The sequence below is a fragment of the Wenzhouxiangella sp. XN201 genome (assembly GCF_011008905.1).
GTDB lineage: Bacteria > Pseudomonadota > Gammaproteobacteria > Xanthomonadales > Wenzhouxiangellaceae > Wenzhouxiangella.
This window is the reverse complement of sequence record NZ_JAAIVI010000017.1, coordinates 1,797,166-1,846,074: the sequence shown is the minus strand read 5'-3', so window position 1 is coordinate 1,846,074 and position 48,909 is coordinate 1,797,166. Positions and strand designations below refer to the sequence as shown.

The window sequence follows — 48,909 nt, the reverse complement described above, 5'->3', positions numbered from 1 at the left end:
CCGAAGGGCAAGCCCGCGCAGCGGGCGCAGCCATCCTTCCGGGCGCGCCAAACAGAGAAGAGGCCCTGTCCCCGGACGGGGCTTTTTCGTATCCGAAGTTCCGATTCGAACCTCCGACCAATAGACAATTCGGTTCGAACCGAGCGCCGCAGGCGCGAGCTCGCTGAAGCGCGCAGCGCTTCAGGCCGAAGGCCAAGGCCGCGTAGCGGCCGCAGCCATCCTTCCGGGCGCGGGCGCTAAGGCTTCAGGATTCAGGGTTCAGGGTTCAGGGTTCAGAATTCAGGATTCAGGATTCAGGGTTCAGGGTTCAGGAGCCGGTGTTCGGGGGACGCAGTTGTAGTACCTTAATTGTGAATCCGAACCACGCGATACGAACCTAATGATCCCCTCGCCCCGCACGATCCGCTCAGTTGCTCTGATGCTGTCGCTGGTGTCGATATCCGCGGCCTTAGCCGCTGCGGAAATTGAAGAACTTGAAAGTCCCGCAGGGCCCGGCAGCCTGGCACCGTCATTCGCCCCCCTCGGCGACAACCGCCTCGTCCTGACCTGGCTGGAACCGGTCGAGAACGGTCATGCGCTGAAATTCTCCGTGCTCGATGAATCCGGCTTCGGCGCGGCAGAAACAATAAGCCAGGGCGAGGGCTGGTTCGCCAACTGGGCTGACACGCCGGGTCTCTTCGTCCTGCCCGGGGGTGACTGGGTGGCGCACTGGCTGGTCAAATCGGGGTCTTCGACCTATGCCTATGATGTGGTCATGGCGCGTTCGACTGATCGGGGACTGAGTTGGAGTGAGCCGGTGTCGCCGCACGATGACGGCACTCAGACCGAGCACGGTTTTGTCAGCTACTACGCGGCCTCGGCGGACCGGGTCGGCGTGGTCTGGCTCGACGGCCGAAATACCGGGATGGCGGAAAGCGGAGACGGCGGTGAGGGTCACGATGGACACGGGGGAGGCGGTGCCATGACTCTGCGAACGGCCGAGCTGGATGGTTCCGGGCTCGAGAAGACGGACGAACATCTGCTCGACGCACGCGTCTGTGATTGCTGCCAGACTGCTTCGGTGGTGTCGGCGGACGGCCCGGTTGTGGTCTATCGCGGCCGCAGCATGGACGAGATCCGGGACCACTACGTGGTTCGGCAAACGGCGGATGGCTGGAGTGAGCCCGAGCGACTCCATGCCGACAACTGGCGCATCGGTGGCTGTCCGGTCAATGGTCCCGCCATGGTGGCGGACGGTGAGCGAGTCGCCGTGGCCTGGTTCACCATGCCCGATGGTCAACCCGCCGTCCGGGTGGCGATTTCCGCGAACAGTGGCCGCATCTTCGAGCCGGTCGATGTGCTGGGTGAGGGGACAGCGCTGGGACGTGTCGATCTGGCCTTGTCCGGATCGGGGTTCGTGTTGTCCTGGGTTGATCAGGCTGACCGCTCCGGCGTGCTGCGCCTGGCTGGCTACGACTGGCAGGGGCAGCAGCAGTGGATGGAGCGCATCGACGGTCTGAACGCCGGCCGCGCGAGCGGTTTTCCGCGACTGGGCATCGGGCAGGGTTGCCGGCCGGTGGTGGCCTGGACCGGAACGAACGACGGCGAACGTCGGGTGCGTGTCGCTCGCCTTTCTGCCCGGGCTGGATGCCCGGAGACACCTAAAGCACCGGGAAGCAGTTGACCGCTCCGGGGCGAGTCCTTAATATTGATCGGCTTGGAATGCCGGGGTGTAGCGCAGCCTGGTAGCGCAACTGCTTTGGGAGCAGTAGGTCACAGGTTCGAATCCTGTCACCCCGACCATACCAGGGCTCCGAGCGCCCGTAGCTCAACCGGATAGAGCATCGGCCTTCTAAGCCGGCGGCTGCAGGTTCGAGTCCTGCCGGGCGCGCCAACCCATTACTGAACGGGTTATAATGGAGGATTACCGGCCGCGGGTCGGTTAAGACAATTTGTTCGATGGTGGGCGTAGCTCAGTTGGTAGAGCACTGGATTGTGGCTCCAGAGGTCGCGGGTTCAAACCCCGTCGCTCACCCCACCCGAGGGCCGTTAGCTCAATTGGTAGAGCAGCTGACTCTTAATCAGTAGGTTCGGGGTTCGAGTCCCTGACGGCCCACCATTCCCGAGCCGGACGGTTTTGCCGACCGGCTTCATTCAATACAGACAGACATTTCAAAGACACCAATATGCAGGTATCCGTAGAAAAGACCGGCGATCTGGAACGAAAGCTGACCGTTCAGGTGCCCGGCGACAGCATTGACAGCAAGGTCTCCGGCCGTCTCAATGAACTGCGTCGCCAGGTGCGGCTCAAGGGCTTTCGGCCGGGCCGCGTGCCGATGAACATCATCCGGAAGCGCTATGGCGATCAGGTGCGCGAGGAAATCCTGCAGGAAGTGATGCAGTCGAGCCTGCAGGAGGCCATCGGCGAGCAGGAAATGCGCGTGGCCGGCGTCAATCGCATCGAACCGAATCCTGCCGAAGGCGGCGGCGATTTCGAATTCACCGCCGACCTCGAGATCTTCCCGGAAATGCCCGAGATCGACGTGGCCGACATGGCTGTCGAGCGGCCCGAAGTCGAGGTGTCCGAGGAAGACGTCGACGAGATGATCGAGACCCTGCGGGAGCAGCAGAAAACCTGGAATGCGGTCGAGCGTGCCGCACAATCGGGCGATCGTGTGCAATTCGGTTACGTAGCCGAACTCGACGGTGAGCGCATTCCGGAAAAGGGCGAACACGAGATCGCGCCGATCATCGGCGAATTGGCCGCCTTTCCGGAGTTGGAACCGCTGCTCGAAGGCGCCACCGCGGGCGACGAGAAGGAAGCCGAGTTGACCTTTCCCGACGCCTATCGATTCGAGAGCCTGGCGGGCAAGACGGCGCAGGTGAAGCTGCGTATCAAGGCAGTCGAGGAACCGGAATTGCCCGAGGTCGACGATGCGTTCGCCGATAGCTTCGGCGTTGACGGCGGCGTCGAGCAGTTGCGGGCCGACGTGCGCAAGAATCTGGAACGCGAAATGCGCCAGGCGGTCAGTAACCGGCTCAAGCAGGCGGTCACCGATCAACTGGGCGAGCGTTACGGTGCCATCCCGCTGCCCGAAAGTGCCGTGCGACAAGAAGCTCAGCAGATGCAGGCGCAGTTGCAGCAGCGTACCGGCCAGCAGCCACCCCCGGCCGAGCAGTTCCGGGACGGGGCTGAAAAGCGCGTTCGCCTGGGCCTGCTGCTGGCCGAGATTGCCCGCCAACACGATATTTCGATCGACAGGGGCCGCGTCCAGGCCAAGATCGAGGAAGTGGCCGAGACCTACGACCAGCCCGAGCAGGTCATCGAGCTGTACCGCTCCGAGCCGCAGCTGATGGACCAGATCGAGAACATGGTGCTCGAGGACCAGGTGGTCGACTGGGTGCTTGAAAACGCATCGGTCAGCAACAAGACCATGTCATTCAAGGAACTGATGGGTCAGCAGCAATGAATGAAAAAGCGCTCAATCTAGTGCCGATGGTCGTCGAGCAGTCCGCACGCGGCGAGCGGGCCTACGACATCTACTCGCGCCTGCTCAAGGAGCGGGTCATCTTCATTGTTGGCCCGATCGAGGACTACGCGGCCAACCTGATCGTGGCTCAGCTGCTCTACCTTGAGTCGGAAAATCCCGAGAAGGACATCAACATCTACATCAACTCGCCGGGTGGCTCGGTGACGGCGGGCATGGCCATCTACGACACCATGCAGTTCGTAAAGCCGGACGTGGCGACAATGTGTGTCGGCCAGGCGGCGAGTATGGGTGCGCTGCTGCTGGCCGCCGGCGCGCACGGCAAGCGCTACGCGCTGCCGAACTCGCGCGTGATGATTCACCAGCCGCTGGGCGGATTTCAGGGCCAGGCCTCGGATATCGACATCCATGCCCGCGAAATCCTCAAAATGAAAGACACGCTAAACCGCATTCTGCAGCACCACACCGGGCAGGATATGGCGACCATCGAGAACGATACCGACCGCGACAAGTTCATGGCGGCCGAGGAAGCGCGCGATTACGGCCTGGTCGACGAGGTGATGAGCAGCCGCCATACACAATGACCGGACGCGATTTCGGTTAAACTCGGGTTCTGTGAGCAGAACCGGGAAGATTCAGGGACCATGAGCGAATCCACCAGCGACGGCAAGATCCTTTACTGCTCGTTTTGCGGGAAGAGCCAGCATGAGGTGCGCAAGCTGATTGCCGGCCCGAGCGTCTATATCTGTGACGAGTGTGTCGAGCTGTGCAATGACATCATTCGCGAGGAGCTCGAGGGCGCGACGGAGGGCGAGCGCGAGAATCTGCCCACGCCGCACGAAATTCACGAGTTTCTCGACAACTACGTCATCGGTCAGCAGGCGGCCAAGAAGGTACTGTCTGTGGCCGTGTACAACCACTACAAGCGGCTCGAGTCTTACAAGCACCGAGACGATGTGGAGCTGGCCAAGTCCAATATCCTGCTGATCGGCCCGACGGGCTCGGGCAAGACCCTGCTCGCCGAGACCCTGGCACGCATGCTCAATGTGCCGTTCACTATTGCCGATGCCACGACGCTAACCGAGGCCGGCTATGTCGGCGAGGATGTCGAGAACATCATCCAGAAGCTGTTGCAGAAATGCGACTATGACGTCGAGAAGGCGCAGCAGGGCATCGTCTACATCGATGAAATCGACAAGATCTCGAAGAAGGCCGAAAACCCTTCGATCACACGCGACGTTTCCGGTGAGGGCGTACAGCAGGCCCTGCTCAAGCTGATCGAGGGCACCATGGCCTCGGTACCGCCGCAGGGCGGGCGCAAGCACCCACAGCAGGAGTTCCTGCAGGTCGATACGCGCAACATCCTGTTTGTCGTCGGCGGCGCCTTTGCCGGCCTGGACAAGGTCATCCAGGAGCGCTCGCAGTCGGCTGGCATCGGCTTCCGCGCCGAAGTGCGTGATCCCGACTCCGGCGACGTCTCCAGGCTGCTGACCGAAGTCGAACCCGAGGATCTCATCCGTTACGGCCTGATTCCCGAGTTCGTCGGCCGTCTGCCCGTAGTGGCGACCCTTTCCGAGCTTGACGAGGACTCCCTGGTGCGGATCCTCACCGAGCCGAAGAATGCCGTGGTCAAGCAGTTCCACAAGCTGTTCGAAATGGACAATTGTGAACTCGAAGTGCGCGACGACGCCCTGCATGCCATAGCCCGCAAGGCCATGGCGCGCAAGACCGGCGCCCGCGGGCTTCGCACCATCATCGAAAATGTGCTGCTCGATATCATGTACGACCTGCCCTCGACCGATAACGTCACCAAGGTTGTCATCGACGAGGCGGTAATCGACGGCGAGTCCGCGCCCTACCTGATCTACGAAAGCCAGCCACAGCGCGCCGGCGCGGAATCCTGACCCGTCCGGGTTTCGGGAGCCTCGGAGGTTCCCTGGACCGGACCGGTGCTTGAATCGGGCCGGCCCGGCGCCAATATTCCATATCAGTCCGATTCACACGTGACGGGCCGATAAGCGGCCCGCACCTACTCAGAGAGTTTTCATGGCCGCTCAAGACGTCAGCAATCCCAATGAAGCCCGCCAGCCCACGCCGGTATTGAGCCTGCGTGATGTGGTGGTGTATCCGCACATGGTCATTCCGCTTTTCGTGGGGCGCGAACGTTCGGTGCGTGCGCTTGAGGAGTGCATGAATGTCGACAAGCAGATCCTGCTGATCACCCAGAAGAACCCCGAGACCGAGGAGCCGGGGCCGGAGGACCTGTTCGACTGCGGCACGATCGCCACCGTGCTGCAAATGCTGCGACTGCCCGACGGGACCACCAAGGTGCTGGTCGAAGGTGTCGAGCGTGTTGGCGTCGACTCGCTCGATGACAGCGGTGAGTATCTGTCCGCACGGTTTTCGCGCCTGGAAGGCGAGTCCGATGACGATTCGCGCACCCTGGACGTGACCACGCGCAGCCTGGTCAACCTGTTCGAACAGTACGTCAAGCTCAGCCGCAAGGTGCCGCCGGAGCTGCTGACGACGCTGTCGGGCATCGAGGATCCGAGCCGTCTGGCCGATACCATCGCTGCACACCTGGCCGTGCGCATCGAGGACAAGCAGCGGGTGCTCGAGATCGCGCCGATTGCCGAGCGCATGGAGTTCCTGATGGGGCTGATCGAAGGCGAAATCGACGTCCTCAAGCTGGAGAAGCGTATCCGCGGCCGCGTCAAGAACCAGATGGAGAAGAGCCAGCGCGAGTACTACCTCAACGAGCAGATGAAGGCCATCCAGAAGGAATTGGGTGACCTCGACGAATCAGGCAATGATCTGGGCGATCTTGAGGCGAAGATCGAGAAGGCCGGCATGCCCAAGGAAGCGCTGGAAAAGGCCAAAAGCGAATTCAACAAGCTCAAGATGATGTCGCCGATGTCGGCCGAGGCGACGGTGGTTCGCAACTACCTCGACTGGATGCTGATGCTGCCCTGGAAAAAGCGCAGCAAGATCAGCCATGACATCAAGGGTGCCTCTGACATCCTGGAGGCCGACCACTACGGGCTCGAGCGGGTCAAGGAACGCATTCTCGAGTACCTGGCCGTGCAAAAGCGCGTCAAGAAACTGAAAGGCCCGATCCTTTGCCTGGTCGGTCCCCCGGGTGTGGGCAAGACCTCACTGGGACGCTCGATTGCCCGCGCGACGGGGCGCAAGTTCATTCGCATGAGCCTCGGCGGCGTGCGCGACGAAGCCGAGATCCGCGGTCATCGCCGGACCTACATCGGGTCGTTGCCGGGCCGTGTACTGCAGAGCCTGAGCAAGGCCGGCAGCCGCAACCCGCTGTTCATGCTCGATGAGCTCGACAAGATGTCGATGGACTTCCGGGGCGATCCGTCCTCGGCGCTGCTCGAGGTGCTCGATCCCGAACAGAACAACACGTTTTCGGATCACTATCTGGAAGTCGACTTCGACCTGTCGGAAGTGATGTTCGTAGCCACGGCCAACTCGCTGAACATCCCGGCGCCGTTGCTCGACCGGATGGAGATCATCCGAATCCCCGGCTACACCGAGGACGAAAAGCTCAACATCGCCATGCGCTACCTGCTGCCCAAACAGCTCGAGCAACACGGACTTGAGAATGGCGAGATGCTTCTGAGCGAAGCGGCGATCGTCGACATCATCCGTCACTACACGCGTGAGGCCGGCGTCCGTAATCTCGAGCGCGAAATCGCCAAGATCTGTCGCAAGGTCGTCAAGGAGCTCAGCCTCGACGAGAAAATGACCAAGCGGCTGGTAACCGTCAAGAACCTGGACAAGTACCTGGGCGTGCGCCGCCACCGGTATGGCCGGGCCGAGGAGCAAAACGAAATCGGCCAGGTCACAGGTCTGGCCTGGACCGAAGTCGGTGGCGAGCTGCTGCAGATCGAGGCGAATGCCGTGCCCGGCAAGGGCAAGCTCACCCATACCGGCCAGCTCGGCGACGTCATGAAGGAGTCGGTGCAGGCCGCACTGTCGGTGGTGCGATCGCGCGCTGCAGCCCTGGGCATCGATGAGAACTTCTACCAGAACCGCGACATCCACATTCACGTGCCCGAGGGCGCTACGCCGAAGGATGGCCCGAGTGCGGGCATCGCCATGGTCACGGCGCTCGTCTCGGTGATGACCAATGTGCCTGTGCGTGCCGACGTGGCCATGACCGGGGAGATCACACTCCGCGGCAAGGTGCTACCCATTGGCGGACTCAAGGAAAAATTGCTGGCTGCGCTACGTGGTGGCATCAAGGTGGTGATGATTCCCGAGGAGAACGTCAAGGATCTCGCCGAGATTCCCGATCGCATCAAGAAGGACCTCGATATCCGACCAGTCCAGTGGATCGACGAAGTGCTTGATCTGGCCCTGGCCGGCCGGCCGGCCGCGAGTGAGGCCGAGGGGGGCGAGCCGGGCTCGCCTGGCCGCGATTCGGCTGAAAGCGGAGTGCGCCCGCACTGATTCACCCCGGAAGCGTTGCCAATCGGGCCGATTGCGGACTTTTTGCCGGCTCTCCTATTGATGCGCCGGGTCGGCTGATATACCATCGATGACCAACAGACGGCTGGTTGCTGCCCTTGGGGGTCGACTCACGCAGCAGCGCGGGGACTGGCCGCTGCCACCCACCATGAACATAAAATTGTCTGGAGCGACATAAATCATGAATAAAACCGAACTTGTTGAAAGCATTGCCACAGATTCCGGCCTCTCCAAGGCGGACGCTCAGCGCGCCCTGGATGCCACCATCGGCTCGGTCACCAAGGCACTCAAGAAGGGAGACACGGTGTCCCTGGTCGGTTTCGGCACCTTCTCGGTGAAGAAGCGCGCCGCCCGTACCGGCCGCAACCCGGCCACCGGTGAAACCATCCAGATCAAGGCGTCGAAAACTCCGTCATTCAAGGCTGGTAAAGGCTTCAAGGACGCGATAAAATAACGGGCTTGTGCCCGGGGTGCTTAGCTCAGCTGGGAGAGCATCGCCCTTACAAGGCGAGGGTCGGAGGTTCGAGCCCTCCAGCACCCACCAGGACAAGGAGTGGTAGTTCAGTTGGTTAGAATACCGGCCTGTCACGCCGGGGGTCGCGGGTTCGAGTCCCGTCCACTCCGCCACTGATCAACAGGGCGCCCTCGGGGCGCCCTGTTCATTTCCGAAACAACCGGGATCTTAAAGGAACATGCTTCAGGCCATTCGTGATCGTGTAACGGGGATCGTCGCCATCTTTGTGCTCGGCCTGCTGGCCGTTCCCTTTCTGTTCTTCGGTATGGAAAGTTACATGGGCGCCGTGCCGCAGGATGCCGTGGCGACCGTCGGTGACGCCGAGATCAGCACCAGTGAATTTCAGACTTCGTTCGCTCGCTATCGACAGCAATTGCGAGCGCAGCAGGGCGATGATTACAACGAGATTGCCACCAATCAGCCGGCCCAGCGCCGCGAGCACCTGGAGGGCATGATCGATCGGCTGCTGCTTCGCCAGTATGCCGAGGAAATGGGGCTCCGGGTTTCGGACCGGGAGATCGCGCAGTCTATTCGCGATATTCCCGCCTTCCAGATTGACGGACAGTTCAACCCGGATGTCTATCGCCAGACGCTGCAAGGCGCTGGTGAGACGCCTGGTAGTTTCGAGGCCAGTCTGCGTGACGATATACAGACCAGCCTGCTGCCTGCAGCGTTGAGCGAGTCGGTCATCGTCACCGAATCGGAAGTCGATCGCATGATTCGTCTGCAACAGCAAAACCGACAGGTGACGCTGATCGATGTCGATGCCGAGCCCTTCCTCGACCAGGTGGAAATCAGCGAAGACGACATCGAAGCCTATTACCAGGACAATCTCGAGGCATTTACCACTGAAGAACAGGTCAAGCTCGCCTATGTCGAGCTGCGACCGGAAGAGATGATCGAAGAGGTCAGTTTGAGTGAGGAGGAGCTGCGCCAGCGTTACGAGGCCGCGAGCCAGCGCTACCTGACGCCGGAGTCCCGCCGCGCCTCGCACATCCTGATCGAATCGGGTAATGAGAGTGACGATGAAAACTCGGCGCAGGCGCGGGCCGAGCAATTGCGCGAACGCATCGAGCAGGGTGAATCATTCAGCGAACTGGCGCGGGAACATTCCGATGATTTCGCTTCGGCCGATCAGGGCGGTGACCTGGGCTGGATCGAGCCCGACGACATGGTCGAGGCCTTCGAGGATGCCCTGTATGCGCTGGACGCGCCGGGTGACGTGTCCGAGCCGGTGCAGACGAACTTCGGATGGCACCTCATTCGGCTCGAGGAAATCCGCCCGCCGGAGGGCATGAGTTTCGAGGAAGCCCGCAGCGAGATACTCGACGAGTACCTGCAGCGCCAGCGTGAAGATCTTTATTTCGAACTGTCCGAGCGCATGGTTGATCTGGTCTATGCCGACGACAGCACGCTCGAACCTCTGGCCGAGGAACTGGATGTGCCCATTCGGGAAACCGAGTGGTTTACCCGGGCCGGCACCGACGAGGGCATCGCGGCCAACCCTGAGGTGGTCGAAGCGGCATTTTCGGATCTGGTGCTGATCGACGGAGCGGTGTCCGATCCGATCGAGATCGAACGCAATCACATGGTCGCCATCAAGGTTGCAGAGCATCGCCCCTCCGAGCCACGCCCGCTCGAAGAAGTGGCCGAACAGATCCGTGAACGGCTGCAGAACGAGCGCGCTCAGGAATTGGCGCGAGAGCAAGCCGAAGGGCTCAGGGAACGGATCGCCTCGGGTGAGACCACGTTCGAGTCATTGGCCGACTCCGAGGGCGTCGAACTGGTGCAGCTCGACTCGGTTGGCCGTAACGATTTCCAGCAGGGTCCAAACTTCGTGCAGGAGCTGTTCCGCCTGCCGGACCCGGGTGATGAGCCGAGCCTGCATGTGCTTCCCCGCCTGGGCGGCTATGCCGTCGTAAGGCTCGAGGCGGTTCAGCCGGGCGATCCGTCGGCAACTGGAGAAAGCGAACGTGACCTGGTCCGTCGCCAGCTTCAATTCATGCGCATGAACGAAGAAGTGGAAGGCCTGCTGACGCGGCTGCGCGAACAAACCGATATCAACGTGATTGAAGACAGGCTCTAGCCAGCAATTCTGAAGTGTTTAGTGTTAAGAAAAAGCCGGGCATCGCCCGGCTTTTTTGATTGTGCGCGCAGTAGCTCTCAGGGTCTTCTATTCGAGGCCGGCCATGCCGACGATGTTGTACCCACAGTCGACGTAGGTGATTTCTCCGGTGATGCCGGCGGCGAGATCCGAGCACAGGAAGGCAGCGGCGTTGCCGACATCTTCAGTGGTGACATTGCGCCGCAGCGGCGAGGTCTCCTCGACGTGGTCGAGCATCGCCCGGAGCTTGGATACTCCCGAGGCTGCCAGCGTCTTGATCGGGCCTGCGGAAATGCCGTTGACACGGATGCCGTCCTTGCCCAGTCCATGCGCCAGGTAGCGGACCGAGGCCTCGAGCGAGGCCTTGGCCAGACCCATCACGTTGTAGCTTGGCATGGCACGCGCCGCGCCGAGGTAGCTGAGCGTCAGCAGCGCGCCATTGCGGCCTTTCATGAGATCGCGCCCGGCGCGGGCGAGCGCTGGAAAGCTGTAGGCTGAAATATCATGTGCGATGCGGAAGCCTTCGCGATCGATCACGTCGGCGAACTCGCCTTCAAGCTGCTCGCGCGGCGCGAAACCCACGGCGTGAACGATGATGTCGAGTTCGCCCCATTGCTCGCGAATGGCATCGAAAACCGCCTCGATCTGTTCGTCGCTAGCGACATCAAGCGGCAGAACCAGCTTCGATCCAGTCTGGTCGGCGATCTTTTGGACGCGGGACTCAAGCCTTTCATTCTGATAGGTATACGCCAGTTCCGCGCCTTCGCGGTGCATAGCCTCGGCGATGCCCCATGCGATCGATCGCGGGCTGGCGACACCGACGATCAAGGCCTTCTTGCCTTCCAGCATGCCCATATTGATGACTTCCTCGGTTGTTTGTGTAAGAAACGCCGGTGATTGTACCGGCCCGGCACGAAGCTGTCTCGTCATCGACGTCCGTCGTGGTACACTCTCTCGACCGACCGTTCGGTCAGTTACAGGAAGGCAGCACATCAATGAGTTCCAGCAACGCACCAGTGAGTGCCTCCAGCGGGCGATCCCGCCTGCTCGATGCGGCCGCCGCCGAGTTTTCGGCCAGCGGCTATGCGGGCGCCTCCATAGCGGCCATCGCCCGCCGGGCGGCGGTGAGCAAGTCGACGGTCTTTCACCATTTCGAGTCGAAGGAAGATCTCTATCTGGCCGTCATCGGCGAAGCGGTTGCGGACTTCACCAAGCGGCTCGAGCATGTCCTGGCGCCCGATCTGGACGGCCCGCAGGCACTCGAAGGATTTCAGCTCGAGCATCTCAGGCACCTGCGATCGCATCGGCAGGTTGCCCGCCTGATCATGCGCGAGTTACAGGATCCCGCGCTTGAGCGGCGCAAGCCCCTGATCATGGAATTGCTTTCGACCAACTACACCCGCCTGGTCCGATTCATCGAGCAGTCCCAGGCCAGCGGACGGCTGCGCGAGTCGCTCGATCCCAACGTGGCTGCCCTGATGATGTTCGCGGTCAACGCCTTCTATTTCCAGCATGCTGATGATCTGGCCAGGCTGCCCGCAGCAAATATCGACGGCAACGACGAAGGATTCGCGCGGGCCGTTATCGACATTCTTTACGACGGGCTCGCGCCGCGCGAGTCGGATGGAGACCGATCATGAATCCCAGACTGATTGCATTGATGCTCCTGGCGCTGACCCTTGCCGCCGCCTGTGACAGCGAAGAGGAGAGCGGCTCGGAGGAACGGGCCACACCCGTGACCGTCACCGAGGTCCGCAGCGAGTCGGTCGAGCGGGTCGAGACTTCGATCGGTCGTCTGCGGGCGAATACGGCGCCCGCCGTGTCGGCCGAAACGGGAGGACGCATTGCTTCGATTCTCGTCGACGCAGGGGACGAGGTCGAAGCCGGCGAGGTGCTTGCCGAGATCGAACCGGAAGTGCAGCAGATTTCGGTTAATTCCGCCCGCGCCGAAGTGCGTCGTTTGGATGCGTTGCTCGAGAACGAACGTCGCCGGGTCGAGCGTCTGAGTGATCTCGCCCGGCAGCAGTCGGTAGCGCAGGACCAGCTCGACGAGGCGCGTACTGCCGTCGAATCGCTCCAGGCCCAGCTCGAGGCCGCGCAGTCGCGCCTGGAAGATGCCGAGTACAACCTGCGCCAGACACAGGTGCTGAGTCCGGTCAGCGGCCGTGTCCAGGCCCGACTGATCAGTGACGGCGATTACGTCAGTGCCGGCACCCGGCTGTTCGAACTGGTTTCGACCCAGGCTTTGCGCGCGTTCCTGCCGCTGCCGGAGCATCTCCAGGACCAGGTCGCGATCGGGCAGCCGGTTCGCCTGGCGATTCCGGCCCGGCCGCAGGACCAGGTCCTGGCCGAAGTCACCGACTTGCGGCCGGTGGTGGGCGAGGCATCGCGCGCCATCGAACTGATCGTCGATCTGGATAACCCCGGCCACTGGCGGCCCGGTGGCTCGGTTACCGCCCAGGTCATTCTCGAGCAGCACGAAGGGCTGGTGGTTCCGCCAGCAGCCGTGGTGCGCCGCCCGGCCGGGATTGTGGTCTACGTTGTCGACGGTGAACGCGTTCAGGAGCGAACGGTTGACACGGGGCTGAGGGGCACTGGCTGGATCGAGATTGCCGAGGGGGTCGAGGCTGGCGAAACCGTTGTGGTCGACGGTGCCGGATTTCTGACCGACGGTGCACGTATCGCGGTCGAGACGGATAAGGACGCCTCATGACCCTGCCGGAGCTCTCGATTCGCCGGCACGTGCTGGCCTACATGATCTCGGCGGTGATGGTGCTGTTCGGCCTGATCGGTTTTCGCAGCATCGGCGTTGATCGCTTTCCGGAAATCGAGTTTCCCCTGGTTTCGGTGACGACTGTGCTACCGGGGGCCAGCCCGGAAATTGTCGATGCCAGCATCACCAATATTGTCGAGGGATCGGTCAATAGCGTCCCCGGGATCGACTTTATCCAGTCGACCTCTTCGCCGGGTGTGTCGCAGGTGCTGGTGACTTTCAACCTGGCCAAGGACATCGACGTGGCCTTCAACGAGGTCCAGGCCAAGGTCAACCAGGTACTGCGTGAGCTGCCCGAGGATGCCGACCCGCCGGTGGTCGCCAAGGTCGAGGCCGGGGCCAGTGCCATCATGTGGCTGTCGCTGCAGGGCGACCGTACCCTGCAGCAACTCAATCAGTACGCCAACAACGTCGTTCGCAAGCGGCTTGAGACCATCGACGGGGTCGGCGAAGTGCAGATCGGCGGTCGGCGGGCGCGTACCATCCGGGTCGAGATTGATCTCGATCGCATGGCCGCGCTGGGGGTGGCGGCCGGGGATGTGCGCAATGCTTTTGCCAGCGAGCATGTCCAGTATCCGGGCGGCTTTCTGGTTTCGGGAGAAACCGAGGCCCTGGTCAAGCTTGATCTCGAGTTCCACTCGCCCGAGGAACTCGAGGAAATGGTCATCCGCCACGTCGACGGTGCACCGGTACGTCTGTCCGATTTCGCCGAAGTGGTCGACGGCCTGGCCGATTACCGCTCGGTGGCGCGCTTCATGGGCGAGCCGACGGTTGGTCTGGGTATCGTCAAGATTTCCGGTACCAATACCGTGGCCATCGTCGAGGAGGTCAAACGGCGCCTCGAAGAAGAAATCATGCCGCAGTTGCCGCCGGGCATGAGCATCCAGATTGCGTCCGACGATTCCGAACTGATCGAGGAGATTGTCCAGGCGCTCGAGGAGCATTTGCTCGAGGGGACGCTGCTGGCCGCGCTGGTGGTGTTGTTCTTCCTGCGTACCTGGCGCGGGACGGTGATCATCGCGCTGGCCATTCCGGTTTCCCTGCTGGCCGCGGTGGCCGCGATCTACATGCTCGGCTACACATTCAATACGATGACGCTGCTTGGGCTGTTACTGCTCATCGGCGTCGTGGTTGACGATGCTATCGTCGTGCTCGAGAACATATACCGTTTCCGCGAGGAAGAAACGCCCGATCCGATCGAGGCGGCAATCGGTGGCAGCAACCAGGTCTTTTTCGCCATCATCGCCACCACCCTGACGCTGGTGTCGATCTTCGCTTCAGTGATCTTTCTCGGCGGCATCATTGGCCGATTCTTCGAATCCTTTGCCGTCACCGTCACCGTGGGGGTGCTCGCTTCGGCCGTCGTGGCGCTGACGCTCACGCCGATGCTCAGTTCGCGCTACCTGCGCGTGCGACGCAAGGGCGAGGAACACGGTCGCATCTATCATGCACTCGATCGCTTCTTCGAGGGCATGAACGACGGCTATCATCGACTCCTCGATTGGACTCTGAATGCCCGCTGGCTGGTACTGGCGATCGCCCTCGGTATTGTGCTCAGTTCGTTCTTCTTCCTGATCGACATCGACAAGGAATTAGTGCCCGAGGAGGACGAGAGCCGGTTTGTCGTCTCCTTCCGCGCGCCTCTGGGGACCGGCATCGAAGCCACCGATGACTACCTGCGTCAGATCGAACAGGTACTCGGCGCGCACTCGGAGATTCGTACCTATTTCACTGCCATTGGCCTGGGCGCCGCCGGCGAGGTCAATCGCGGCATCGCCTTCGTGCGCATGGTCGAGCGGGGAGAGCGCGATATCAGCCAACAGCGCTTTCTCGATCGAATCCGCGCCGACCTGGCGCGCATTCCCGGCGTCATGGCCTTTGCCGCACCGCCTTCTTTCGTCGGCGGTCAGCGCGGCGATCCGCTGCAATTCGTGGTCAGTGGCCCCGACCTGGAGGAAGCCTCCAGGCTGGCCGAGGAGATGAAATCGCGACTCGAGGCGATCGACGGCATGGGGCCACTCGATCTCGATCTTCAGCTCGATCTGCCCCAGCTCGACGTCGAGGTCGATCGGGTACGTGCGGCCGAAGCTGGTTTGTCTTCGTCCGAAATCGCCTTTGCCGTCAATATGCTCGTCGGCGGCATCGACATCGCCCGCTACAACGATGAGCCGGGCGACGGGGAGCGCTACGATATCCGGGTCAAGGCGCGTGAGGGACAAGTCGCGAAACCGGCCGACCTGAACAAGATCTACCTGAGAACGCGAGAGGGATCGCTGGTGCGCTTTGACTCGCTGGCGCAGGCCGAAGAAACCGTGGGACCGGCCGTGATCACGCGCTTCGACCTCAATTACTCGGCCAATTTCTACGGCAATCCGGAAATTCCGCTGGGACAAGCTGTGGACGAGATCAACCGTATCGCCGACGAGGTCCTGCCGCTCGGCTACGGCGTGGCCTACAAGGCCCAGGCGCGGGAATTCCAGCAGACCCTGCAGTACGTGCTGTTCGCCTTCGTACTGGCGATCATCCTGGTGTTCATCGTGCTGGCCAGCCAGTTCAATTCCTTCATCCAGCCGTTGATCGTCATGACCGCACAGCCGTTGGCAGTCATCGGGGGGATTTTGCTGCTGTGGCTGACCGGCAATTCACTCAATATCTACTCGATGATCGGTATGGTGTTACTCGTAGGACTGGTGGCGAAGAATTCCATCCTGTTGGTGGACCTCACCAACCAGTTCCGCGAGCAGGGGCAGGGCGTCGATGAAGCGCTGCGCAATGCCTGCCCGATTCGCCTGAGGCCGGTACTGATGACCTCGCTGACGGTGATCCTGGCCCTGACGCCGCCGGCGCTGGGTTTTGGTGCCGGCGCAGACACCAACGGGCCACTGGCCATTGCCGTCATTGGCGGCATGCTCAGTTCGACCCTGTTGACCCTGGTCGTTGTGCCGGCTACTTACTCGTTGATCGAGCGCTATTTCGATCGTCGGCAGGGTGGACGCAGGATTTCACAGGAGACATGACATGAAGCTCATCGCAATTTCGGGAAGCCTGCGCAAGGCTTCCTTCAATACACGACTGGCGAATCTCATCGCTGATACGGCCCCGGGCGACGTTACAGTCGATGTGACCACGTTGCACGGCATTCCTCTCTATAACGCCGACGACGAGGCCGAGTCGGGGATTCCGGAGCCGGTGGAATCACTTCGCGGCCAGATCAAGGCGGCCGACGGCCTGATTCTCGTCACGCCCGAGTACAACGCGGCCATGCCGGGGGTGTTCAAGAATGCCCTGGACTGGTTGACGCGCCCCGGCGAGGAAATGAAGCCTACCTTCAGCCGCCCGACGGCCCTGGCCGGCGCCACACCGGGTGCTTGGGGCACCGCCTATTCCCAGGCCGGTAGTCTGGTCAACCTGCGCCAGATGGGTTGCCTTCTCTTTCCCGACCATCTGCGCATCTCGAAAGCCGGTGATCGCTTCGACGGCGAAAAGGCCGACGACAAGCTCGTCGAGCAGGTCGATGGGTGGCTAACGGGATTTGTGGATTTCGTTACAACTAACAACTGACAACCAAATTGGCGCCCCGGGCAGGAGTCGAACCTGCGACCTGCCGCTTAGGAGGCGGCTGCTCTATCCTGCTGAGCTACCGGGGCGGGGTCATCCGGAAGGTGGCGAAATACTAACAGAAGCCTCCTCGAGTTGTCCGGCCAGCAACGTGCCGCGCCAGCCGTCGAGCCAATCCGGCCGTTCACCGCGTATCAGACGCGTGAGTTCTTTCTTGCTGGCGATCACCGCCGCATCGATGCCGAGCTCCGCGGCCAGGCCGCGAACGACCTGCTGGGCCTGCTTGAGCTGTGTTCGTTGCGCGGGCGTTAAGGGGTCAAGCCAGGGTGGACGTTCGAAAGCGCTGGCGTCGACCGAAGCCAGCAGATCGCGCAGTTCGACCTCGTGGCGCCGGCGCTGGCGCTCTCCGAGTGCCTCGATGGCCTGATCGGGCCCCTCTCCGGCGGTGCTGCGAGCCATTTCGATCAGGGTCTCGTCGGAAAGCACGAAGCGCCGCGGCAGATCACGCTGTCGAGCCGCTGTCTCCCGCCAATCCGCCAGGGCGTTCAGAACGGCGAGTTCCCTGGTTTCGAGCCGTCCCGCGCCCTTGACCCGGCTCAGCGGCGGCGTGGTATCGCCCGCTCGCGCGGCTTCGACGATGCGGTTGCAGTCCTCGCGATGCCAGTCCAGCCGGCCGACGCGTTCCAGGGCTTGTTCGAGGCAGAACTTGAGGTCGGGCAGCCAGACCACGTCCTCGGCCGCGTAACGCAGGAGGCCGGCCGTCAGCGGGCGGCGACACCAGTCACTGCGTGCCTTGCCGCCAGCCAGTTCAACGCCGAACGCAGCTTCGACCAGGTTTTCATACCGGCATTGCAACGGCATGCCGATCATGGCTGCCGCCACCTGGGTATCGAACAGGGGTTGTGGCCAAACGCCCCCGACTGCGTAGAGCACGTCCAGGTCCTCGCCCACGCTGTGCAGGACCTTGGTCACATTGGCGTCGGCCAGCATCCGTCCCAGCCTCGGCATGCGGGGCAGGGCGACCGGATCGAGCAGCCAGGCCTGGTCGCCGCTGCTGATCTGGATGAGGCCGGGGCGGGCATGGAAGGTCCGCTCGCGCACGAATTCGGTATCGATGCCCAGCGCCTGATGCGCATCCCAGCAATCAGCTGCCCGTTCGAGGGCAACCTCTTCGGTCACCAGCTCAGCGTCGTCGATCGCTGCTGCGGCCGCGCTTGTACGCGCTTCTGCGGGCTTTCGGCACGGCATCGGGGTGTTCATCGGTAACGGGCTCCATCGGGAAAGGCGGTTGTCGTGAGCGGCTCGATACGCTATTTTCACACATTCGAATGGTGCGCCTGGTTCCGGATCCAGGTCAGGGGAGCCTGTTTGAGCACGCCATTTCCAGCACAAAACCAGCAACAGGAGCTGTAAATTCGATGAGATATCTGCTGCTCGCGATGAGCGTCGGCTTTTTCCTGCTCGTACCCGCGAAGGGTATGGCACAAGAGTCGAGCGAAGAAGGGGCCGAGGCTGAGGAACAAGCCGAGGAAACGGAAGACGAGCGGCGCGTACGCCGCCTCAGCGATGTCATGGGAGAGGGCTCGGAAGAGTTCGACATCGATTTCGAGAATATCGATATTCCGCAACAGCCGGTCGAACCCGTGCCGGAAGTGAGCCTGCCCGATCCGCAACAGGACGAACGCCTGCAAACGCTGCTGAGAGCGAGTGCCTTCGCACCCAATGATCCCGACACCCAGGCGGCCCTGAGCGATCTGATCGACGAGGTTGAAAGCGACATCCGCAGCGCGCTCGCAGCCGAGAATTTCGGGCTGGCCAGGCAGCTGGTTTCAGTCGTGCGCGAAGTCGAGCCGAATCGTGGAATCATTGCCCAAGCCGAGGCGGCCATCAATCGCAATGCAACGATTGGCCAGACCCTGGCGCAGGCCGAGGCCGCACTCGAGGCCGGCCAACTGACGGCGCCACCCGAGGACAACGCCGCGGAGTTGTTTGGTCGAGTGCTGGAACTCGAGCCTGAGAACGAGGAGGCACAATCCGGCCTGGCGCGTACGCACGAGGCCATGATCGAAGATGCCATTCGGATGGCTCGCGAGGAACTCGATTTCGAGGGAGCCGAGGCTCGTCTGGTCGAGGCCGAGTCCATTTACGACGGGGCGGAAGCGACATCCGATGCTCGCCAGGCGATCGCCGATTTTCGCGAGCAGCACATTGAAGCACTGGATCGCGAGGTGCTGAGCCATGTCGACGAGGGCCGCTACGATCAGGCCGAAGAAGGCATCACCGAACTGGTGGCCCTGGGTCATTCCCGCGCGCGTATCGACGCGCTGGAAGCTTCGCTGAGCGATGCCCGTCTTTACGGTAGCTTCGAGCCTGGCCAGCAGTTCGATGACGGACTCGATGGGCTGGGAATTACCGGCCCGCAGATGGTTGTCATGCCAGCTGGCAGCTTCATGATGGGCTCGCCCGAAGACGAGGCCGACCGCATGAACAACGAGGGGCCGCAGCACCGGGTGACCTTCGACCGCGGGTTTGCACTGGCGCGCACGGAAGTCACCGTCGGGCAGTTTGCCGATTTCGTCGATAACACGGGTTACCGAACCGACGCCGAGAATGTCGGCAGTTCACGCGTGTACGATCTCAACTCAGGCCGCATGGATGAGGAAGACGGCATCAACTGGCGTCATGACTATGCCGGTGAAGAGGCCGATGACGACCTGCCGGTCGTCCATGTGTCCCATCGCGATGCGATGGCCTACGTGGAATGGTTGGCCGATCGCACCGGGCGCTCCTACCGCCTGCCGTCGGAAGCCGAATTCGAGTACGCGCTGCGTGCCGAATCGCAGACGCCGTACTGGTGGGGTAGTGGTTCACCGCCTGAAGACGATATCGAAAACGTCACGGGAGATCGAGATGTCTCGCCCGCCGGCGCGCGTTGGAACGTGGCCTTTAATCGCTATTCCGACGGACACTGGGGGCCGGCGCCGGCCGGATCCTTGCAGGCGAATCCCTTCGGCCTGTACGACATGGGTGGCAATGTCATGGAGTGGGTGGCCGACTGCTGGCATGACAGCTTCGTGCGTGCGCCTGGTGATGGTTCAGCCTGGATCAATCCCGGCTGTGAGCGTCACGTGATCAAGGGTGCCTCCTGGTCGAGCACACCGAGTATGTCGCGCTCGGCATTCCGAATCTCCAGTCGCGCCACCAGTACCGACATGCGCGTCGGCTTCCGGGTCGCGCGCGACCTTTAAATTATCCGCCCACTGCGCCGGGCCCTGCGAGGCCCGGCAGTTTCTTCCGCAACAGTCCTTTGCCGGCCATGAGGATGGTTTCGCATCCTCGCTTGCACAAAAATTAGAAACGCCTTATATTAAATTTAATTAATGTTCTAAGGGCCCGCATGGCCTTGCCATGGGGGATGGCGTACCGAGGACAGACCAGGAAGAGCGCATGGCCAGAATCGTCATCATAGGTGCCGGTATCGGTGGCGTACCGGCAGCCTATGAATTGCGGGATACGTTGGCGGCGGAACACGAAATTACCCTCATTGGCGCCCAGCCGTACTTTCAGTTCGTACCTTCCAATCCCTGGGTGGCCGTAGGATGGCGGGATGCAGAGGCGATCACCGTGCCCTTGGCAGGGCCGATGGAAAAGCGCGGCATCCGCTTCGTGCACGATACCGTCAGCGAAATCGATCCGGAGGATCAACAGCTGGCCCTGGCCGGCGGCGGTGAGGTTGATTACGACTACCTGGTCATTACGACCGGACCCGAGCTTGCCTTCGATGCCATCGAGGGACTGGGACCGGGGTCCGGTTACACCCACTCGATCTGCACCCTGGAACACGCGGAGGAGGCTTGGGCGGACTATGAGCGATTCCTGGAGAACCCGGGCCCGATCTTGATCGGTGCCGTTCAGGGGGCGAGCTGTTTCGGTCCCGCCTACGAATTTGCCATGATCGTTGATGCCGATCTGCGTAAGCGAAAAATGCGCGACAAGGTACCGATCACCTTCGTGACGAGTGAGCCATACATCGGCCACTTGGGGCTGGGCGGAGTGGGCGACTCCAAGAGCCTGATGGAGCACGAACTGCGTGAACGCCACATCCGGTGGCTGACCAACGCTCGCGTGGATCGCGTCGAGCCCGGGACCATGCACGTAACGGAAGTGAATGACGACGGAGAGGATCGGCGCAGCCATGAACTCCCGTTCAGCTTCTCGATGATGTTGCCGTCCTTCCGCGGCGTACCTGCTGTGGCCAATACCGAAGGCCTGTGCAATCCGAAGGGATTCGTCAATATCGATCGGCACCAGCGCAATCCGAACTACCCGAACATCTACTCGGCGGGGGTGTGCGTTGCGATTCCCCCCGTGGAGGAGACGCCGCTGCCCGTCGGAGCGCCGAAGACCGGTTACATGATCGAGTCGATGATCTCTGCGATTGTGCACAATATTGCTGCCGACCTCGAAGGCAAGCCTGTTGAGGCCGAGGCGAGCTGGAATGCCATCTGCCTGGCCGACCTGGGAGACACGGGCGTGGCGTTCGTGGCGCTGCCGCAGATTCCGCCGCGCAATGTCACCTGGGCCAAGAAAGGCAAATGGGTGCACTGGGCCAAGATCGCGTTCGAGAAGTATTTCCTGCGCAAGGTTCGCAAGGGCCATGCCGAACCGGTCTACGAGCGCTATGTTCTCAAGGCGCTCGGCATCACGCGACTTTCGGGTAAACCCCGGTAGGCCGGGTCACTGAGTCGGCCGCACTGGCAGGCTTGGGGCGGTAATATGTGCGCATGTGCGGACGTGGCGGCCTGAATTATTCCTGGAAGCGGGTCTACAGCTACCTGAACATTCTCGACGAGCCGCCCGAAGGCGGCCAGCACCGCCTCAACGTAGCGCCGTCGGGTCGCAAGGGCGGCGAGGTGAGCTGGACCCGAATACCCTCCTGCCGGAGCCATGACGGCATTCGGCGGCTGGATCCCCTTGTCTGGCCGCTGGTGCCGCACTGGGCGCACGGTCAACTGCCGAAGTACGCGACCGCGAACTGCCGATCCGAGCCGGGCCAGGCGTTTTCGACCACCGTTGCGAAGAAGCCGGCCTTCCGCACGGCCTGGAAGCGCAGTCAGCGCTGTCTGGTCCCGTTTTCCTGGTTCTACGAATGGGATCAGCGCACGCGGCCCAAGCAGCCCTATCGCGTCACACCGGCCGATGGCGACCTGCTGGTCATGGCCGGCTTGTGGGACCGCTCAGAAGCTCCTGAAGGCGATGCAATCGAAAGCTTCACCCTGGTCACCACCGAGCCGAATCGCCTGTTACGCGACATCGGTCATCATCGCGCGCCAGTGATCCTCGAGCCTGAAGACTTCGAAACCTGGTTGACGGGATCGCCCGGGGAGGCCGAGCGATTGCTGCGCCCGCCGGCCGACGGTACGCTCATGGCCGAGCCGGTGACGAAAGCGGTCAACAATCCGGGCTACGAAGGCGAAGACCTGCAGCCTTGACGACGGTTTTTCCGCCAGGACGATTGGCCAGTCAAGTGGTGCCGGGGGCGGGAATCGAACCCGCACTCTGTTTCCAGAACCGGATTTTGAGTCCGGCGCGTCTACCAGTTCCGCCACCCCGGCAGCGGGAGGCCTATTGTCTTGATCTGTGCTTGCTTTGTCTAGCGCCCGCGTACAATTGGACAGGGCTGCCCTAGTCCGCATCCAGGCCCAGCGGGGTGGATTTGCGCTGGAACCAGTCGTCGCCGATGGGCTGGAACACGCAGCACTCGTCCATTACGCCCGAGTAGATGTGCACCGTGATGGCCGGCTGATCGGGACTGGGGTTGGCGATTGTGTGGTATTCGTGCGGTGGAATCAGGCTGCCAGCGCTGCCGACACCGGTGCGCATGGTGGTGCGCGGCTCGAGCCGGAACTCGTTGGCCTCGCGTTCGGTCAGCTCGAATTGCACGACTTCGATTTCGCCGTGCCAGACCGCCTCGACGCACCACATGCCGGCATGGTCGTGCAAAGGCGTGGACTGGCCCGGGCCCCAGGTCATGGCGAGCACGCTGTAGCCGCGCGCTTCGTCCTGATGCAGCAGGCGCCGGCAGTAGTGGTCGACGCTGTAGTCGTACACGCACTCGGGCAGCCGGATGCGCTCGTCGGCGACCATTTCACTCAGGCATCGCCGCAGGTTCTGGGTGATCTCTCCGGCCGAATCGGCAGAGACGGCCTCGTCAATCGCCTTGAGCATCAATGACTTGCCGGGGAAATCAAGACTCATTCAACCACTTCCTGATGGGTTTGCCAAATGTCGGGATGTCGGCCAGGAATGCGTCGTGCCCTTGAACCGACGGCAACTCATGGTACTCGACTTCATTGCCGCTGGCCTCCAGCGCGACCGCCAGTTCCTTCTGCTGGACCAGCGGGAACAGGATATCCGTTTTTACCCCGAGAACCAAAGACTGACCCGAGAAACATCGATCGAACATGCGCTTGAGCGATTCGTCGCTGTCGCAGGCGTCGAACATGTCCATGGCGCGGGACAGGTAGAGATAGCTGCAGGGATCGAATTGGCCGACGAACTTGCGAGCGTGGGTCTCCAGGTAGGACTCAACGGCGAAACGCATGCCGAACAGGGTCGGCGGGAAATAGTCCTGGCTCTGGCGAGCGAAGCGTTGCTGCCACTCGGTCGCCGAGCGGTAGGAGATCATGCCCAGCTTGCGGGCCAGGCGCATGCCCACCTCCGGCCAGGCATCCTCGGTGTAATTGCCGTCGCGGAAATTTCGATCGGTGACGATGGCCTCGCGCTGCAGCGATCGGATGGCAATGGCCATCGGCGTGGCCGAACAGGCGGTCGAGATCAGCGCGAGCTTGCGGGTGCTTTCCGGAAACTGCTTGAGCCAGGCCAGTGCGGTCAGGCCGCCCATCGACGGACCGATGAGCGCATGGAGACGTTCGATGCCGAGATGGTCGACGACCAGGCGCGTGGCGCGCGCGATGTCCTCGATGGCCAGATCCGGGAAGGTCAGGCGCCAGGGCTTGCCGGTGTCTGGATTGATGCTGGCCGGGCCGGTCGAGCCCATGCACGAGCCGAGCGAATTGACGCACAGCACGAAATGGCGGTCGGTGTCGATGTAGCGGCCGGGGCCGATCATGTCCTCCCACCAGCCGGGCTCGCGATCGGTCGGGCTGGAGGCGGCATGAGCGCCCGGAGACAGCCCTGTGAAGATCAGAACGGCGTTGGAGCGATTCTCGTCGAGTTCGCCCCAGCTCTCCCAGGCCAGTCGCGCATGCGGCAGCGATCCGCCACGGTAGAGTTTGAACGGTTGTTCGAGGTCGAAATAGCGGGTGGCCGGACCCATGCAGTTCGCTCTTGCTCGGAAAACGCCATTCTATAACGCTTCAGGGCCCTCGACGGGACGGGTCGGAGCAGCGAAGATTACAGTGGATCGGTGAATTGCGTCGTGCCGATGCCGCGATCGGGCAGCAGCACCGGAATTCCGTCGAAGACCAGGTAGATCACCTTGTCATCGCGGGTGATCAGGGCGTCGCGCGCGGTCTCTGTCACATCGCTGTGGTCGACGTATTGCACGTCACCGGAGTCGATGCGCTGATTGAGCGCCTTCAGCCGCCGTTTTTCCAGTGGCCTGAGCGGTTCATGGCTGACCGGGCAGACCAGAATGTCGAGCAGGGGATCGGGAATGGCCATGCCGGGAATTGTAGCGGTTTTCCCCAGGCTCTGGTGCGCGTTTACTGTCGCCGCCGGGACTGCTAACATTCTTCGTTTTCCTTCGCGGAGAGACCGCTATGGCGCAGGCGCCGCTGGTCGGAATCATCATGGGTTCGAAAAGCGACTGGGAGACGATGTCGCATGCCGCGCGTGTCCTCGACGAACTCGAGGTGCCGAACGAGGTTCGCGTGGTCTCGGCCCATCGCACGCCCGACGCCATGTTCGACTATGCCGAGTCGGCCGAGGAACGCGGCATCGAGGTGATCATTGCCGGCGCCGGTGGCGCGGCACACTTGCCGGGCATGGTCGCTTCCAAGACCGTTCTGCCGGTGCTGGGCGTGCCCGTGCAGTCACGCACGCTCAACGGACTCGATTCCCTGCTGTCGATTGTGCAGATGCCCGGTGGTGTGCCGGTCGCTACGCTGGCCATCGGCAGGGCCGGGGCGATCAATGCCGGTCTTTTGGCGGCCTCCATGCTCGGATCGTCGCACCCGGACGTTCGTGATCGCTATCGCCAGTGGCGAGCGAAGCAGACCGAAACCGTGCTCGCCGCCCCGGACCCGCGACTGTCATGAAGGTCGGCATCCTGGGGGGCGGCCAGTTGGCGCGGATGATGGCCCAGTCGGGACTGCCGCTGGGGGCTGAGTTTGTTTTTCTCGATCCCAAGGCTGACGCCTGTGCCGGCCAGTTGGGTCAGTTGATTGCTGCTGACTGGGCCGATGAAGCTGCCCTGCAAAAGCTCGCCGGCTGCGACCGGATCACTTGCGATTTCGAGAACGTTCCCGCTGCCGTGCTCGAACGTCTGGCCGAGTCGGGCCATCCGGTCCGCCCGGCTGCCAACGCCTTTGCCGCAGCCCAGGATCGTCTGACCGAAAAGCGGCTGTTCGAATCGCTCGAGATCGAGGTCGCGCCATTTGCCGCGGTTTCGGGCCGAACGGACCTGCTCGAGGCGCTGGATCGCATCGGCTATCCCGCGCTGCTCAAGACCCGCAGGATGGGCTATGACGGCAAGGGGCAGTACCTGCTTCGTTCGCAGGAAGACCTCGAACCTGCCTGGTCCGAGTTGGGCGATCACGAGTTGATCCTGGAGGGTTGGGTCGATTTTGACTTCGAGTGCGCCATTACCGTGGTGCGCAACGCCGCTGGCGAGATGCGGTGCTACCCGCTCTCGCGCACCGTGCATTCCGACGGTATGTTGCGGCTGGCGGCGGCACCGGCGCATGTCGATGCCGGCCTGCGCGAGCGCGCTGAAGCCTGCGGTCGGCTGCTCGCCGAACACCTGGATTACGTGGGCTGTCTGACCCTGGAGCTGTTCGTCGCAGGCGATCGTATCCTGGGCAACGAGTACGCACCACGTGTGCACAATTCCGCGCACTGGACCATCGAAGGCGCCATCTGCTCGCAGTTCGAGAACCATCTTCGTGCAGTCTGCGACCTGCCCCTGGGTAGCACTGCGCTGCGCGCGCCGGCACTGATGTTCAACTGGATCGGTGCGATGCCATCAGTGGAGAAGATGCTGGCGGTGCCGGACCTGCACTGGCACGACTACGGCAAACAGGCTCGGCCTGGACGCAAGGTGGGACACGCCACACTGTTGGCCGAAACCTGGCCGGCGCTGGTGCCCGTGGCGCTGGATATGCAGCAGTCATTGCCGGCACCGCTTGACCGGCTGCTCGGCGAACTGGTCCAGATCTGATTAAGTTTCAGTTTGCGGCCTGCTTCGATCGCCATTCGGCAATCGTGCGGCGCCGACTCGGGAAATAGCCATTGGTGACAGCCGTTCGCCGTCGTCAGGATCGGGATTGTGTCCTTATTCAGTGGCCATTGGGGTTCGACGGAGTGATGAAGGACTCGGCCTGCGCCGTCGGGAACAACACCAGGTGCCGGGCATCGAGGGTCACGCCGATCGACTCGTCAATGGCGAAGTCGTCGTGGCTGGGAAACAGGGCGGCGATCTCTTCTCCGGTATCGAGCCGGAGCCGATAGAGAATCTGTGCGCCCTGGAACTGCCGGGCGACTATCCGCGCGCGGGGTCCGTCGGCGTCCGGGCGGATGTCGTCGGGGCGGATCAACAGCGCGAGTTCATCGCCCTCGGGACGGTCGATCGGCAGCGGTGAACGCCCCAGGCCGTGGATCAACTTGTTTCCGTCGATGCGGGCGCGCAAGTAGCTGCCGCGGCCGGTGAATGCGGCCACGTAGTGACTGCCCGGGCGGTGGTACAGCTGGTAGGGAGAATCCCACTGCAGCATGCGGCCATCCTTGAGCAGGCCAACCTTGTCGGCCAGCGCGAAGGCCTCCTGCTGGTCGTGTGTCACTATCAGAGTCGCGGTGCCCCGCGCCTTGAGGATGGAGCGGATCTCCTCGCCCATGTGACGTCTGAGGCGTGCATCCAGGTTGGAGAAAGGCTCATCCATCAGCAACACGGCCGGCTCCGGCGCGAGCGCGCGTGCCAGCGCCACCCGCTGCTGCTGCCCGCCGGATAGCTCGTGCGGGTAGCGATGGGCCAGACCGTCCAGTCCGGTCAGTGCCAACAGGTCGTCTACCCGCTGGCGCCGCTCGTCACGCGACACTCGGCGCAGGCCGAAACCGACGTTTTCGGACAGGGTGAGGTGCGGAAAGAGAGCATGGTCCTGGAACACCATGCCGACGCTGCGCTTTTCCGGCGCCAGTCGAAAATCGGGGGTGCTGGCGATGCGATGGCCAATGCGGATCTCGCCGGCGCGCAGGGGCTCGAAGCCGGCGATGGCACGTAGCGCCGTGGTCTTGCCGCAGCCCGAAGCGCCCAGCAGGCAGCCGATATCGCCTTCGTCGAGGTCGAAGCTCAGGCCGCGGATGACGAGCTCTTCTTCGTAGCCCAGCCAGATATTGTCGACTTCCAGGATCATGCGGCACCGTAACGCTTGCGGATGATACCGGTGACAACCTCGACAATGCGGTCGAGTTCTGCGTCGTCGATGATCAGCGGCGGCAGCAGCCGGACGACACGGCCATGGGTCACGTTGATGATGAGTTCCTCTTCCAGGGCGTCCTGTTTGAGTTCCGCGCAGTCGCAATCGAGTTCGATGCCGATCATCAGGCCACGGCCGCGAATCTGGCGCACCACTGGCTGGCCATCCAGGTTGGAGCGCAAGGCGTCGATCAGTTGCTCGCCGGCGCGAGCCGCACGCTCGCCGATGCGATCGGAGCGCATGACGTCGATGACCTCCAGCGCCGCCCGGCAGGCCAGTGGATTGCCACCGAAAGTACTGCCGTGGCTGCCGGGCCGCATCAGGTCTGCGACTTCCTCGCGGGCCAGGCAGGCGGCCACCGGCACACCGTTTCCAAGCGCCTTTGCAACGGTCATGACATCGGGCCGGAGTCCGGCCTGGTGCTGGTGCGCAAACCACCGGCCGGTCCGGTTCATGCCGCTCTGGATCTCGTCGAGCATCAGCAGTGCCTGGTGCTCGTCGCACAGTTCGCGCAGCCTCCTCAGGTAGTGGTCGTCGGCCACCCGCACGCCGCCTTCGCCCTGGACCGGCTCGATCAGCGCAGCGGCAATTTCGGGATGGGCCTCGAAAGCTTCGGCCGCTGCCTCGGCGTCACCGAAGGGTATGCGGACGAAGCCGTCGACGAGCGGTTCGTAGCCGGCCTGGATGGCCGGATTGCCAGAGGCACTGATGGCGGCCAGGGTGCGGCCGTGAAAGCCGTGTTCGGCGACCAGTACAGCGGGAGCCTCGATGCCGCAGCGTCTGGCATGAAGTCGCGCCAGTTTGAGGGCACACTCGATCGCTTCGGCGCCGGAATTGGCGATAAAGGCGCGTTCGAGCCCGCTGATGTCGGCCAGTTCATCGGCCAGTCGTTCCTGCAGCGGCAGTTCGACGGTATTGGCGGTATGAATGAGCTTGTGCGCCTGGTCAGCGATCGCTGCGGCAATCTTCGGGTGCGCGTGGCCCAGGCTGCAAACGCCGATGCCGCTGATGGCGTCGAGAAATCGTTTTCCCTGATCGTCGATCAGCCAGGCGCCTTCGCCGCGTACCATGCGCACCGGCAGTCGCGCATAGGTATTGAACAGGTGGGACATCGGCTCAAGTCCGGCGAATGGTTGTCGTTATTCTACCGCTGGGCGGCGGGCCGGCGGCGCTCGCCGCCGGCCGCATCAGTGGGTTTCGAGTGCCCGATTCAGTCGTCGAGCTGTGAGGCTACGAAGTCCCAGTTGACCAGCTCCCAGAAGGCTTCCAGGTATTTGGGGCGAGCGTTGCGGTAGTCGATGTAGTAGGCGTGTTCCCAGACGTCGCAGGTCATCAGCGGCTTGTCGTCGCCGGTCAATGGCGTTTTGGCATCGTCGGTATTGACCACTGCCAGCTTGCCGCCAGGCTGCTTGACCAGCCAGGTCCAGCCGGAGCCGAAGTTGCCGACTGCCTTGTCACTGAATTCCTTTTCGAAATCATCGAAGGAACCGAAATCGCGATCGATCAGTTCGGCCAGTTTGCCGGACGGACGGCCGCCGCCATTGGGGCTGAGACAGTGCCAGTAAAACGTATGGTTCCAAACCTGCGCGGCGTTATTGAACAGGCCGCCGGACGAGCTGCGGATGATCTCTTCGAGCGACTTGTCGGCATCGCCGGTGCCCTCAACCATACCGTTGAGCTTGTCGACGTAGGTCTGGTGGTGTTTGCCGTAGTGGTACTCCAGGGTTTCCTCGGAGATGTGCGGTTCGAGGGCATCCTTGGCGTAGGGCAGTTCGGGAAGTGAAAAAGCCATGCTGTGCTCTCCTCTTCTTGGTGTGATGACATTATCCAGTATCCTACATGAGGCCGGGTAATGCCGGTGTTCAAGCGCTGTCTTCTTCCAGCTCCTGGAGATGGCGCCAGCGGTTGACGATATTGCAGAACAGTGCGGCCGTGCGCTCGGTATCGTAGGCCGCCGAATGCGCCTGAGACTTGTCCCAGTCCAGACCCGCCGCGGCCACGGCCCGGGCCAGTACCGTCTGGCCATAAGCCAGCCCGCCGAGCGTGGCAGTATCGAAGCAGCTGAAGGGGTGAAAGGGATTGCGCTTGTAGCCGGTCCGCTCAATTGCGGCGTTGAGAAAGCCCAGGTCGAAATGGGCATTGTGGCCGACCAGCACGGCGCGCCGGCAGCCGGTCTCGCGCAGGCTGTGCCGAACCGGCAGGAACAACTCCCGCAAAGCCTCGCGCTCGGGCATGGCTTGACGCAGGGGATGATCGGGCCGGATTCCGTTGAACTCCAGGGCAGCTTCCTCGATGTTGGCGCCCGGGAAGGCTTCGATGTGCTGCATCATGACCTCGCCCGGATGCAGCCAGCCGTCCTCGTCCATCTCGATGATGCACACGGCCAGTTCGAGCAGGGCATCGGTGCGCGCGTTGAATCCGCCGGTTTCGACGTCGACCACGACGGGCTGGAAACCGCGAAAGCGGTGGACGATAGATGGCATTCAGTGCAACCGGGTAAAAGATTCAGGATAATGCAGGAACAAGTCTTTGACCACCGGAGTTCGTGCATGAGGGCTGTCCGCCGCATTCTGTTTGCGTTGATTGTGTTGCTGCCGCTGACGGCGCAGGCGCAGGTCTTCTGGTCGCTGACCGACGAGGCGGGCCGTCAGAACTGGCTTCTGGGCACGGTGCACAGCGAGGATCCCCGCCTGCTCGACTGGCCCGAACCGCTGGTGGACGCGCTGCAGCAGGCCGATCGGCTGGCCCTGGAACTGGTGCCCAATGCCGCCGTCCTCGAGCGCCTGCAGCAGGCCATGATGTTTCGCGATGGCCGCCTGAGCGAGGTGCTCGACGAAGACCTGTACGCCAGGGTCGTAGAGTTGCTGGTAACTCATTATGGACTGACCGAAACTGCCGTCGATCGCATGCGGCCCTGGGCTGTCGCCGTTACCCTGGCAACGCCGCCGCCCGAGACCGGCATGTTCATGGACCTGATGCTTTCTGTACGGGCCCAGGGCGCCGGAGCGGACGTTGTGGCGCTGGAAACCTTCGATGAGCAGATCGGCTTTCTGACCGGTTTCGCACCGGAAGAACAGATTGCGTTGATTCGCCAGGCGGTGTCGGATCACGAGCGGCAACTCGAGATCTTCGAGCGCCTGATTGCGGCCTACCTGGACGGCGACCTCGAGCGTCTGGCCAGGCTGGCGGAGAGTCAGATGGACGGTCTTCCCGAGCCCGTGATCGCGCATTTCAATGAAGCCGGTCTGGCCGCGCGCAATCGGCGCATGCTCGAACGCGCCGAGCCTTGGCTCGAGTCCGGCGGGCTGATCATCGCTGTTGGCGCGTTGCACTTGCCCGGCGAGGAAGGCCTGGTTGCGATGCTGCGAGAGCGGGGCTGGATACTCGAGCCGGTCTACTGATCCTTACGTGTGCCCAGCACGATTTCACGGTCGTCCAGGCGCGCGAGCATGTCTGCGCCCGACTGCACCACGGCGGCCGGATCCGGTGCTTTCAGTTCCTGGGCGATGCGCTCCAGTATCGCCCGACCTGAGGCATCAGGGGACTCGTCGACCAGGGTGATCAGGCGCGCCGTGACCTGGTTGAGGCGCATGAAACCGGGCTTGTCATCGCGCCGACGCCACGCCGCCAGTACGATCGCCTGGTCCAGCGGCGAGTCGGGCTGGTGATGCGGGCCGATTTCGTGCACCGGCCAATGATACTGGGCCAGTCGCAGCGTGGGATTGAGCACTGGCGTGCCGGCGAGCAGGTCGCCATTGCGGTCGGCCGGTACGGTGCCCGGGTCGGCCTCGGCCAGGCGCACGCAGGTTTCGAGATACTCCCAGTGCGCCAACTCCAGGGCGAAGGCCGGCAGTCCGGGCGGTCGCTTTTCGTCGAGAAAGCGCACGAACTCGCGCCCGATTTCGGTAAACATCGGCGTTGTCGCGCGGTGTTCCACCATGAACTCGCGGATCAGCCGCCGCCAGCGATCGTCGTCGATGATGTCGCGAAGAACCGGAAAATTCTTCGAGAACAGGTTGTCGAGGGTGCCGAAGAACAAGCGGCGGTAGATCGCCAGTCGGCGCTCTTCCAGCTCGCCGGGAGCGGCGACGTCGTCCGGGTCGCGGATATGCCCGGCAAACCGGCGCTGCAGCTCGAGCAGCCGTTCAGGAGGCTTGCTGTCGGTCGCGCGGGACATGGCTCAAAAAGGGTGCTTGCAACCGGCGGATCTGGCCGATTTCGGTCAGGAGTTCCTCGACTGGCGGAAAATTGAAGTCCCGCTCGAGCAGGGTGGGTACCGGCCCCAGGCGCTCGTAGGCAGCTTCGAGCAGGTGCCAGACCGGCTCGATGACCGGGGCAGCGTGGGTGTCGATGATCAGGTCTTCGGCTTCATTGTAATGGCCGGCCACGTGAATGTAGGCGACCCGCTCGGCCGGCAGGCCGGCCAGGAATTCGTGCGCGTCGTAGCGGTGATTGACGCTGTTGACGTAGATATTGTTGACGTCGAGCAGCAGCTGACAATCGGCCTTTTCCAGCACGGCCGTGATGAAATCCAGTTCGGACATTTCCGCCCCGGGTGCGGCGTAGTAGGAAATGTTCTCGACCGCGATTCGCCGATCGAGGATGTCCTGTGCCTGGCCGATACGACCGGCCACCCAGTCGACGGCCTCCTCGGTGAAGGGCAGGGGCATCAGGTCGTAGAGGTGGCCGTGCTCGGAGCAGTAGCTGAGATGTTCGGAATAACCGCGGATTCGGTGTGTGTCGAGAAAACGGCGCACGCGCTCGAGAAAGCCGCGATCGAGCGGTTCGGGCGCGCCCAGCGACAGAGACAGGCCGTGGCAGACGAATGGAAAGCGCTCGGTGAACTCGGCGAAGCGGCGACCGAGTCGGCCGCCGACGCCAATCCAGTTTTCGGGTGCCACTTCCATGAAGCCGACCTCGGAGAGATCGGCTTCACGGAGTTTCTCGAGCAGGCCTCGGCGAAGGCCCAGTCCGGCACCACAAAGATCAAAGGTGGATGCGGTACGCATTACGGGCAGTAATCAGATTGCTCCGCAGGAACCTTCGCCGCAGTTGCCTTCTTCGTCCTTGTCCTCGTCGTGGTCTTCACCACAGTTGCCTTCACCGCAATTGCCTTCACCGCAATTGCCCTCTTCATCCTTGTCCTTTTCCTTGTCTTCGCCGCACTTGCCTTCACCACACTTGCCTTCTTTGTGGTCGTCGGCGGAGACCTGGAAGCCGGCCGGAAGATCCTCGGCCTGGAAGGGATTACCCGTGGTATTGGATGTGGCCATCGCGCTGAGCGAGAACGAGGCAGCGGCAACGGTGCTGATTGCAGTAAGAAGATGTTTCTTGTCAGGCATGACTCAAACCTCCGAAGATGCGGAAAATAATGGACATCAAAACTTGATGCCGGTCAATACTCTAGCACCTGGGCGTTAAGAAATCGCTAGGGAAATTCACGTAGGTCGCGTGTTTCAGCCGGCCGCATCGTCCACTCGCGTGAGCTCGTGATATTGCCACTTCTGCCGCCAGCGGCACAGGTCATAGACCGGGCATTGCCCGCACAGCGGCTTGCGCGCCTTGCAGGTGTAGCGACCGTGCAGAATCAGCCAGTGGTGGGCATTCTTGAGGTAGCGCTCGGGCACCCGCTTGAGCAGGGCCTTTTCGACCGCCAGAGGTGTTTTGCCGGGCGCCAGCCCGGTGCGGTTGGACACCCTGAAAATATGCGTATCGACGGCCATGGTCGGCTGCCCGAAGGCGGTGTTGAGCACGACATTGGCAGTCTTTCTCCCCACGCCGGCCAGCGCTTCGAGCTCGGCGCGATTGTCGGGCACCACGCCGTCGTGCTTTTCGACCAGGTCACGGCAGGTGCGGATGATGTTTTTTGCTTTCGAATTGAACAGTCCGATCGTCCGGATGTAGTCCTTCAGGCCGTCCTCGCCCAGCTCGAGAACGGCCTCGGGCGAGTTGGCCACCGGGAACAGCCGACGCGTGGCCTTGTTGACGCCCACATCCGTGGCCTGGGCCGAGAGGATGACGGCCACGAGCAGCTCGAAGGGTGTGGCATACGCCAACTCGGTTGTCGGCTCGGGATCGAGCTCGGAAAGTCGCCGAAAGAATTCCTCACGATCGGTCTTGTTCATGAAGCTGTCGGTGTCGAAGGCATTGGGGCAGGCGAGGATGCCACGCCAGCACGCTGCGGTCGACTGACCAGATATTGCCGCAGCGCTACCAACAGGCCCAGGCCGATAAAGGCTCCGGGCGGAAGCACCGCCAGAAGGAGACCGCTATCGAAGGGCAGCATCGGAATCGTCCAGCTGGCCGCAGCTTCACCGAAGAGCATGTCGGCGCCGGCCAGCAGCGTGCCCTGGCCGACAATCTCGCGGCCGGCCCCGAGTACGATCAGCACGGCGGCGAAACCGGTGCCCTGGGCCAGCGCGTCATGCAGGGCAGCGCCAGCGGGTTGCTTCGAGGCAAAGGCTTCGGCTCGAGCGAGGATGGTGCAATTGGTCACGATCAGCGGCACGAAGATGCCCAGCGTGCGGCTGAGCTCATGCAGCCAGGCCTGCATGGCCAGGTCGATGGCGGTGACCGTCGAGGCGATGATCAGGACAAAGGCGGGAATGCGGATCTCGGGACGCCACGCCGAGCGCAACAATGAAACCAGTCCGTTCGAAACGACCAATACCAGCAGTGTGGCCAGGCCCAGGCCGAGACCATTGACCGCCGTGTTCGACACCGCCAGCAGCGGGCACAGGCCGAGCAACTGGACCAGCCCCGGGTTGTTGTCCCAGAGTCCATCCCGCCAGATGCGATTCGTTTCAGTCTTTGTCATCTTGAAAATTATGAAACCACGGAATGCACGGAAATCACGGAAATATCAATTCTATTCCGTGCCTTCGGTGTTTTCCGTGGTTGCAAATAGATTTCCCTTGCCGGATTCGAAGGCCTGGAGGGCGCGCTTGACTGCGTCTACCACCGCTGCCGACGTAATCGTGGCGCTGGTCAGGGTATCAAATGCACCGTCGCGCCGGTCCGGTGCCCAGTCTTCGGCGGGCGGTTCGACCAGGGATCGGCCGTCGAACTGCTCGATCCAGTCGCTTCTCCGCCGCTCGATCTTGTCGCCCAGGCCGGGGGTTTCGCGGTGCTCGACCACGCGCACGCCCAACACTGTGCCGTCGACGTCGGCGGCAATGAGCAAGCGGATGTCGCCGCTGTAGCCCGCCGAGGTCACTACATCCATCACAACCGCCACGGGTTTGCCATCCTGCCGGGCGCGATAGACCACGGCAGGCTCGGCCAGATCGGGAATGCCAAGGCGGGCCGTATCGTCGAGCAGGTCGTTATCGTAGCCGATTTCGCCCAGCATGGCCGAGACCGCTGCGAGCGCGCGCTGCTGACGTTCGTCGGCGATGCGCTCGCGAGTGAACTGGTCGAGCCCGGCCAGCAGCACCGCTGCCGCCAGTCCGAGACCGGCCAGGATCAGGGCAGGGCGTAGGGTATTCAGCCGCATGGAAAAGCTCTCCCGGCCGTGCTGGTCCACTCAGTGTCCATAGGTTCTCGGGCGTGTCAGGCGGTCGATCAGCGGCGCGCCCATGTTCATCAGCAGCACGGCGAAGGCCACGCCGTCTGGATAGCCGCCCCAGCGGCGGATGACGAGTGTCAGGATGGCCACGCCGGCACCGAAGACGAGTTTCCCTTTTGACGTGCTGCAGCCGCTGACCGGGTCGGTCGCAATAAAGAAGGCAGCCAGGACCAGGGCGCCGGAAAAGATGTGCTGTGCGGGCGAGGGGTTGGTGTCGGGGCCGAACAGCCATAGCGGCATCGAGATCATGACCGTGGTCGCGATCACTGCGACCGGGACATGCCAGGAAATGACGCGTTTCCACAGCAGGTAGATGCCGCCCAGGGCGTAAAAGTTGGCGATCCACTCCCAGCCCCGGCCGCCAAAGTCACCGAAGATCGGTGCGCTGCGGACTTCGGTGACCAGCAGGTTCTCCCGCACGCCGGTCCGGAGTTGATCCAGCGGTGTTGCGCCGGTGACGCTGTCCCAGTCCAGCGTAGCGGGAAGCCGCCCGGTAAAGACGGCCTGTGCCGTTTCAAGCAGGCCGGGCAGACCGGGTGATAGAGATCGGGGCAGCAGCCATTGGCTCAGTTCCAGCGGGAAGGCGATGATGACGGCGGCAAAGCCGACCATGGCCGGATTGAACAGGTTGTAGCCCAGGCCGCCGTACAGCTGTTTGGCGATGACGATGGCAAAGAGCATGCCGACTGCGGCGATCCACCAGGGCGCAAGCGGCGGCATGCACAGGGCGAACAGCACACCGGTAACCACCGCGCTCCAGTCGGACAGGAACAGGCCGATCGGGCGATCGCGCAGCTTCAGCATGATCGCCTCGAAGGCCACGGCGAAACCGACGGCCAATGCAATCTGGAACAGGATGCCGTAGCCGAAGAACCACACATGCGCGGCCACGGCCGGCACCAGGGCGTAGAGCACCTGCCGCATGACGCCGCCGACGCTGGCGGCAGGCGGTTGATGGGGCGCGCCGGCGAGTTCGAACTTCATGTTTTCTTGTTTTGCTTTGCCCGCTCGATGGCGGCCTGGATTTCGTCCTGGGCCTTTTCCGGACGCTTGAGTTTTTCCTCGCGCGCTTTGCGGCGGGCCTGGCGCTCAGCCTTCTGGCGGGCCAGGCGTTCTTCCCTGGCTTCGTAGCGTCGCTTCGCCAGGGCCGCGCGGCGCCGGTCGAGACGGCGGCGCACGAGCTCGTCCTTGCCGTGCCGGTAGTAATCGACCAGCGGGATATGGCTGGGACAGACGGCCGCGCAGCAGCCGCATTCGATGCAGTCGGACAGGTCGTAGTCAGCAGCAGCGTCAAGGTTTTCCGCCTCGATCAGCCTGAACAGGGTCTGCGGCAACAGGCGGGCCGGGCATACGCGCACGCACTCGCCGCAGTTGATACAGGGCATGGTCGGCTGGGTCGGGGCTGTTTCGCGTTCGGTCAGGGCCAGAATGCAGTTGCTGCCCTTGGTCACCGGGATGGCGTCGCTGGCCAGGGCCGTGCCCGACATCGGCCCGCCGAGAATTAGGCGGCTGACCGGTTCGGCGTACCCGCCGGCCGAGTCGACCAGGTGGGAAAACGGTGTGCCGATGAGCGTCAGGAAATTGCGCGGTTGGGCGATGCCCGGGCCGGTGACGGTGACGATGCGTTCGATCAGGGGGCGGCCCTCGAGTACGGCGTCGCGGGCCGCTGCTGCCGTGGCGACATTGTGAACGACCACGCCCAGGTCCTGCGGCAGCCCGTCGTGCGGCACCTCGCGGCCGGTCAGGGCCTGGATGAGCTGGCGCTCGCCCCCCTCAGGGTAGACAGTGAAGACCTTGCGGATACGCACGCTGTCTTCGGCACCCAGCGCTTGCCGTGCGGCACGGAGTCTGTCGTCGACCACCCCCATGCGGTCCTCGATGGCGATGACCACGCGCTCGGCTCCGGCCGCTCGGGCCAGGATCAGTCCACCTTCGATGACGTCCTGTGCCCGCTCGCGCATCAGCATCTCGTCACAGGCAATCCAGGGTTCGCACTCCGCGCCGTTGAGAATGACGGTGCGGAGCTGGGGCCAGTCGCCCCTGAGCTTTGCGGCGGTGGGAAACATCGCGCCGCCCATGCCGGCCAGGCCGGATTGGTGCAGGTGGTCGATGAGCGTTCCGGGCGAGGCATTGTGCCAGTCCGCGACCGGGCGGCATTCGACCCACTCGTCGCGACCGTCGGGCACGAGCACGATTGCGCGCTGCGTGCCGCCGGGCGGGAAGGCCGCGGGATGGTCGGTAATGGTTTCGATCGTGCCGGACGTGGGCGCATGTTCGGGCACGATGAAATCGTCGCCGGCCGAGGTTAGCGCCTGGCCAGCCCTGACGCGGTCACCATCGGTGACCAGCAATTCACCCGACTCGCCCTGATGTTGCAGGATCTGGATATACAGGCGATCGGGCAGGGCCGGGCGCTTGACCGGATGTTCACAGGCCACCGCCTTGTGGTGCCTGAGCTTGAGTCCGCCTGGAAAGGCATGAATCCGGTCGCCGGGAAGGGCCTCAACCATGAGCTCTCTCGCGCAGGCGGATCGGGATGGGCTGCGGGCGAGGCCAGCGCCAGGCAGACTTGCGCCCGGCCATGTCAATGCAGTCGACAGGACAGGGCTCGATACACAGTTCGCAGCCAGTGCATTCGGCTGCAATGATCGTATGCATCTGCTTCTGGGCGCCCAGGATGGCGTCGACCGGGCAGGCCTGGATGCACAGCGTGCAGCCGATGCAGCGATCCTCGTCGATGACTGCCACCATCGGCGGCTTGTGCTCGCCGCGGGTTTGGTCGAGCGGCCGGGGCTCGACGTCGAGGAGCTGGGCCAGCATGCGAACGCCTTCCTCGCCGCCGGGTGGGCACTGGTTGATGTCGGCTTCACCGTCGGCAATGGCCTGCGCATAGGGGCGGCAGCCGGGATAGCCGCACTGCGCGCACTGCGTTTGCGGCAGAACTTCATTGATCCGCTCGACCAGGCTGTCCTCGTCCGGCGTGAATCGACGCCCCAGCCAGAGCAGCACGATGCCGATGACGAGCACCAGGCCGGTCAGTGTCAGGATGGCGGTCACCATGACGTCATGATAGTGCGATTGAAGTCATTGCGTGGCTGTTGATCCAAAGCAAATGCGGCATGGCTAATTATGAGTGATAATCCAAAATTCATCATTCGAATCCCAAGGACAGGCAATGAGCGAGACCCATAAAACGACACTCCCGATCGTGCAGATGGCCAGGGACAATGACGAATTTCGCAAGGTCATCTGGACCGGTGAGAACAGCCAGCTTGTGCTGATGGCTATTTCCGAGGGCGATGAGATCGGCGGTGAGGTACACGAAGGCCATGATCAGCTTTTATGGTTCGTCGACGGCGAGGGCGTGGCGAAGATCGGCGAGCGCGAGGAACCGGTGCGCGCTGGTGATGTGAGCATCGTGCCTTCGGGCACCTGGCACAATTTCCGGAACACGGGCGCGGGCATGCTCAAGCTCTACACCACCTATTCTCCGCCCGAGCACGAACCCGGCACCGAGCATGAAACCTAAGGAACAGGCTTCCTGAGCTAGTCGAGCCGTGGCCACTGGCCGGCATCAATCGCACGCCGGTAGGCATGCCAGGTCGCGTGGCCGATCAGCGGCAGTAACACAACGAAGGCCAGCCAGGCGGTGGCGGCCCCGATGATGACGCAGCCGACGATGATCGCGGCCCACACCACCATGGCGGCCTTGTTTCTCAACACGGCGTTGATCGAAGTGACCACGGCGGTGACGGTATCGGTGCGTCGGTCCAAAAGCATCGGCAGCGAGAAGGCGCTGGCGGCGAAGACAATCGCGCTGAAGACCGCGCCGACCGCCGTGCCGACCGCCAGAAACGGCAGCAGGTCAGTCCAGCCGGGATCCTGGAGGGCGGGAAAGAAGACATGCACCATGGTCGCCGCGCGAGCCCAGACCAGAAAGACCACGGTCAGGATGACCGCAAAGACCAATGCGTTGCCCACGGCCCGAGCGGCATCCCTCACGCTGCCTCCCAGGCTGACCCGCTTGCCTTGCTCCAGTCTGCGGCTGATCGAGTAGAGCGTCAGGGCCAGCCAGGGGCCGACGAAGACGAATCCGGAGACCAGGCCCAGATAGAGGCCGAGGTTGCCGAACAGCCAGGTGGCGGCGGTGAGGGCATGGCTCAGCGCCAGCATCAGGACGCCGTAGCTCAGGCTTTGCCGAGGCGCTGATTTCAGGTCGGCCCAGCCCAGTCGGAGCCACTCGATCGGTTCGGAAGCTGTCAGGCTGCGGCAGGGTGCGGCAAAGGGTAATTCATCTCGATCGGGAGCGTGCCGCGCGCGCTCATTCATTACGAGCCTTCTCCGCTTCGTCCCGCCAGCCGGGACTCGATCCGCTGCAGGCTGTCGCGAATTTCGCCCAGCACGGCGAGCGTTTCGCCCGCGCCGGTCATTTCGGTGGATTCCGGACGAGCCGATGGCGCCTCATCTTCCTGCCGGTCACTGACACGGTCACGTTGGTCGAGTACCGCATCGCGGAATGCGTCGACATCTTTGATCCCGACGATTGAAACCAGTGCGCCTTGCGAGGATTGCCCGGCCGTTTCCACCCGCATTCCCTTGATTTCGAACAGTCGCATCAACGGCCCCTGGTAGAGCGCCAGGTCGGTGATCTTTTCGAGTGGCACGCTCTTTTCCTCGACATTCCAGATGCCGCGCCGGACCTTGAGGTCGCGGCGCGTGAGGACAATCTCGAGACGCTCGTAGTAGCGGCGCATCAATACCAGCGCCAGCGGCAGCGCGATCGGCATCAGGACGATGCCGACCACTGTCAAAGTCAGCAGGATCGCCAGGCCCCAGAGGTGATAGCGGATCACCTCCGGCTTGATCGCTGCCTGCTGCAGCACCGGACTTCGCTTGTTCATGGCGACAGGCCCCCCGGGTTCGGCTTTCAGTCTTCGCCCGGAACGATGCGCAACACCCTGGCATCGGACTCATCCGTGACCAGGTAGAGGGCGCCGTCCGGTCCGGTGGCTACGTCGCGCACCCGGCTGCCGATCTCCAGCCACTCCTCGCCGACCACGCGGTCGTCCTCGAGCACCAGGCGCGAGACGAGTTCGCTGCGCAGCCCGCCGACGAACAAGTCGCCCTGCCAGGCTTCGAAGGCGTCGCCGCTGTAGAAGTCCATCCCGGACGGTGCGATGACCGGGTCCCAGAAGTAGACCGGCTGTTCCATGCCTTCGGCCCGGGCCTGGCCCTCGTAGACGTCGCCGCCGCCATATTCGATGCCGTAGCTGATCGCCGGCCAGCCGTAGTTCTTGCCAGCTTCGGGTCGGTTGAGTTCGTCGCCGCCGCGCGGGCCGTGTTCGACGGTCCACAGCCGGCCGCTGGCGTCCTTGGCCGCCGCCTGGATGTTGCGGTGACCCCAGGACCAGATCTCGGGCGCGTTTTCCTTGTGGCCCACGAAGGGGTTGTCGTCAGGTATGGAACCGTCGAAGTTCAGTCGCACGACCGTGCCGATATGGTTGGTTGGATCCTGGGCGTTCTGCCGCACCGGGTGGCCCTGCCGATCACCCATGGTCAGCCACAGCGTGTCGTCATCTTCGAAGACGATGCGTGAACCATAGTGACCGGTGGACTCGACATTCGGCTGCTGGCTGAAAATGACTTCGAAGTCCTCGATCGCCGAGTGGTCCTCGCTCAACCGGCCGCGGCCCAGAGCGGTGTTGTTGGTGCCATCCTCGTGCGGCTCCGAAAAACTCAGGAAGATCGTGCGGCTGGATTCGAAGTCGGGTGCCACGGCCACGTCGAGCAGGCCGCCCTGTCTCCGATTATCGACTTCCGGCACGCCCTCGAGCGGCTCCGAGACGCTGCCGTCCGCGCTGACATGGCGAAGCCGTCCCGGTCGTTCGGTAACCAGCATCGACTCATCGGGCAGGAATGCGATGGCCCAGGGGTGCTCGAGGCCTTCGGCGACGGTCTCCAGCGCCCACGCCTCGGTCTCCTGGGGGATCGGTGCACGCGTCTGGTCGGCGAATGCCGGCTCCAGATGCGGCGCTTCGCGATCCCGGGTTTCTACGCTCCGGGGCGTTTCGGCCGCAGCTTCGGCATCATTGGCGGATGCGGCCGAGGCATCGTCATCGGAGGCGTCGCCCGCGTCCGAATCGTCGGATTGGGTGCTGTTCGCTTCCGCCGCATCGGACGGCGCGTCTGCAATGTCACCGTTGGAATCCGGTTGGGAATTGCAGGCGGCGAGGGCGAGCAGGCTGAACAGGAGCAGGATGTTTCTCATGACAGCGTTTCTCCGGTAAGGGGTTGACCCAGTTTTCCTATCTTAGCAGTGGATGATTACCGTTTGCCGCGGGCGGATCGGGCAGATGGCCATGCTGCGCCAGGGCGGCCCGCAGGCCCTGGAAGCGCCGGCGGTAATGGCCGGGGCTGAGGCCGACCTGGCGGTGGAACAGTCGCGAAAAGTAGGCCGCATCCTCGTAACCGACCTCCTGCGCCACGGCATCGACGGAGTGATTGCCGGATTCGAGCATCTGCTTGGCCTCTTCGAGTCGCAGGGTATGGACGTAGGCCATGGGCGTCATCCCGGTGGCCTTGCGGAAACGGCGCTTGAAGGTGCGTTCCGATAAGCCGCTGTGCTCGACCATGGCGGTGACCGGCTGGGGGGTGGGGTAGTGCATTGCGATCCACTCCTGGACCCGGGCGATGACGCCGTCGCTGACCTGCCGGGTGCGCGTGAGTACGGCGTAGGGCAACTGACCGGATTGATGCCAGTCAACCAGGTAGATCCGGGCCAGCTTGATGGCTTCGTCCATGCCCATCCAGCGGGCGACCAGGTAGAGGGCCAGATCCTGCCAGGAGGTGCCGCCGCCGGCCATGACCAGCCGCTGTTCGTCGCCGGTTACGACCAGCGCGCTTTGCGGTTGTACGTGCACCTTCGGAAACCGCCGCGCCAGGGCCTCGCAGTACGCCCAGTGCGTCGTGGCCTCGCGGTTGTCCAGCAGGCCGGCCTGGGCCAGCAAGAGGGCGCCGGAACAGACCGAAGCGAGGGTCGCGCCGGCGGCGTGGCTGTTGAGCAGCCACTCGCATTCGGGGCCGTAGCTTTCGATCACCTCGTCGTCCGGAGCGATGAGCACTTCGGGGATGCAGACAATATCGGGGCTGGGGGTGCTTCGAAGGTCGGCGTCGGGTCGGATGGTGACGCCGTTGGCGGCGGCAAACGGCCGTGCATTGCGACTGACGACCTGAACGTCGAAGGCTCCGGGTCCGGGCTGCCCGCATTCGATCATCGACCAGTCGCGGCCGGCCGAGCAGAACAGATCGAGCATGCCGTAAAGGGTCGAAGCCGTGGCTTCAGGCACGGCAAGCAGGGCAACCCGGGGCAGCGAGGTGGATGACGGCATGGCACAAATGACCAGATTGCGTCAGAAATGACTATAGCACGTGGCAATCTTGCGGCCTATCTTGTGTCCCGAGTTTCACAACGAGGCCGAAGCATGAGTGCAATTCTTCAACAACAACCGGATCCTGACCGCGTCGAGGCTTTCGAGGAACGGATTTGTGCCGCCCTCAATGAAGCCGGCATGCTGCAGATGCTGTCACTGGGCCACCGCAGCGGGTTGCTCGATCGTCTGGCCGACGGACGGCCGCGCGGTAGTGTTGAACTGGCCGACGAATCCGGGCTCAACGAACGTTACGTGCGGGAGTGGCTCGGCGCGCTGACCGCCGCGCGGGTATTGGATATGGACGACGAGCGCGATGTCTACACGCTCCCGGCCGAACACGCCGCTCGGCTCACTCGCGATGCCGAGGCCAATCTGGCCGTCTACGCCCAGTTTCCGGGTTTGCTGGGCGGCGTCGAGGATGACGTGCTGCGCTGCTTCCGCGAGGGTGGCGGGGTGCCCTACGAACGCTACGAGCGATTCCACGAAGTCATGGCCGAGGACAGCGGGCAAACGGTGTTGCCGGCCCTGCTCGATGACATCCTGCCACTGGTGCCGGGTCTGATCGATCGGCTCGAGGCCGGCATACGCGTACTCGACGCCGGCTGCGGTCGCGGCAAGGCGCTGATGCTGATGGCGCGGCGATTCCCGCGCAGCCGTTTCGTCGGCTTCGATCTTTCCGAGGAAGCCATTGGCTGGGCGCGCGAGCAGGCCGGCAAAGTCGGTCTCGACAACCTGCGATTCGAAGTGCGCGACCTGAGCGACTTCGACCGGGAAGCCGAGCCGGGCGCATTCGATCTGGTGACCACCTTCGACGCCGTTCACGACCAGGCCCGACCGCTCAATGTGCTGACCGGTATTCGCCGAAGCCTGGCCGATGATGGCGTTTATCTGGCCCAGGACATTCGTGGCACCAGTCATCCGCACAGCGACGCCGATCTACCGCTCGGGCCGTTCCTCTATGCCGTGTCGGTGATGCACTGCATGACGGTGTCACTGGCCCAGGGTGGAGAAGGTCTGGGCACCATGTGGGGCATCGAGCGCATCCGCGACTACTTGCATCGGGCCGGCTTCGGCAGCATCGAGGTGCACCAACTCGAGCACGACGAGCAGAATGACTATTTCGTGGCCAGACCCTGACTGGAATACCGGTCGGGCAATACTGTCGACCTACAACCTGGCGAAGCCGGCAAAGCCCATGAAGGCCAGGGCCATCAGGCCGGCGGTAATCAGCCCGATCGGTGCGCCGCGAAAGCTCGCCGGCACGTCGGCCATGGCGAGCTTCTCGCGCGCGGCCGCAAGCATCACCAGGACCAGGCCGAACCCCAGCGCCGCGCCGAAGCCGTAAAAGGCCGACTCGAGCAGGCTGTGCCGTTCGCGCACGTTGAGCAGGGCCACGCCGAGCACGGCGCAGTTGGAAGTAATCAGCGGCAGGTACACGCCCAGCACGCGATGCAGCAGGGGTGCGGTGTGGCGCATGTACAGCTCGGTCAGCTGCACCAGCGCGGCGATGACCAGGATGAAGGCGACGATCCGCAGGTATTCCAGACCCAGTGGCACCAGCAGCCACTCGGTCACCATGTAGCTGGCGACCGAGGCCAGCGTGAGCACGAAGGCGGTGGCCACCGACATGCCGACCGCCGACGAGACACTGTTCGACACCCCCATGAAAGGGCACAGGCCGAGGAACTGGACCAACACGAAGTTGTTGACCAGCGCGGCCGAAATGACAATGAGTACAAGGTCCATTAGTCAGGCCGATTCGGGAACCACGGAAGACACGGAATACACGGAAAAGAGAAATGAATGGTTTGGTGCGAGTTTCGTTTCCGGAAATCCAGAGTTTTCATCGGGCTTCGACCTTGTTGGGGAAGGTTGTATTCCGTGATTTCCGTGTCTTCCGTGGTTCCAGCTTTATAGCTACTTGATGCGCATTCCTGGCTTGGCACCGATGTCGGGCGACAGCAGGAACGGGCGACCGTCTTCGCCGCTGGCGGCGAGCACCATGCCCTCGGAGACGCCGAAGCGCATCTTGCGCGGTTCGAGATTGGCCACCACGACGGTCAGGCGCCCGTCGAGCTCACTCGGTTCATAGTGGCCGCGGATGCCGGCCAGGACCTGGCGCCGGCCCATCTCGCCCAGGTCGAGATCGAGGCGTAGCAACTTGTCGGCACCTTCGACTTCCTCGGCCTTCTCGATACGAGCGATGCGCAAATCCACTTGCATGAAATCGTCGAACTGAATCATGTTGTCGTCTTTCCCGGCTTGTTCGGGTTCGGTATTCGGAGTGTTGTCGGATGCACTCAGCGACTCTCGGCTGGCCGCGATGAGCGCGTCGGTCTGCTTTTCTTCCACGCGCGTCAGCAACGGCTTGAACTTGTTGATGGCGTGATCGAGTAGCGGCTCGCCGATCCGGCTGAAATCATCCAGCCGGGTATTCAGGAATTCCGCGGCCTTGTCGGCGGTGTGCGGTATCACCGGTGAGAGCCAGCTCATCAGCAGCCGGAACAGGTTGAGCGCCTGGGTGCAGATGGCCACGACTTCTGCTTCGCGACCTGCCTGCTTGGCCAGCTTCCAGGGCTCGCGTTCATTGATATAGACATTGGCCTCGTCGGCCAGGGCCATGATGCGACGAATCGCCGAGTGGTAGTTGCGCTTCTCGAAGTCTTCGGTGATGGCCGGGTGCTCGCCGACGAAACGCTGCTGGAGCTCGGGCTCCGGCAGCTCGGCTGCCAGCTTTCCGCCGCCGAGCTTGTGGATGAAACCGGCCGAGCGGCTGGCGATGTTGACCAGCTTGCCGATAAGGTCGGCGTTGACGCGGTAGCGGAAGTCCTCGAAGTTGAGATCGATGTCGGCCAGTCCCGACCCGAGTTTGGCGGCAAAGTAGTAGCGCAGGTAGTCCGGGTGCAGATGTTCGAGCCAGGTGCGCGCCATGATGAAGGTGCCGCGCGACTTGGACATCTTGGTGCCGTTGACGGTCAGGAAACCGTGGGCGTAGACGCCGGTCGGGCGTTTCAGTCCGGCACCCTCGAGCATGGCGGGCCAGAACAGGCAGTGGAAGTAGATGATGTCCTTGCCGATGAAGTGGTGCATCTCGGCGTTCGAGCCGGGCCGCAGCCAGTCCTCGAAGTCCCAGCCGTGCCGGTCGCACAGCTCCATGAAGCTCGCAAGGTAGCCGACCGGTGCGTCCATCCAGACGTAGAAGAACTTGTCTTCCGTGTTGGGAATGCGAAAGCCGAAGTAGGGCGAATCACGGGTCACGTCCCAGTCGCGCAGGCCGTCGGTGAACCATTCTTCGAGCTTGTTGGCGACTTCGTCCTGGAGGGCGCCGGAGCGAATCCATTGCTTGAGGCTGTCGCTGAAGGTCGACAGAGTGACGAAGTAGTGCTCGGTCTTCTTCATCACCGGTGTGCTGCCGGAGACGACCGAGCGCGGGTCGACCAGCTCGGTCGGCTCGTAAGTGGCGCCGCAGGATTCGCAGGAGTCGCCGTACTGATCTTCTGCGCCGCAGCGCGGGCAGCCGCCCTTGATGAAGCGATCGGGCAAGAACATCTCGCGCTCGGTGTCGTAGTACTGCTCGATCATGTCGGTGCGCACGGCGCCGCGATCCTTGAGCGCCGACCAGATTCGCTCGACCAGCGCCCTGTTCATTTCGGTGTGGGTCGAGGAAAAGTTGTCGAAGCTCAGACCGAAGTCCTCGAAATCCTTCAGGTGCTCGGCATGCATCCGCTCGATCAGCTTTTCGGGGCTGGTGGCTTCCTTTTCTGCGCGCAGCATGATCGGCGTGCCATGGGCATCGTCGGCCCAGGCAAACACCACCTCGTGGCCCATCGACCGCTGGAAGCGCGCCCAGATGTCGGTCTGGATGTACTCGAGCATGTGCCCCATGTGGATCGAACCGTTGGCATAGGGCAGGGCGGCGGTGACCAGGAGGCGGCGCTGGGTGGACATGGGCTCGGCTATTGAATGACTTGAGGGTAGCGAGAAATTATCGCATGCACTGGAAGGGTTTGCTTGTTCGCTGGTTCGCTGGTTCGCTGGTTCGCTAGTTCGGCAACCGGTTGCACTGCGGGGCGGCTGCGCCGCGAAACGATGAAGTGCGTCCGATACCAATGCGGAACCAGCCAACCAGCCAATCAAACGAGTACAATATCGGTCCAGATTCAGGCAAGGCATTTCGGGTATGAACAACGAGGAATACAAGGCGCTCGTCGCCGCCATTGAAGACCCCAACACCGGCCGTCCGCTGGGCGATGCCGTTCGCGGCGTTGCAGTCAGCGATCGACGAGCGGCGGTGGATATTCGCCTGGCCTATCCGGCCGCCTGCTGGCGCGACGAACTGGCCGGCATCGTGTCCGAACGGCTGCAAGCCGACGGCGAGGTCGACGCGGTGACCGTGGACGTCGACTGGCAGATTCCACAGCACGCCGTCCAGGGCGGTCTCGATCCGATCGAGGGCGTGAAGAACATCATTGCCGTTGCCTCCGGCAAGGGCGGTGTGGGCAAGTCGACGGTCAGTGCCAACCTGGCCCTGGCCCTGGCGGCCGAAGGCGCCAGCGTAGGTGTCCTCGACGCCGATATCTACGGCCCGAGCCAGCCGCGCATGCTCGGCTTGAAGGGTGGACCCGAGACGACCGAGAACCGCCGCATCTTGCCGATGCGCGCACATGGGCTGCAGGTGATGAGCATCGGCGTGCTGGTCGAATCCGACCAGGCCATGATCTGGCGCGGACCGATGGCGACCCAGGCACTGCAGCAGATGGTTTCCGAGACGCTGTGGGAGGGGCTGGATTATCTGATCGTCGACCTGCCGCCCGGTACCGGTGATATCCAGCTCACGCTCGCCCAGCGCATTCCGGTTTCAGCCGCGGTGAGCGTGACGACACCGCAAGAGGTCGCGATCGACGACGTGCGCCGGGCCGTGGCGATGTTCAACAAGGTCAAGGTGCCGGTGCTGGGCGTGATCGAGAACATGAGCACGCATGTGTGTTCCAGCTGCGGCCACGAGGAGGCCATCTTCGGCACCGGCGGCGGCGCACGCATTGCCCGCGAGGCCGGGCTGGCCCTGCTCGGTCAGCTGCCGCTGGAAGCTGCGGTGGGACGAAGCACCGACGAAGGCACGCCGGTGGTTGTGGCCCAACCCGAAAGCGCATCGGCACAGCGTTTCCGCGAAATCGCCCGCCGCGTCGCCGGCCGCCTGTCGACCCAGTCGCGCGAGGCGAAGGTCAGGATGCCGAAGATCAAGATTACCGACTGAACAGTCGTGGGGTCAGGAAAAACCCGGGACCACGGAAACCACGGAATACACGGAATATAAAAACTGGCTTACTTCGAATTCGTTGATCTAAGCTCTTCTTGTTCTTCCGTGAATTCCGTGTCTTCCGTGCTTCCAAAGCTTTTGATGTTTCAGGCTTTAGGCAAGGTCACTCCGCGCTGCCCCATGTATTTGCCCGCCCGATCGGCATACGAAGTCTCGCAAATCTCGTCGGATTCCAGAAACAGGAACTGAGCCACGCCCTCGTTGGCGTAGACCCTCGCCGGCAGCGGCGTGGTGTTGGAAAACTCCAGCGTGACGTGGCCTTCCCACTCCGGCTCCAGCGGCGTGACGTTGACGATAATGCCGCAACGCGCGTAGGTCGACTTGCCCAGGCATATGGTCAGTACATTGCGCGGAATGCGGAAATACTCGACCGTGCGCGCCAGGGCGAATGAGTTGGGCGGAATGATGCAGGCATCGCCCGTAAAGTCGACGAAGCTCTTCTCGTCGAAGGACTTGGGATCGACGATCGCTGTGTTGATGTTGGTGAAGATCTTGAATTCGCTGGCGCAGCGGCCGTCATAGCCGTAGCTGGATGTGCCGTAGGACACGAGCTTGCGCCCGTCTGAAGACTGCTTGATCTGGCCGGGCTCGAATGGTTCGATCATGCCGTGCTCTTCGGCCATGCGGCGAATCCAGCGGTCGGATTTGATACTCATTCTGTCGAGTGGCTCCGGTTGGGGCGTGCGGGCGCCGGATTATCGCATGTTAATTGGTTGGCTCGTTTGCTGGTTGGCTGGTTCGGCGCGGATGGGATTGCGGGGCGGCTGCGCCGCGCAGGCTACTTTGCCACCTGACTGACCCTCGAGGTGTCAGTTCGTCTCCAAAGATCACGCGGCGAAGCCGCCCACCAAGCCTCTCAGATGCCGAACCAGCGAACCAGCGAACCAGCCAACCAGCCAACCAGCCAACCTAATCTTGCATTGGAGGCTGCTGGACCAGGTGTACGCTGGTGGTAAACAGCTGGTTACCGCGAATGACCTGCAGTTCCATTTCGTGGCCGGGTGCGCTGTTGGCAATTTGCTGCATCAACTCGCGCGCG

Annotated in this window: 46 protein-coding genes and 8 tRNA genes (1 of these 54 only partly in view); 26 read left to right on the top strand and 28 right to left on the bottom strand. The window is 62.9% G+C overall.

Going from position 1 to position 48,909, the window contains the following annotated elements; all coding sequences use genetic code 11:
- Window positions 1-379 precede the first annotated feature (379 nt).
- The 13 genes from G4Y73_RS08750 (at window position 380) to G4Y73_RS08690 (ending at window position 10,552) form a co-directional block, all read left to right on the top strand.
- A complete protein-coding gene (locus G4Y73_RS08750) occupies window positions 380-1,663 on the top strand; it encodes a sialidase family protein (protein WP_164231152.1) in 1,284 nt (427 codons plus the stop codon).
- Between the two features lie 42 nt (window positions 1,664-1,705).
- A tRNA-Pro gene (locus tag G4Y73_RS08745) sits at window positions 1,706-1,782 on the top strand.
- Between the two features lie 14 nt (window positions 1,783-1,796).
- Window positions 1,797-1,873 (top strand) — tRNA-Arg (locus G4Y73_RS08740).
- 68 nt (window positions 1,874-1,941) lie between these two features.
- Window positions 1,942-2,017: transfer RNA gene (locus G4Y73_RS08735), tRNA-His, on the top strand.
- A gap of 5 nt (window positions 2,018-2,022) precedes the next feature.
- A tRNA-Lys gene (locus G4Y73_RS08730) sits at window positions 2,023-2,098 on the top strand.
- Between the two features lie 67 nt (window positions 2,099-2,165).
- Window positions 2,166-3,449 (top strand): trigger factor, encoded by a 1,284-nt coding sequence (tig, locus tag G4Y73_RS08725; protein WP_164231151.1) that lies wholly within the window; start codon window positions 2,166-2,168, stop codon window positions 3,447-3,449.
- Window positions 3,446-4,051: an ATP-dependent Clp endopeptidase proteolytic subunit ClpP gene (gene clpP / locus G4Y73_RS08720; protein WP_164231150.1), complete on the top strand. Its 606-nt coding sequence runs from the start codon at window positions 3,446-3,448 to the stop codon at window positions 4,049-4,051. Before tig ends, clpP begins: the two co-directional genes overlap by 4 nt.
- 60 nt (window positions 4,052-4,111) lie before the next feature.
- Window positions 4,112-5,371, top strand: a complete 1,260-nt coding sequence (clpX, locus tag G4Y73_RS08715) for an ATP-dependent Clp protease ATP-binding subunit ClpX (protein WP_164231149.1) — start codon at window positions 4,112-4,114, stop codon at window positions 5,369-5,371.
- A 142-nt stretch (window positions 5,372-5,513) separates the two neighbouring features.
- Window positions 5,514-7,934, top strand: a complete 2,421-nt coding sequence (lon, locus tag G4Y73_RS08710; RefSeq protein ID WP_164231148.1) for an endopeptidase La — start codon at window positions 5,514-5,516, stop codon at window positions 7,932-7,934.
- 199 nt (window positions 7,935-8,133) lie between these two features.
- Entirely contained in the window at window positions 8,134-8,406 is a 273-nt protein-coding gene (locus G4Y73_RS08705; RefSeq protein ID WP_164231147.1) for an HU family DNA-binding protein, read from the top strand.
- A gap of 14 nt (window positions 8,407-8,420) precedes the next feature.
- Window positions 8,421-8,496: transfer RNA gene (locus tag G4Y73_RS08700), tRNA-Val, on the top strand.
- Window positions 8,497-8,502: 6 nt separating this feature from the next.
- Window positions 8,503-8,579: transfer RNA gene (locus tag G4Y73_RS08695), tRNA-Asp, on the top strand.
- Window positions 8,580-8,644: 65 nt separating this feature from the next.
- Complete coding sequence (locus G4Y73_RS08690) at window positions 8,645-10,552, top strand: SurA N-terminal domain-containing protein (RefSeq protein WP_164231146.1); 1,908 nt, start codon at window positions 8,645-8,647, stop codon at window positions 10,550-10,552.
- Between the two features lie 87 nt (window positions 10,553-10,639).
- On the opposite strand, the gene G4Y73_RS08685 is transcribed toward G4Y73_RS08690, so the two are convergent.
- The gene (locus G4Y73_RS08685) at window positions 10,640-11,425 is read right to left on the bottom strand and encodes an enoyl-ACP reductase (protein ID WP_164231145.1); all 786 of its coding nucleotides are present in this window, start codon (window positions 11,423-11,425) and stop codon (window positions 10,640-10,642) included.
- A gap of 140 nt (window positions 11,426-11,565) precedes the next feature.
- Between G4Y73_RS08685 and G4Y73_RS08680 the strand changes: the two genes are divergently transcribed.
- The 4 genes from G4Y73_RS08680 to G4Y73_RS08665 are packed head-to-tail and all read left to right on the top strand — an operon-like array spanning window position 11,566 to window position 16,904.
- Window positions 11,566-12,210 (top strand): TetR/AcrR family transcriptional regulator, encoded by a 645-nt coding sequence (locus tag G4Y73_RS08680; protein WP_164231144.1) that lies wholly within the window; start codon window positions 11,566-11,568, stop codon window positions 12,208-12,210.
- Entirely contained in the window at window positions 12,207-13,283 is a 1,077-nt protein-coding gene (locus G4Y73_RS08675) for an efflux RND transporter periplasmic adaptor subunit (protein ID WP_164231143.1), read from the top strand. The genes G4Y73_RS08680 and G4Y73_RS08675 overlap by 4 nt, the downstream gene beginning before the upstream one ends.
- Complete coding sequence (locus G4Y73_RS08670; protein ID WP_164231142.1) at window positions 13,280-16,360, top strand: efflux RND transporter permease subunit; 3,081 nt, start codon at window positions 13,280-13,282, stop codon at window positions 16,358-16,360. Before G4Y73_RS08675 ends, G4Y73_RS08670 begins: the two co-directional genes overlap by 4 nt.
- Before the next feature lies 1 nt (window position 16,361).
- Window positions 16,362-16,904 (top strand): NADPH-dependent FMN reductase, encoded by a 543-nt coding sequence (locus G4Y73_RS08665; RefSeq protein ID WP_164231141.1) that lies wholly within the window; start codon window positions 16,362-16,364, stop codon window positions 16,902-16,904.
- 9 nt (window positions 16,905-16,913) lie between these two features.
- Here the strand turns inward: G4Y73_RS08665 and G4Y73_RS08660 are convergent.
- Window positions 16,914-16,990 (bottom strand) — tRNA-Arg (locus G4Y73_RS08660).
- Between the two features lie 4 nt (window positions 16,991-16,994).
- Complete coding sequence (locus tag G4Y73_RS08655) at window positions 16,995-18,161, bottom strand: HRDC domain-containing protein (protein WP_164231140.1); 1,167 nt, start codon at window positions 18,159-18,161, stop codon at window positions 16,995-16,997.
- A 158-nt stretch (window positions 18,162-18,319) separates the two neighbouring features.
- On the opposite strand from G4Y73_RS08655, the gene G4Y73_RS08650 reads away from it, so the two are divergent.
- The 3 genes from G4Y73_RS08650 to G4Y73_RS08640 all read left to right on the top strand — a co-directional run bounded on the left by G4Y73_RS08650 (window position 18,320) and on the right by G4Y73_RS08640 (window position 22,393).
- On the top strand, window positions 18,320-20,149 hold the full coding sequence (locus G4Y73_RS08650; protein ID WP_164231139.1) for a formylglycine-generating enzyme family protein: 1,830 nt from the start codon (window positions 18,320-18,322) through the stop codon (window positions 20,147-20,149).
- Window positions 20,150-20,348: 199 nt separating this feature from the next.
- Window positions 20,349-21,632: an FAD-dependent oxidoreductase gene (locus G4Y73_RS08645; RefSeq protein ID WP_164231138.1), complete on the top strand. Its 1,284-nt coding sequence runs from the start codon at window positions 20,349-20,351 to the stop codon at window positions 21,630-21,632.
- Window positions 21,633-21,685: 53 nt separating this feature from the next.
- Entirely contained in the window at window positions 21,686-22,393 is a 708-nt protein-coding gene (locus G4Y73_RS08640) for an SOS response-associated peptidase (protein ID WP_164231137.1), read from the top strand.
- A 36-nt stretch (window positions 22,394-22,429) separates the two neighbouring features.
- Here G4Y73_RS08640 and G4Y73_RS08635 read toward each other — a convergent pair.
- The 4 genes from G4Y73_RS08635 to G4Y73_RS08620 all read right to left on the bottom strand — a co-directional run bounded on the left by G4Y73_RS08635 (window position 22,430) and on the right by G4Y73_RS08620 (window position 24,587).
- Window positions 22,430-22,516: transfer RNA gene (locus G4Y73_RS08635), tRNA-Leu, on the bottom strand.
- A 70-nt stretch (window positions 22,517-22,586) separates the two neighbouring features.
- Window positions 22,587-23,159: a cysteine dioxygenase family protein gene (locus tag G4Y73_RS08630; protein ID WP_164231136.1), complete on the bottom strand. Its 573-nt coding sequence runs from the start codon at window positions 23,157-23,159 to the stop codon at window positions 22,587-22,589.
- The gene (locus tag G4Y73_RS08625) at window positions 23,149-24,240 is read right to left on the bottom strand and encodes a homoserine O-acetyltransferase (RefSeq protein WP_164231135.1); all 1,092 of its coding nucleotides are present in this window, start codon (window positions 24,238-24,240) and stop codon (window positions 23,149-23,151) included. The genes G4Y73_RS08630 and G4Y73_RS08625 overlap by 11 nt, the downstream gene beginning before the upstream one ends.
- Window positions 24,241-24,317: 77 nt before the next feature.
- The gene (locus tag G4Y73_RS08620; protein WP_205596522.1) at window positions 24,318-24,587 is read right to left on the bottom strand and encodes a Trm112 family protein; all 270 of its coding nucleotides are present in this window, start codon (window positions 24,585-24,587) and stop codon (window positions 24,318-24,320) included.
- Window positions 24,588-24,685: 98 nt separating this feature from the next.
- On the opposite strand from G4Y73_RS08620, the gene purE reads away from it, so the two are divergent.
- Both purE and G4Y73_RS08610 read left to right on the top strand, forming a co-directional pair.
- A complete protein-coding gene (gene purE / locus G4Y73_RS08615; protein ID WP_164231134.1) occupies window positions 24,686-25,183 on the top strand; it encodes a 5-(carboxyamino)imidazole ribonucleotide mutase in 498 nt (165 codons plus the stop codon).
- Window positions 25,180-26,304, top strand: coding sequence for a 5-(carboxyamino)imidazole ribonucleotide synthase (locus G4Y73_RS08610; RefSeq protein ID WP_164231133.1), 1,125 nt, complete (start codon window positions 25,180-25,182; stop codon window positions 26,302-26,304). Before purE ends, G4Y73_RS08610 begins: the two co-directional genes overlap by 4 nt.
- Window positions 26,305-26,422: 118 nt before the next feature.
- Here G4Y73_RS08610 and G4Y73_RS08605 read toward each other — a convergent pair whose 3' ends face one another.
- The 4 genes from G4Y73_RS08605 to rnt form a co-directional block, all read right to left on the bottom strand.
- Window positions 26,423-27,493 (bottom strand): ABC transporter ATP-binding protein, encoded by a 1,071-nt coding sequence (locus G4Y73_RS08605; protein ID WP_164231132.1) that lies wholly within the window; start codon window positions 27,491-27,493, stop codon window positions 26,423-26,425.
- Window positions 27,490-28,668, bottom strand: a complete 1,179-nt coding sequence (locus tag G4Y73_RS08600; RefSeq protein ID WP_164231131.1) for an aspartate aminotransferase family protein — start codon at window positions 28,666-28,668, stop codon at window positions 27,490-27,492. The genes G4Y73_RS08605 and G4Y73_RS08600 overlap by 4 nt, the downstream gene beginning before the upstream one ends.
- Before the next feature lie 98 nt (window positions 28,669-28,766).
- Entirely contained in the window at window positions 28,767-29,348 is a 582-nt protein-coding gene (locus G4Y73_RS08595; protein ID WP_164231130.1) for a Fe-Mn family superoxide dismutase, read from the bottom strand.
- A 70-nt stretch (window positions 29,349-29,418) separates the two neighbouring features.
- Window positions 29,419-30,039: a ribonuclease T gene (gene rnt, locus G4Y73_RS08590; protein ID WP_164231129.1), complete on the bottom strand. Its 621-nt coding sequence runs from the start codon at window positions 30,037-30,039 to the stop codon at window positions 29,419-29,421.
- A gap of 66 nt (window positions 30,040-30,105) precedes the next feature.
- On the opposite strand from rnt, the gene G4Y73_RS08585 reads away from it, so the two are divergent.
- Entirely contained in the window at window positions 30,106-30,957 is an 852-nt protein-coding gene (locus G4Y73_RS08585; RefSeq protein ID WP_164231128.1) for a TraB/GumN family protein, read from the top strand.
- Here G4Y73_RS08585 and G4Y73_RS08580 read toward each other — a convergent pair.
- From G4Y73_RS08580 to rsxB, 9 genes are all read right to left on the bottom strand, one after another.
- Window positions 30,951-31,733 (bottom strand): putative DNA-binding domain-containing protein, encoded by a 783-nt coding sequence (locus G4Y73_RS08580; protein WP_164231127.1) that lies wholly within the window; start codon window positions 31,731-31,733, stop codon window positions 30,951-30,953. The two genes, G4Y73_RS08585 and G4Y73_RS08580, sit on opposite strands and share 7 nt — an antisense overlap.
- Window positions 31,702-32,565 (bottom strand): DUF692 domain-containing protein, encoded by an 864-nt coding sequence (locus G4Y73_RS08575; RefSeq protein WP_164231126.1) that lies wholly within the window; start codon window positions 32,563-32,565, stop codon window positions 31,702-31,704. Before G4Y73_RS08575 ends, G4Y73_RS08580 begins: the two co-directional genes overlap by 32 nt.
- Before the next feature lie 12 nt (window positions 32,566-32,577).
- The gene (locus G4Y73_RS08570) at window positions 32,578-32,898 is read right to left on the bottom strand and encodes a hypothetical protein (protein WP_164231125.1); all 321 of its coding nucleotides are present in this window, start codon (window positions 32,896-32,898) and stop codon (window positions 32,578-32,580) included.
- Between the two features lie 114 nt (window positions 32,899-33,012).
- Complete coding sequence (gene nth, locus G4Y73_RS08565) at window positions 33,013-33,681, bottom strand: endonuclease III (RefSeq protein ID WP_164231124.1); 669 nt, start codon at window positions 33,679-33,681, stop codon at window positions 33,013-33,015.
- Entirely contained in the window at window positions 33,678-34,373 is a 696-nt protein-coding gene (locus G4Y73_RS08560) for an electron transport complex subunit E (RefSeq protein ID WP_164231123.1), read from the bottom strand. Before G4Y73_RS08560 ends, nth begins: the two co-directional genes overlap by 4 nt.
- 51 nt (window positions 34,374-34,424) lie before the next feature.
- Entirely contained in the window at window positions 34,425-35,051 is a 627-nt protein-coding gene (locus G4Y73_RS08555; protein WP_164231122.1) for an RnfABCDGE type electron transport complex subunit G, read from the bottom strand.
- Between the two features lie 30 nt (window positions 35,052-35,081).
- Window positions 35,082-36,107, bottom strand: coding sequence for an RnfABCDGE type electron transport complex subunit D (locus G4Y73_RS08550; protein ID WP_164231121.1), 1,026 nt, complete (start codon window positions 36,105-36,107; stop codon window positions 35,082-35,084).
- The gene (rsxC, locus tag G4Y73_RS08545; RefSeq protein WP_164231120.1) at window positions 36,104-37,633 is read right to left on the bottom strand and encodes an electron transport complex subunit RsxC; all 1,530 of its coding nucleotides are present in this window, start codon (window positions 37,631-37,633) and stop codon (window positions 36,104-36,106) included. The genes G4Y73_RS08550 and rsxC overlap by 4 nt, the downstream gene beginning before the upstream one ends.
- Window positions 37,626-38,183: an electron transport complex subunit RsxB gene (gene rsxB, locus G4Y73_RS08540; protein WP_164231119.1), complete on the bottom strand. Its 558-nt coding sequence runs from the start codon at window positions 38,181-38,183 to the stop codon at window positions 37,626-37,628. The genes rsxC and rsxB overlap by 8 nt, the downstream gene beginning before the upstream one ends.
- Before the next feature lie 115 nt (window positions 38,184-38,298).
- Here rsxB and G4Y73_RS08535 point away from each other — a divergent pair, with 115 nt between their 5' ends.
- A complete protein-coding gene (locus tag G4Y73_RS08535; protein ID WP_164231118.1) occupies window positions 38,299-38,652 on the top strand; it encodes a cupin domain-containing protein in 354 nt (117 codons plus the stop codon).
- A 17-nt stretch (window positions 38,653-38,669) separates the two neighbouring features.
- Here G4Y73_RS08535 and G4Y73_RS08530 read toward each other — a convergent pair whose 3' ends face one another.
- From G4Y73_RS08530 to G4Y73_RS08515, 4 genes are read right to left on the bottom strand one after another with little or no spacing between them, the layout of a single operon-like run.
- Window positions 38,670-39,452: a DUF2189 domain-containing protein gene (locus G4Y73_RS08530; protein WP_164231117.1), complete on the bottom strand. Its 783-nt coding sequence runs from the start codon at window positions 39,450-39,452 to the stop codon at window positions 38,670-38,672.
- Window positions 39,452-40,024 carry a PH domain-containing protein gene (locus G4Y73_RS08525; protein ID WP_164231116.1) on the bottom strand — a complete coding sequence of 191 codons (573 nt, stop codon included), beginning with the start codon at window positions 40,022-40,024 and terminating at the stop codon, window positions 39,452-39,454. The genes G4Y73_RS08530 and G4Y73_RS08525 overlap by 1 nt, the downstream gene beginning before the upstream one ends.
- A 26-nt stretch (window positions 40,025-40,050) precedes the next feature.
- Window positions 40,051-41,391, bottom strand: coding sequence for a PQQ-dependent sugar dehydrogenase (locus G4Y73_RS08520; protein WP_164231115.1), 1,341 nt, complete (start codon window positions 41,389-41,391; stop codon window positions 40,051-40,053).
- 37 nt (window positions 41,392-41,428) lie between these two features.
- Window positions 41,429-42,511 (bottom strand): helix-turn-helix domain-containing protein, encoded by a 1,083-nt coding sequence (locus G4Y73_RS08515; RefSeq protein WP_164231114.1) that lies wholly within the window; start codon window positions 42,509-42,511, stop codon window positions 41,429-41,431.
- Window positions 42,512-42,604: 93 nt separating this feature from the next.
- On the opposite strand from G4Y73_RS08515, the gene G4Y73_RS08510 reads away from it, so the two are divergent.
- Complete coding sequence (locus G4Y73_RS08510) at window positions 42,605-43,690, top strand: class I SAM-dependent methyltransferase (RefSeq protein ID WP_164231113.1); 1,086 nt, start codon at window positions 42,605-42,607, stop codon at window positions 43,688-43,690.
- A gap of 30 nt (window positions 43,691-43,720) precedes the next feature.
- On the opposite strand, the gene rsxA is transcribed toward G4Y73_RS08510, so the two are convergent.
- Window positions 43,721-44,299, bottom strand: a complete 579-nt coding sequence (gene rsxA, locus G4Y73_RS08505) for an electron transport complex subunit RsxA (protein ID WP_164231112.1) — start codon at window positions 44,297-44,299, stop codon at window positions 43,721-43,723.
- Between the two features lie 171 nt (window positions 44,300-44,470).
- Window positions 44,471-46,501 (bottom strand): methionine--tRNA ligase, encoded by a 2,031-nt coding sequence (metG, locus tag G4Y73_RS08500; RefSeq protein WP_164231111.1) that lies wholly within the window; start codon window positions 46,499-46,501, stop codon window positions 44,471-44,473.
- 232 nt (window positions 46,502-46,733) lie between these two features.
- Here metG and apbC point away from each other — a divergent pair, with 232 nt between their 5' ends.
- Window positions 46,734-47,807 carry an iron-sulfur cluster carrier protein ApbC gene (gene apbC, locus G4Y73_RS08495; RefSeq protein WP_164231110.1) on the top strand — a complete coding sequence of 358 codons (1,074 nt, stop codon included), beginning with the start codon at window positions 46,734-46,736 and terminating at the stop codon, window positions 47,805-47,807.
- 149 nt (window positions 47,808-47,956) lie between these two features.
- Here the strand turns inward: apbC and dcd are convergent, their stop codons facing one another.
- Together dcd and G4Y73_RS08485 are read right to left on the bottom strand one after the other, a co-directional pair.
- Window positions 47,957-48,526 carry a dCTP deaminase gene (gene dcd, locus G4Y73_RS08490; RefSeq protein WP_164231109.1) on the bottom strand — a complete coding sequence of 190 codons (570 nt, stop codon included), beginning with the start codon at window positions 48,524-48,526 and terminating at the stop codon, window positions 47,957-47,959.
- A 253-nt stretch (window positions 48,527-48,779) separates the two neighbouring features.
- Window positions 48,780-48,909: the end of a trypsin-like peptidase domain-containing protein gene (locus G4Y73_RS08485; protein ID WP_164231108.1), read on the bottom strand. It continues 965 nt past the right edge of the window; the window shows 130 of its 1,095 coding nt (coding positions 966-1,095); the start codon falls outside the window, past its right edge; the stop codon is at window positions 48,780-48,782.

Coding starts and splice junctions, on each gene's coding strand:
- G4Y73_RS08750 (WP_164231152.1), top strand. CDS start 380: ATGATCCCCTCGCCCCGCACGATCCGCTCAGTTGCTCTGATGCTGTCG.
- tig (WP_164231151.1), top strand. CDS start 2,166: ATGCAGGTATCCGTAGAAAAGACCGGCGATCTGGAACGAAAGCTGACC.
- clpP (WP_164231150.1), top strand. CDS start 3,446: ATGAATGAAAAAGCGCTCAATCTAGTGCCGATGGTCGTCGAGCAGTCC.
- clpX (WP_164231149.1), top strand. CDS start 4,112: ATGAGCGAATCCACCAGCGACGGCAAGATCCTTTACTGCTCGTTTTGC.
- lon (WP_164231148.1), top strand. CDS start 5,514: ATGGCCGCTCAAGACGTCAGCAATCCCAATGAAGCCCGCCAGCCCACG.
- G4Y73_RS08705 (WP_164231147.1), top strand. CDS start 8,134: ATGAATAAAACCGAACTTGTTGAAAGCATTGCCACAGATTCCGGCCTC.
- G4Y73_RS08690 (WP_164231146.1), top strand. CDS start 8,645: ATGCTTCAGGCCATTCGTGATCGTGTAACGGGGATCGTCGCCATCTTT.
- G4Y73_RS08685 (WP_164231145.1), bottom strand. CDS start 11,425: ATGGGCATGCTGGAAGGCAAGAAGGCCTTGATCGTCGGTGTCGCCAGC.
- G4Y73_RS08680 (WP_164231144.1), top strand. CDS start 11,566: ATGAGTTCCAGCAACGCACCAGTGAGTGCCTCCAGCGGGCGATCCCGC.
- G4Y73_RS08675 (WP_164231143.1), top strand. CDS start 12,207: ATGAATCCCAGACTGATTGCATTGATGCTCCTGGCGCTGACCCTTGCC.
- G4Y73_RS08670 (WP_164231142.1), top strand. CDS start 13,280: ATGACCCTGCCGGAGCTCTCGATTCGCCGGCACGTGCTGGCCTACATG.
- G4Y73_RS08665 (WP_164231141.1), top strand. CDS start 16,362: ATGAAGCTCATCGCAATTTCGGGAAGCCTGCGCAAGGCTTCCTTCAAT.
- G4Y73_RS08655 (WP_164231140.1), bottom strand. CDS start 18,161: ATGAACACCCCGATGCCGTGCCGAAAGCCCGCAGAAGCGCGTACAAGC.
- G4Y73_RS08650 (WP_164231139.1), top strand. CDS start 18,320: ATGAGATATCTGCTGCTCGCGATGAGCGTCGGCTTTTTCCTGCTCGTA.
- G4Y73_RS08645 (WP_164231138.1), top strand. CDS start 20,349: ATGGCCAGAATCGTCATCATAGGTGCCGGTATCGGTGGCGTACCGGCA.
- G4Y73_RS08640 (WP_164231137.1), top strand. CDS start 21,686: ATGTGCGGACGTGGCGGCCTGAATTATTCCTGGAAGCGGGTCTACAGC.
- G4Y73_RS08630 (WP_164231136.1), bottom strand. CDS start 23,159: ATGAGTCTTGATTTCCCCGGCAAGTCATTGATGCTCAAGGCGATTGAC.
- G4Y73_RS08625 (WP_164231135.1), bottom strand. CDS start 24,240: ATGGGTCCGGCCACCCGCTATTTCGACCTCGAACAACCGTTCAAACTC.
- G4Y73_RS08620 (WP_205596522.1), bottom strand. CDS start 24,587: ATGGCCATTCCCGATCCCCTGCTCGACATTCTGGTCTGCCCGGTCAGC.
- purE (WP_164231134.1), top strand. CDS start 24,686: ATGGCGCAGGCGCCGCTGGTCGGAATCATCATGGGTTCGAAAAGCGAC.
- G4Y73_RS08610 (WP_164231133.1), top strand. CDS start 25,180: ATGAAGGTCGGCATCCTGGGGGGCGGCCAGTTGGCGCGGATGATGGCC.
- G4Y73_RS08605 (WP_164231132.1), bottom strand. CDS start 27,493: ATGATCCTGGAAGTCGACAATATCTGGCTGGGCTACGAAGAAGAGCTC.
- G4Y73_RS08600 (WP_164231131.1), bottom strand. CDS start 28,668: ATGTCCCACCTGTTCAATACCTATGCGCGACTGCCGGTGCGCATGGTA.
- G4Y73_RS08595 (WP_164231130.1), bottom strand. CDS start 29,348: ATGGCTTTTTCACTTCCCGAACTGCCCTACGCCAAGGATGCCCTCGAA.
- rnt (WP_164231129.1), bottom strand. CDS start 30,039: ATGCCATCTATCGTCCACCGCTTTCGCGGTTTCCAGCCCGTCGTGGTC.
- G4Y73_RS08585 (WP_164231128.1), top strand. CDS start 30,106: ATGAGGGCTGTCCGCCGCATTCTGTTTGCGTTGATTGTGTTGCTGCCG.
- G4Y73_RS08580 (WP_164231127.1), bottom strand. CDS start 31,733: ATGTCCCGCGCGACCGACAGCAAGCCTCCTGAACGGCTGCTCGAGCTG.
- G4Y73_RS08575 (WP_164231126.1), bottom strand. CDS start 32,565: ATGCGTACCGCATCCACCTTTGATCTTTGTGGTGCCGGACTGGGCCTT.
- G4Y73_RS08570 (WP_164231125.1), bottom strand. CDS start 32,898: ATGCCTGACAAGAAACATCTTCTTACTGCAATCAGCACCGTTGCCGCT.
- nth (WP_164231124.1), bottom strand. CDS start 33,681: ATGAACAAGACCGATCGTGAGGAATTCTTTCGGCGACTTTCCGAGCTC.
- G4Y73_RS08560 (WP_164231123.1), bottom strand. CDS start 34,373: ATGACAAAGACTGAAACGAATCGCATCTGGCGGGATGGACTCTGGGAC.
- G4Y73_RS08555 (WP_164231122.1), bottom strand. CDS start 35,051: ATGCGGCTGAATACCCTACGCCCTGCCCTGATCCTGGCCGGTCTCGGA.
- G4Y73_RS08550 (WP_164231121.1), bottom strand. CDS start 36,107: ATGAAGTTCGAACTCGCCGGCGCGCCCCATCAACCGCCTGCCGCCAGC.
- rsxC (WP_164231120.1), bottom strand. CDS start 37,633: ATGGTTGAGGCCCTTCCCGGCGACCGGATTCATGCCTTTCCAGGCGGA.
- rsxB (WP_164231119.1), bottom strand. CDS start 38,183: ATGGTGACCGCCATCCTGACACTGACCGGCCTGGTGCTCGTCATCGGC.
- G4Y73_RS08535 (WP_164231118.1), top strand. CDS start 38,299: ATGAGCGAGACCCATAAAACGACACTCCCGATCGTGCAGATGGCCAGG.
- G4Y73_RS08530 (WP_164231117.1), bottom strand. CDS start 39,452: ATGAATGAGCGCGCGCGGCACGCTCCCGATCGAGATGAATTACCCTTT.
- G4Y73_RS08525 (WP_164231116.1), bottom strand. CDS start 40,024: ATGAACAAGCGAAGTCCGGTGCTGCAGCAGGCAGCGATCAAGCCGGAG.
- G4Y73_RS08520 (WP_164231115.1), bottom strand. CDS start 41,391: ATGAGAAACATCCTGCTCCTGTTCAGCCTGCTCGCCCTCGCCGCCTGC.
- G4Y73_RS08515 (WP_164231114.1), bottom strand. CDS start 42,511: ATGCCGTCATCCACCTCGCTGCCCCGGGTTGCCCTGCTTGCCGTGCCT.
- G4Y73_RS08510 (WP_164231113.1), top strand. CDS start 42,605: ATGAGTGCAATTCTTCAACAACAACCGGATCCTGACCGCGTCGAGGCT.
- rsxA (WP_164231112.1), bottom strand. CDS start 44,299: ATGGACCTTGTACTCATTGTCATTTCGGCCGCGCTGGTCAACAACTTC.
- metG (WP_164231111.1), bottom strand. CDS start 46,501: ATGTCCACCCAGCGCCGCCTCCTGGTCACCGCCGCCCTGCCCTATGCC.
- apbC (WP_164231110.1), top strand. CDS start 46,734: ATGAACAACGAGGAATACAAGGCGCTCGTCGCCGCCATTGAAGACCCC.
- dcd (WP_164231109.1), bottom strand. CDS start 48,526: ATGAGTATCAAATCCGACCGCTGGATTCGCCGCATGGCCGAAGAGCAC.